This window comes from Enterococcus mundtii (assembly GCF_002947535.1).
Lineage (GTDB): Bacteria > Bacillota > Bacilli > Lactobacillales > Enterococcaceae > Enterococcus_B > Enterococcus_B mundtii_B.
Window position 1 is genome coordinate 1 of record NZ_PUAP01000019.1, and the last position, 57,671, is coordinate 57,671.

Genomic DNA, 57,671 nt, shown 5'->3' on the forward strand with positions numbered 1-57,671 from the left:
ATATTGGAGGATTACCCAAGTCCGGCTGAAGGGAACGGTCTTGAAAACCGTCAGGCGGGTAAAACCGTGCAAGGGTTCGAATCCCTTATCCTCCTTTTTCATATTATCGCGGGATGGAGCAGTCTGGTAGCTCGTCGGGCTCATAACCCGAAGGTCGTAGGTTCAAATCCTGCTCCCGCAATTAAAAACTAAAAACATTGGTTCCGTGGTGTAGGGGTTAACATGCCTGCCTGTCACGCAGGAGATCGCGGGTTCGATTCCCGTCGGAACCGTTTGGCTCGGTAGCTCAGTTGGTAGAGCAATGGATTGAAGCTCCATGTGTCGGCAGTTCGATTCTGTCCCGCGCCATACTGCGGGTGTAGTTTAGTGGTAAAACCACAGCCTTCCAAGCTGTTGTCGCGAGTTCGATTCTCGTCACCCGCTTTAGTTTTTATGGGCCTATAGCTCAGCTGGTTAGAGCGCACGCCTGATAAGCGTGAGGTCGATGGTTCGAGTCCATTTAGGCCCATTACTTTCATATTATTAACTGGCCCGTTGGTCAAGCGGTTAAGACACCGCCCTTTCACGGCGGTAACACGGGTTCGAATCCCGTACGGGTCATCGAAGATACTTCAAGCAAGTATCTTTTTTATTTACAGTAAAATGGCATGGCTCTTCGACAAGTAATGTTGATGAGTTCAAATTGAAAGAATTTCATCGAGAATCAATTGAAGCAGAAATACGCTTCGATTGGTTCTTTTTTATTTGGATCGATCTTGGAAAAACAAGCCCTGGATCAAGTAAATACGGTCACGAAATTAGAGAAAATTACGGTAAACATAAGCGACTCGTTTAATGACCTTGATTTTATTGTTTGTCCCTTCCAATGTCCAATGCCCGTTACTATAAGGTATTTGGATGACGTTCTATATTTGATCACTTTGATTCTACATAACTGTTGGTTGATAATCTAAGTGTACATGAATGATATAGGAGAAGGTCTACCTTCTTTGTTTTCTTAAAGTCAATTCTTTGGGAAATGATATTTTTGTCTGGTAAACTAAGTGATTTTTTGTAGAATCGTTCATGCCGATATTCTTTCTTGAGGGGGAGATTTGGTCGATGTAATTCTAATAAATTAACATTCTCTTTTTACAAAAAAGTAGGTTAGTAGAAAATAAAACTATTTTCCACCATTTTTTAATGGTACTGAACTAAACAAAAGTCGATTTTTTCTTTATTCATTTGCTTTATTATAGAGCTTTTATCGTCTATTTGACTTTAGAGATGAGGAAATGATTCCTCTCATCATATAAATCTAATATTTTTTTGTAAAGACAACCATTTGACTGTTGTTATAGTGATTACTTCTATGATCACTTTTTTCCTTTTTGAAAGATTATTTTCTTAAGCCTACCTATTAATTGATGTTATGGATGAGTTTTTTTTTCGTGATTTTAAAATAAATGGGTGGGTTTTATAGTAGTAGTCACTATACTAGAATTAGCTAGAATGTACGAAATATGACAACATAATTCCATAAATTTTTTAACACCATCAAATAAGTTGATTAGTTTTTAACTAGATGACAGGAAAAAATCTAGTTAGGAGGATGATATGGACAGAAAAGAAGTAACAGAAATACTGATGGTTTTAAAGAATGAATAAACTAGGCTACTTTCTTAAGAACAACAGTTGCTGCTCAAAAGAAACAAATTGATCTAACCATTCTTAAGCAAAAAGAGGATTGGAAGTTGAAAGTCAGTGCTCAAGTAAAAATGTAAATATGAGTAAGAAGAAAATACAATGAGTAGGGAGGGAACCTAATTAGTCAAAACATGTAATATCTATAAATAAGAAAAGAAGATTCGACAGATACATCGAAAACTAACCAATCTTCGTTCGAACCATATCTATCAGTCGTCAACTGAAATAGAGATAGCAATGCCAGTTAGAATTTAGTTATAGTGTTGGATCTACGAGCATTTCGTCGTAGATATAGCGAATTTATTTTATCCGAATTGACGCCTCTTAGTGAAGCAAATGAGAGTAGTCAGCAAACCGTAAAGGTAGAAGCAGAAAAGAAACATTGATCTGACAACTTTTATGATTGGTTAGGATTATTTATAGATTTTTGGCAAAGGAAAATATGAATACCGAAGAAATGATGAAAGAAAACAATAGAAATGAATTTCTCCAAAAACTGGAGATATTAGCATTAGCACTATCGTTAAAAGAAAATAATCAAAGAGTTGCTTCACCAGAGTTTTATGGTTCACTATATTCAACATACATAAAAATGCTAGAAAATGATGATGATCAGTACTTTATTGATAAAGAAAATCAGTCAAAAGTGATTGATTCGCTTAAAAGATCGATGGATTTTTATACCAGCGATCATCCAAGTTTTCTACAGAAAACCATTGAAAAAATGACAAATAATGATCCATCAGATTTCATGATTTTCCAAAATTTAAATCACCTAGACAAAGCTGGAAGTATTTTACCACATTATTGTGGCTGGATCGTTTATAAAAGGGAACATGATTTGTTTGTTGTTCAAGTAGATAGAAAAGAGCAATTTGGCGTAGGTCAGGTGTCTTATGCTAGGATTCCAATAACAAAAATAGCTTGTTTAAGTGAACTATTTTTTTTGAAGTTGAACTTGCTGAATCCAAATGAGTTCTCTTTATTCCAAGGGATCAAATCAATTTCAGCTGGATTTCAGGAAATTACTGTTTTAAATAATATAGAGAAACAGGGAATTGACAATCCAGTCAGTGCCTTAGCGGATATCTTAAAAGTACTATTGTTCCATTATACAACAGATCTTTTTTCGTTAAATACGACTGAAATGGGAAAGTCACTCTGGCATGGTGCTAATATTCAGCTAACTATACAAATAAGAGAAAGCCTTCTTGCAGCAATAAAAACGGACAATCATATCTGGAATGAACAATTTGACTACATTTTTGATTATTATTTGTATCAAAGTGAAAATATTGGAATCAATGCAATTTTACCTCGTAATAAACAAAGTGACTGGCGGAACAGTATCAAAAAAAGTTTTAATAGTGATCCTTATATCCACGCATTGATGAGTAGCAATGGAAAGATTTCAGGAATAGATGAGGAGGCATTGCAAAAAAATCTTGTCTTAACCGTTAAACCAGTTCATGTACTGTATGATCGAGAGCTCGCACTAGTCAGTTCTACTGAATTGATGAATACACTCTATCATGATGGAATGTTGATCACCATATATGAAGATCGGTTGCCTATGATCAAGAAACCTATAGCAAAAGAAATGAATCAACGTTTCCTTTCAAGGTTACAAGAGCGATACCAAGAAATAAATAAGGAAATGAAGCGACGTATCATAAAGAACCAACCAGAAGAACTAACCCTGAAAAGTAATAGTTATAGCGTAGTTCAGCTAGGAACAAACGTAGTATCAACAAGTGACAGTAGTTTTTTTCAAACAGAAACAATGAAACAACAGAAAAAACATGTTTTTTCACGAAACATAGATATGTTGGCTCTGACGTTATCGTTAAAATCCAATGATGATATCAACTGTTTTCCAGGAATTTATGACCTATTATTTTCGACCTACATTAAAATGATCAAAAATGACCAGGAAGCTTTTTTTATCGATAGGCAACGGCAACCAAATATTATCCAGTCCTTACAACGAACATTAGAGATATACAAACTAACAGACATAGAAGACTTACATAATATTTTTGGGAATTTAAGAAATAATGATCCAACGGACTTTGTACTGTTCCCAGCTTATTTTCATATGTTAGATCCAAAAGAGGGTGGGCATATTTGTGGATTGACCATATATAAAAGAGACAATGAATTGATTATTATGCAAGTAGATAAGGAGTCTTTTTATGAATCAGGTGCAGTATCTTATGTTAAAGCACCGTTAAAAAATATTCAGGAGTTAAGTCAAATCATCTTCTCTGCACGAGAATTTTTTGATTTTAAGCCATATGGTATCCTAAGAAAAATCGAAGCTATTTCTCATAAATTCAAAGCGATACCAGCGATAAAACTAGCGCATCAAACTACTGGTAATTGTGGAATTATTGAAATAGAAGCCACTTTGAGATTGATTTTATTCCACTGTAAAAAGGATATTTTTGATTTACATATATATGATCGAATCACACCAAAATGGGGGGGAGATGGACAAGGTTCAGCAACTATAGAGATGAAGGTACGATTTGTTGAGGCAATGAAAGGAACAAATCAAGAATGGAATCAAAATTTTGATTATCTGTTAGGTCATTATATTTATCGAAAAAAGCAATCAATGCAATGGGGAGAAGCACAACTATCTGTACATAAAGATTATTGGTATACAAGTATACGTCATTTATATTCTAATGATCTTTACATTTTAGAAATACTGAATAGCGGGGGAATGATCCCAGCTGTCTTTGATTTATCTTTAAAAGAGAAAATGATAGAAATCGTAGGAAAAGTAGGTATAGTGTTGAACGGAGAAATCAAAGCAGTCGGGTTATCTGACCTATACAAAGAATTTCGAGAAAATACCTATGAACTAGAATTACTAAAAGGGAGACTCTCTTTTCTCAAAATCCCTGTAGCAAAAGAAATGTTAGACTACTATATTGCTCGCATAAAGGCAAAAAATATAGAAATAAAGAAGGAAATCAGTCGACGTATCGGCATTGAACCAAAAGAATCTTCCTGTCAAATGATGGATCGTCTACCAATAGTATCCCCAACTGCTAGCGTTCAAAGCCCTCAATTATCATCAGCTACTTCTCAAAGAACAACAGGGACTATGGTACCTGTGACGAATCGCTTTACTTCAATGATTGATCAAGTAAAACAGATATCAGAAGCAAAAAATCAACATTTAGTCAGTAAACGGGTCAAATGTAAAGTGCCTAATACATTGACAAAATAACTGATGAATCTTGAAAAATATATATGTGATTTTAGTAAGTTAATCAATAGGATTCTGTGGTTGTGAACTTACTTAATAGATACGAAGGACAAAAACAACAGGTTTGTAATAAGGGGAGTCATAAATAACTAGACTAGATAGGAGGAAAGGATGATATGGACACGGAAGATGAATTTATTAAAAGATTAGATATGCTAGCTTTGGCACTATCACTGGATACAATGTCGGAAAACTTTCGTTCATCATTAGGAATGTATGAGTTAGTTTTTTCAACTTACATCAACATGATCAAGAACGATCCTAATGAATTTTTCACTGAGAAAGGGCAACAGGCGAGAGTACTTGAATCCTTACAACGATCAAAGGAATTCTGTAGTATTGAAAATACAGAGACCTTGAAAAAAATGTTGGAAAATATGAGGAGTAATGATCCAACAGATTTTATGATATTTCCTATTCCTATTAAGAGTCCGATTGGCGAATATATGCAGCCACAGTTGAACACCTTAACAATATATAAAAAAGAAGATTATTTTGTTGTGACGCAGGTAGAGAATGGACAACAGGCTGAGCCAAGGCAACTGGATTATTTTTGGATACCCTTAATGGACGTAGCTAGTTTATGTGAAATTATCTCTTTAAGTCGTAACACGATTGAATCAATTGATTCAGTAGTACCCAATATAGTTGATGAAATCAGAGAAATTTCAGACCAATACCAAGTTACGTCTACGCCCGCTGATAAAAAAGAAACGATAGCGTTCAATGATCATTGGATCGGGAAAGTAGAGAGTGCTTTGAGGATCATTTTGTCCAATTGTCGCTCAAATGAATTTTTTATCGACTCTACTCTTCAAACCTTCCCAACATGGAACATGACACATCCTGATCCAAATATTGAAATGAAAAAAAGATTTGTTGAAGCGGTCAAAGGCAAAAAGCAAGAATGGAACGAACAGTTTGACTATGTTTTTGATTATTTTTTATATAAGAAAAATCGAGCGATTGAAAATTCTGTCGTAGCAACAGAGAGCTTTTATCCACCGTGGTTGAACATCGTTGAATTTCTATTTGCAGAAGATCCCTATATAGTTGCACTACGTAAAAGCAACGGTGATATTTCAAGGACTGTTAGCACGGAACTATCTTATCTAAGAAACAGAATGGAAATGTCCGTAGTAGATGTATTAGATGCATTAGATCAATTAGAGGGGGGAGAAGTCATTGATTTGCCATTTAGTAAGTTAGAAAAAGGGCTTCATAAGAATGGTGAAATCATTAGCGTTTATAGAGAACGATTACCTCTAATCAAACTTCCGATAGCTAAGGAGATGACCCAACTTTGTCTTTCAAAAATGGAAGTTCGCTCTCAAGAAATTGAGGGTGAATTAAAGCGTCGTATGACAATAAGAAGAAAGCTAGTTGAAAGCAGTAGAATCACGCAGTTCGCCTCAAAAGTAGTACCGACTAGTCTCATGGATTATGTCACTCCGAACCAAGAGGCAATGGAGCAAAGACAAGAATTTACAAAACGAGTGGACATGCTAGCTATGTCATTATCGCTGAACCCGAATGATCAATCGTTTGTTTCACCGGAAAGTTACGAATTACTATTTTCAATCTATGCGAAGATGATCAGAACTGATTACAATAGTTTTTTTGTTGATCGAATACAAACAATGAATATTGTCCATTCGTTAAAAAGAACAATCCAACTGTATCGCATGGATAGTGCAGAAAGTCTCCAAACTATTTTCGAAAAACTGAAAAATTATGACTCCACCGATTTTATGCTTATTCCGGTAGCTTTTTCTACTGATCATTCACATAAGTATTTTGGACATGTTTGCGGTCTGACGATTTACAAAAAAGAAAACAATTTTATTGTGATGAAAGTGGATCAAGAACAGTCCTATCGTACAGGAGCGGTATCATATGTGAAAGTTCCTTTTGAAAAGGCAAGAGCGCTGAGTCAATTGCTTTTTTCAGAACGTCATTTTTCAAATGAAAAACCATACGATATACTTAAAAAAATTGAAGGGTTATCACATGAGTTTCGCCCGATTCGAGTAATACAACTCAAAGAGCAAACCATTGATAATTCAGTCATTAGTGAAATAGAAGCATCGTTGAGAACTATCCTGTTTAATTGTAAAAAAGATATATTCCGTTTGAATGACCAAGAGAAGGTGACCCCCAAATGGGGCAAGTTGAATGAGCCTATGTTAGCAAGGCCTCAGAGGCGACAAAATTGGTGGATGGAAGATCTTGGAACTACTTTAACAATGAAAGAGAGATTTCTTTTTGCAGTTCAAGGAATTAATGGAAATTGGAATAAAAATTTTCGATATATCTATGATTATTATTTTTATTTTAAAAACATATGTAAAAAAATGGAACATACAGGAATTGATCAAAAACAAGCTCTTCTTAAGAATATTCGGTATCTTTTTCAGCATGATCCTTATATTCAAGAAATGGTAAACAGAGGAGGACAGATTCCAACGACCTTTGATGAACAACTCAGAAAAAAAGTGAAGGAAATGGTTGAATCGATGGGATCGGTATCTGAGAATGTCTTGAGAATAATGGAGACATCTAAGATCCAGCAAGAGATTCAAATTAACGCGTATGTGCAAGGTTTTATAAAACAACGAATCCCATTTATCAAAATACCCGTAGCCAAAGAAATGTCCGAACACATGGTTTATTGTACTGAAATAAAGAACGACAGATTACAAAGAGAATATCAGCGACGTGTAGATCTCGCACAAAAGAAACAAAAGGAAGAACCGATCTATCGCTCGACCACTATGCCGATTACGGAAACCCCAACTCCAGTAGCACACAGCTCTCGTACCTCACCTAATTTGCTAGCGAGAAGTGCAGAGTTTGGTGATACTCTAAAAGGGCATTTTTCTGAACTATGTGATCGAGCAAAAAATTTATCTGGATCTGTAAGCAATAATCTAGAGAGAAAAGCAATAGACAAGAAGAATCCTAGACAAGAGAAGTAATTTTGCATGATTTATTTTAATGGAAAGGGAAGAACTCATAGAAAGCAATAACTATGGAAATGAATGGATAAAAATTAGATATGTTCGCTTTAAGGTTGCCATTAAAAAAAGTATATGAGGTTTTGGTTCATTCAAAGGTCATAGATTGCTATTTACACCTTACCTACAAAGTGGGCATATGAAGAAACACATGAGAGAAAGGATGGATTTAAATACCTAACCATAATGTACAAGGTATTTGTCCCTCCTTTCTCTCTTTTCAAAAACAAAAAGTTTGGTATAAACGTGTTTTATTCAATTCTCAATACGGTGAATGTTGCAACAAATTTTAAGATTATTTATTTTGGAGGTAACCATAAATAATGAAGAAACAATCGAAAAAAGAAAGAATAGAAATAAATGATTTTAAGAAAAGAATAGATATACTTGCCATGAATCTATCTTTGAAAGAAAATGATCGCTTTTATAATGGACTAGAATTGATTTTTGAATTGTATGAAAAAATGATCCAAAATGATCAAGATGCCTTTTTCATTGACAAGGAACGAAAAGCACATATTATTGAATCGTTAAAATACTCGAAGCAGATATTTGAGAGCGATAAACCAGTGAAGATACAAGAATTATTACTAAACTTGAGAAGTGATGACCCCACAGACTTTCTAATTTTCCCGGCTACTTTTTCAGTGTTTGAGCATAAGCTATCTTTTCATCTATGTGGCTTGATCTTCTATCGAAAAAATAGTCATTTACTGGCGATCCAAGTAGACAAACAAAGGTACTTTAAACAGACCGTCATTGCTTATACTCAGATACCTCTGACGAAGATCGAGGTATTAAGTAAAATACTCTTTGTTAATCGAGATCATTGTGGCCATAAACCTTTTGATATATTTAAAGATATCGAAGCAATTTCAGAAGCATTTCAATCTATTCCAACAATACAAATGAAAGAACAGATGACAGGGAATTGTGTGATTCTGGAATTAGAGGCTACGTTAAAATTAGCTTTATATCATTGCCAAAGAGAGATATTCTCGATCAATATAAATGAAAGAGTAACACCGACATGGAATTTAGTTCATCCGAATCCAACAATAGAAATGCGGAAAAGGTTTCTTGGCGTAATCAAAGGAAAAAACCAAAAATGGAATGCTCAATATGATTATATCTTTGGCTATTATTTATACCGAAAAGGGTACGCTGCAGATACTACGATCATCTATAACCACAGGCAAGAAAAAATTTGGTATAAGCTTATTGAAACGGTTTTTAAACTGGATCCTTATATCCTCGCTATGCAAAATGGTAATGGAAAGCTTCCGATCTTTAATGAAGCGAAATTAATCAAAAGACTTGATCGAGCAGTGGAGTCATTAAGTGAACTTTATGGAGAGGAGCTTAAGGAAGTTGATGATGATAAGTTAGTGCTGATGCTTAAGTTCGATGGATGTTTACGATCGATCATCAAAGAACGTTTAGCCCTCATAAAAATTCCAGTAGCTAAAAAAATGAATGAACGTCTACTTTCAAGGATTGACGAGCGTTTTCAAGAGAACTACGCAGAAGTAAAGAGACGAGCAGAATTAAGAAAAAAAGAATGGCAGTTACTAAGTGATAAAAGGTGGTTGCTCCAGTTTACAGAAAAATGGCTGCCAAAGACTATCGCCTTTTTTTTACCATCAGAGAGGGGAGAAAGAAAACAGTTATACGAATTTGCAAGAAGAATTGATATGCTAGCATTAACTTTGTCGCTAAAAAGTAATAAGGATTATTTTGTCAGACCGGAAAATTACGCATTATTATTTTCAACTTACATAAAAATGATCAAAAATGACAAAGATGCGTTTTTTATCGATAAAAAAAGGCAACTATCTATCATTCATTCTTTGGAACGAACGATTGCGTTGTATCGCTTTGACCGGATGGAGAACCTAAAAATTGTTTTAGAGAATTTGAGAAATAATGACCCTACAGATTTTATGCTTTTTCCGACGAGTTATTCCACGTTAGCTGCTGACCATACTGGACATGTTTGTGGATTAACTGTCTATAAAAAAGATGATCAGTTTCTGGTAATGCAAGTAGATAAGAAAAAAGAGATTGGTGCGGGTGCTGTATCTTATGTCAAGATATCAGCAACTAAAATTGAAGAGTTAAGTAACATTTTGTTTTCTGCACGAGATTTATTAAATTTTCATCCATACGGTACATTAATAAAAATCGAAGCTCTTTCCCACGGATTCAAAAAAATTCCTGCCATAAAATTAGAATCGCCAACGACTAGGAATTATGGAGTAAGTGGAATCGAAACATCTTTAAGATTGATTTTGTTCAATTGTAATAGATGCCTATTTGAATTGGCTGATCGTCCTAAAGTAACGCCAACGTGGAATAGAATGTATAAGGACGCAACTTTTGAGATGCAGAAAAGATTTCTTCAAGCAATGAAGGAAGACAATCGTGAATGGAATAAAAACTTTGATTATGTTTTTGGTTATTGTCGATTTAGACATTCTATATATGCGCATGTGCAACAATCGGGTAGTCGTCTTAACAAAAATGAATGGTATCAAAATATCCGTTCATTATACAGAGAAGATCCTTATATAAAGGTAATCTTGAATAGAGGTGGCAGCATTCCACTAGCAGTCGACGAACAAATAACAGAACAAATCTTAAAAGTAGCAGAAACACCGGGGACATTATATCAACGTGAGATCAGTGAAGTTGATTTGTCGGACTTGCATCGCGCACTTCTAAGTATTAGAAATGACATAAGTTTCACAACAGATCGAAACACTTATACCCAAATACCGATAGCAAAAGAAATAATCGATTCTTCGATTGATCTTCTTCAGGGAAAAACAATTGAAATTCAGAAAGAAATCAATCACCGCAACAGAATTGAAAAATTTAATCACTCAAATCAAATAAGGAAACAATGGATTCCTTTACCTTGGCATAATACCAGTAGCGCTGTTCACACATTGTCAACTGCTTCGGAAGAATCAACTGTTTGTTTCTCACGAGAAAATCGATTCGCTTCTATGCTTTCTCAGGTCAAACATCAGGCAAAAGTAACAAGTAAAAATTTAGCGAGAAAGCCAGCAATAAATGAACTAAAAAGGCAATAGAAAAATAAGCATACAATAAGTTCAGTCACTGATTTTACGAACTAAAGCATACGAACGCCTTCTTTTTATTTATTCAAAAAGTCGTTACTTTGCCATTTTTACAACTTTCTCTTTTTTCTAAAAAGTAACAAAAAAACGAGCGTAAAATCTGTTTATCTGCTATACTTGACTCGTTGCAAGTTCCCGAGAGGATCCGTACGAACGGAGATGCCTTGTAACCGAATTTAACTAGGGGGAATCATAATTATGGTAGAAAGACATTTATTTACATCAGAATCTGTTTCAGAAGGACATCCGGATAAGGTCGCTGATCAAATCAGTGACGCGATTTTAGATGCGATTTTAGAACAAGATCCAAATGCAAGAGTGGCTTGCGAAACGTCTGTAACGACGGGGCTAGTTTTAGTATTTGGCGAAATCTCAACGTCAGCTTACGTGGATATCCAAAAAGTGGTACGTGAAACAGTCAAAGAAATTGGTTATACTCGTGCAAAATTCGGCTTTGATGGTGATACTGTAGCAGTATTAGCAGCAATTGACGAGCAGTCACCAGATATTGCTCAAGGGGTAGATGAAGCACTTGAGATCCGTGACGAAAAAGAAAGAGATCTATTAGATGAAATCGGTGCTGGTGACCAAGGATTGATGTTTGGTTTTGCAGTGGACGAAACACCAGAATTGATGCCTTTACCAATTGCTTTAAGTCATCGCTTAGTACGTCGTTTAGCTGAATTGCGTAAATCAAAAGAATTAACATATTTGCGCCCAGACGCAAAATCACAAGTAACTGTAGAATATAATGACCAAGGACAACCAGAAAGAGTTGACACGATCGTTATTTCAACACAACATGATGATGCGGTCGATAATGAAACGATCCGTCAAGATGTCATTGAAAAAGTGATCAAAGAAGTCATTCCAGCAGAATTACTGGATGAACAAACAAAATATTATATCAATCCTACTGGACGTTTTGTTATTGGCGGACCTCAAGGGGATGCTGGATTAACAGGACGTAAAATCATTGTTGATACGTATGGTGGCTATGCCCGTCATGGAGGCGGTGCTTTCTCTGGTAAGGATGCAACAAAAGTTGACCGTTCAGCAAGTTATGCGGCACGTTACATTGCGAAAAACATCGTAGCAGCAGGACTTGCTCGTAAAGTAGAAGTCCAATTAGCTTATGCCATCGGTGTCGCGCAACCAGTTTCAATCTCGATCAATACCTTTGGAACGGCAGAAGTGGCAGAAGAAGCGTTGATTGCTGCGGTAAGAGAAAACTTTGACTTACGCCCTGCAGGAATCATCGAAATGCTTGATTTGCGCCGCCCAATCTACAAACAAACAGCTGCGTATGGACACTTTGGTCGTACAGATGTTGACTTGCCATGGGAAAAAACAGATAAAGTCGATGCATTAAAAGCTAGTTTAGCTAAATAATTTATGTTTGAATTGAATGTGTTCATCTAACGTGACACGCATCAAATGTAGACCAGTAAGCCGGGATATTCGAAAGTAGCTTATGCTACTTTTAGAGTATTTTGGCTTTTTTAGCAGAGTCGAACTTTAATAGGCAGATGATGCCATTTAAATAACAGGAGTTTCGATAAGGAGTGGGCTTGAAAATGGAAAGAAAAACAAACGTGAAAGTCGTAACGATCTGTGTGTTCATCGCTACATTTATGACGGCGATTGAGGGGACAATCGTTACGACTGCAATGCCAACGATCGTTGGTTCATTGCATGGCATGGAAATGATGAACTGGGTGTTTTCAATTTATTTATTGACGAATGCCATGTTGACACCAATCTATGGAAAGCTTGCAGATAAAGTTGGGAGAAAGCCGATTTTTATTTTCGGTACGCTATTATTTATTATCGGTTCACTCTTTTGTGGGCTTTCTCAATCCATGCTTGGCTTGATCATTTCGCGGGGAATTCAAGGGATGGGCGCAGGAGCAATGATGCCCGTCGCATTGACGATCATTGGTGATTTGTACACGATTGAAAAAAGAGCAAAAGTCTTGGGTTTAAATAGTTCAGCTTGGGGAATCGCTAGTGTGTTTGGTCCATTAGCTGGTGGATTTATTGTTGAAGCATTGAGTTGGCACTGGATTTTCTTCATCAATGTGCCAATCGGTTTGTTACTGATGGTACTGATTTGGATCTATCTCAATGAACCAAAAACAACTCGTGAAGCAAAACCGATGGATCTTAAAGGTAGTTTTAGTTTGATGTTCACGTTGGTTTTGCTGTTGCTAGGTTTTCAATTACTAGGTGATCAAGGACTGACACCGTTTGTGTTGGCGTTATTGATAGGTAGTATTTTGTTCTTTTTCTTATTCCTATTCGTTGAAAAACGAGCAGAAGATCCTGTCATCATGCTACATCTATTCAAAAATCCGCTATTTGTCGTTGTAAATGCGGCAGCAGCGTTAGCAAGTGGCTTTTTAATGGGAATCGATGTTTATATCCCAATGTGGATGCAAGGGGTATTAGGGCTTAATGCGGCAATTGGTGGATTAGTTTTGGCACCACTTTCGCTTGTTTGGATGGTTGGTTCGTTCTTAGCAAGTAAGTGGATGACCCAGATGACCACGTATCGAGTGTTGCGTATCGGGTTGTTCATTACCATCATCGGTGGTGCAGGACTTTGGCTGATGCCATTTCAAAGTAATTTCTTATGGTTCTTCCTGATTTCAACGATCATCGGTGTCGGTTTAGGAATCACGATGACAACATCGACTGTCAGTGCGCAAAATAGTGTGCCTTCAGAACAAATGGGTGTTGCCACTTCGTTTAATACGTTAGTCCGCACCATTGGGCAAACAGTGATGGTCGCAGTTTTTGGATTATTGATCAACCGGGTCACGCAAGCAGAGCTTGCTGTCAGCCAATTGACAGACGATCCGGATATCATGAACAAATTAGTCAATCCACAAACAGCGAAAATGATTGACACAGAAATATTAACCCCATTACGAGAAATTTTGTATCATGGGTTACACCAAGTCTATCTGGTGGGCTTGTTATTAGTCATCATCGCGCTAGGGCTAACATTTTTAATTCGTCAAAAAAATGCTACAATAAAAGAATACAAGTAAATTTACAGATTGTTGTCAGAAAAACGATCTGAATAAAGTAAAGAAGGCGACAAACATATGGCATTTATCCAAGCAAATGTTTACTCAAATGTATTAGAAATGGAAGTCAATCTAAATGTGATCTTACCTCAGACAACCAAAAAAGTGATTGGGACAAGTACGTCGGCAAATTTGACGGATGTTCCAGTGCTTTACCTGTTGCATGGTATGGGTGGGAATCATAGTGTTTGGCAACGACGGACTTCCATTGAAAGATATGCGGCGGATTATGGGTTAGCCGTCATCATGCCGTCAACGGATTTAGGTTGGTACACAGACACTACGTATGATATGAATTACTGGACGTTTATCTCAGAAGAATTACCAGAAATCTGTCACGAATTGTTCCCACAACTGACAACGAAACGAGAAAAAACGTATGCAGCCGGTCTTTCAATGGGCGGATATGGTGCGTTGAAATTAGGTTTAGCAAGGCCCGAACGTTTTTCAGCTATTATTTCTCTCTCAGGTGCGGTGTCGGTTGGCAACCGAATGGAAGACTTATTGATGATCCGTCAAGCCAAGTTCTGGGAAGGGATTTTTGGACCACTAGATAGCATCCAAGGTTCAGTCAATGATCCGGCTTACCTTGTCGAAGCGTTGGCTAACAGTGGCAAAGAAGCCCCACGCATGTATCTTGCTTGTGGAGAATCCGATTTTCTCTATCAAGCCAACCAAGAAATGGCAGAAATTTTAAAAGAAAACAACATCGATGTGACATTCGAACATGGTCCTGGTGAACATGATTGGATCTTTTGGGACCAATGGATCCAACGAGCCCTCGCTTGGTTGTTCAACAAAAGGAGCTGACAACGGATGGAAGAAACAAAGTATTGCAAAGACTCGATGGTTATCCAAACACATCGGATCTTTCCATTTGATTTGAATCCATTCGGGTATCTTTTTGGGGGAAAACTAATGGCAATGATCGATGACGCCGCATCGATTTCGGTCACCCGTCATTGTCGCAGAGGAGCAGTCACTGCTTCTTTAGATAGCTTGAATTTTTTGAAGCCTCTACACGAAAATCATTCCGTTTGTGTGGAATCTTACGTGTCGGGTGCCCATAAGAAATCAATGGAAGTCTTTGTGAAGATCATCGGTGAAAACTTAACGACAGGTGAACGCTATTTGGCTGCTACTTGCTTTACAACATTCGTTGCTGTGCCTTCACATATGAACCTTGAAAAAGAGTTTACCGTGCCACATGTCATTCCTGAAACCGAGGAAGAGCAATTAGTTTGCAGTGGGTACGAGGAACGCCGTGCTACAAGACAGAAGGAAAGAACAGCCTATAAAGAATTTGCCGCCAGCTTATCTCTGGATCTTCCATGGACAAGCAAAGATGAATGAGCCTTGTTGCGTATATGGAACCAATGAGTGAAAAAGAAACGAGAAGTGATCCTAAAAAGATCGCTTCTTTTTTTATCGATCCGAGCAAGATAAGTGCTAAATAGATTGAAAATAAGCATAATAAAGAAGAATTCTATAACGTACCTTTTATAGTGACAGGGGTGAAAATCGAAGAAGAAAGAAGGAGTATTTAAAAACAGACACTTTAAAGTTTCTTTCTATCATAAAAGTAGTTCCAGCGTTTAAAAATTACAGGTTGATTTCTTTTTTTAAACATGGTAAATTGTTAGTCGGTCTATTTTTACCAATTATAAAATAGGACGATTTATTAAAAAAAAGAGAGGTGTAAGTCACAAATATGAAGCTTATTTTAAAACATGCAAAAAACTATCGATTGGCTGTTTTTGTTTCTTTGCTTTCTGTCGCACTCATGGTGACAGCAGCGCTTTGGCAACCTAAATTGTTGCAACAAGTATTAGAAGCAATCATCACGGAAGACAGCGATGAAATGCGCACGATTGGCATTTCTTTGATTAGTTTAGCACTCCTAGGTTTAGCAGCTGGAGTCACGAATACGATATTTTCTGCTAAAGTCGCACAAGGTGTCAGTGCAGATATCCGGGAGGAAGCGTTTCGCAAGATCCAGACCTTCTCATTTGGCAACATCGAACAGTTTTCTGCTGGGAATTTAGTGGTACGCTTAACAAACGATATTACGCAGATCCAAAATTTAGTCATGATTTCTTTGCAATCTTTGTTCCGTATCCCGTTTCTGTTTATTGGTGCATTTATTCTTGCGATGACAACAATGCCTCAATTGTGGTGGATCATCGTTCTTTTGATCATTGCTGTATTCTTGATCACAGCGCTGTCCTTTACACGTATGGGTAAGCACTTTACGATCATCCAAAAACTGATCGATAAAGTTAATAGTATCGCGAAAGAAAATCTAATGGGGATTCGAGTAGTCAAATCGTTTGTCCAAGAAGAAAATCAGTTGGATGAGTTTAGTAAAGTTAGTGAAGATTTAACGAAGCACAATATTATTGTAGGAACCTTATTTTCAGTCATGATTCCCTCATTTATGTTAGCTGCGAACTTAGCAGTAGTCGGAGCAATCTTCTTCGTCAGTGATCTTGCAAAAGATGACCCAACCTTGATTGGTGGTATTGCTTCATTCATGAACTATTTGATGCAGATCATGATGGCGATCATCATCGGTGGTATGATGATGATGATGACTTCAAGAGCTGCGGTTTCATTGAAACGGATCAAAGAAATCTTGGATACTGAACCAGATTTAACTTATCTGGATGTACCTGAACAAGAATTAACTGGTTCTGTTCGCTTTGAGAATGTCTCATTCCGTTATCCTGGCGATGATGCAGATACACTCAAAAATATCACTTTTTCGATCGAACCTGGGGAAATGATTGGTATCGTTGGTGCTACCGGTGCAGGGAAATCAACTTTAGCACAATTGATTCCACGATTGTTCGATCCAACAGAAGGAAAAGTAGAAGTTGGCGGTGTTGATCTACGACAAGTGAATGAACACAGTTTAAGAAAAACCGTCTCGTTTGTTTTACAAAAAGCGATTCTTTTTTCAGGCACGATTGCCCAGAATCTACGTCAAGGGAATAAGAGTGCAACAGAAAAGGATATGGAAAATGCTTCTTCTATCGCTCAAGCCAAAGAATTTATCGAGAAATTAGCTGATCGTTATGAAGCACCGGTCGAAGAACGTAGTAGTAACTTTTCTGGTGGACAAAAACAGCGTTTATCTATCACTCGTGGTGTGATCGGTCATCCAAAGATCCTGATTCTTGATGACAGTACCAGTGCATTAGATGCTCGTTCAGAAAAACTGGTTCGCGAAGCCCTTGATCGTGAGTTGAAAGACACGACAACGATCGTTATCGCCCAAAAGATTGCTTCTGTTGTCAAAGCAGACCGCATCTTGGTACTAGATGAAGGAAAACTAGTGGGTGAAGGAACGCATGAAGAACTCGTTGCGAACAATCAGGTATATCAAGAGATCTTTGAAACTCAAAAAGGAACGGAGGAGTAGCCATGACTGATTTGATTAAAGCAAGTAAGTTTTTCTATCATTATTTAAAGCGGTACAAGGTTTCCTTCTTCTTTATCTTTATTACTGTGATTGCAGCAACTTACTTACAAGTAAAAGCCCCTCAATATATTGGGGAAGCTTTCCAAGAATTAGCAAATTACATCGGTGCTTTGATGCAAGGTGTCGATGATAAAAGCAATTTCCTTTCGATTATTTGGAAGCTTTTGATGTTTTATGTCTTAGCCAGTGCGGCGAATTTTATTTACAGTATTTTATTTACACAAGTGGTTGGGAAATCAACGAACCGGATGCGTATTGGACTATTCAATAAATTAGAAAAATTAACGATCCGCTTTTTTGATTCCCACCAAGACGGAGAGATTCTTAGTCGCTTCACTAGCGATTTGGATAATATCCAAAATAGTTTGAATCAAGCACTTCTTCAAGTGATCACGAATGCAGTTCTATTAGTTGGTATCTTGATCATGATGTTCCGCCAAAATGTCCAACTCGCTTGGGCAACGGTTGCTTCTACACCGGTAGCGATTTTGATTGCGGTACTGGTCATTCAAAAAGCCCGCAAATATGTCGACATCCAACAAGATGAAGTCGGTAAATTGAATGGTTATATGGATGAGAAGATCAGTGGTCAACGTGTGATCATCACGAATGGTCTGCAAGAAGAAACGATCGAAGGTTTCTTAGCTCATAATAAAACTGTCCGTGAAGCAACATTTAAAGGACAAGCATACTCAGGGTTACTTTTCCCAATGATGCAAGGTATGTCTTTAGTCAACACAGCAATCGTGATCTTCTTTGGTGGTTGGTTAGCGTTGAATGGAGATTTGGAACGTTCTGTCGCTCTAGGTTTAGTGGTTACTTTCGTCCAATATTCCCAACAATATTATCAACCATTGATGCAAATCTCTTCAGGCTACAGCATGATCCAATTAGCGATCACTGGGGCGCGAAGATTGAATGAAATGTTTGCTGAAAAAGATGAAGTGAAACCACAAAATGGCAAACCATTTGCAGGGATCGAAAAGGGCTTATCATTGACGAATGTTGATTTTGGCTATAGTCCAGAGAAATTAGTCTTAAATGATGTTTCCATTGACGTGAATAAAGGCGAGATGGTTGCCTTAGTAGGGCCAACTGGTTCAGGTAAGACAACGATCATGAACTTGTTGAATCGCTTCTATGATGTGAACGGTGGCTCTGTGAGCATTGACGGAACAGATATCCGCGAGTATGATTTAGACGATTTACGTCGACATGTCGGCATCGTTCTACAAGAATCCGTTCTATTTTCTGGCACGATCCGAGACAATATTGTCTTTGGTAAACCAGACGCAACGGATGAAGAAGTCATCAGTGCAGCGAAACAAGCAAATATCCATGACTTTATCCAAACACTAGAACATGGCTATGATACCCACGTCTCTGAGGAAAATAATTTGTTCAGTACGGGGCAAAAGCAATTGATCAGTATCGCGCGAACAATCATCACGAATCCAGACCTATTGATTTTAGATGAAGCAACAAGTAACGTGGATACAGTGACTGAGGCAAGAATCCAAAAAGCAATGGATGAAGCGATCAAAGGACGGACAAGTTTCGTGATCGCCCATCGCTTGAAGACGATTTTGAATGCCGATCGCATCGTCGTTTTACGTGACGGTCAAGTGATCGAAGAAGGAAACCATCATCAATTATTAGCAGAAGATGGCTTCTATGCGGAGTTGTATCATAATCAGTTTGTGTTTGAATAGGAGGTGGGAGAGAACGAATGTCTCACTCCCGTCATTGTGTAATGAATGTTCAAATGGAAGTCGAAAAACACCAAATCAAGAAGCCCTTGGTTTGGTGTTTTTCATGTCATGTAGTCTGATTGGCGCTTTTGGATGAATCCAAACATGAACCTTGAAAAATTAGCAAAGCTCGCGTACTTATGTAACAAAAGTTATGGCAAATAGTTTTCAGTTATTGGAAAGTGAATCTGTGATTTCTTATTAAGTCAGGTCAATGATTTTAGAAACCATGACTATGCAAAATAAAAAGAACTTAATCAAGTATTCCTCTTGATAATCGTTTGATCGATAAAAGTGACGATGAATTTCTATTCTAAATACACAGACACACTTGAATATTAACTGTATTATAGTAATATATTCAACAAACAACAGGTTCATATTACGACCAAAAACCACTAGCTGGCGGGCTAATGGTTTTTGTCTAAGCGTGTTACATAGAACATAGTAAGGAGAACATCATGGGTATTTTAGGAATCCTAATAGCCATCATCAGTTTTATTGTGGCAGTAGGCGTAACAATATTGATCATTCGTGTGCTAAAACAGTATTTCACCAAATCATAGGTCAAATGTGATCAAGTGAGGGCCATTAAGAAGATGGGATTCTCATTGATCGTTAGGTCCTGCTGAAAAATGAAAAACCTCCTTATCTTCTCAGGTCTATCACACTAGAAGATAAGGAGGTTTTTATTAGTTATGGCTTTTCTTTTTTTCGATACAATACAAGATCGGAGGGTTATTTTTTTGATTGATAAATTGATAATTCAAAACATTGAATCGTTCTTGAGGTAACGCTTGGCAAAAGCTTTGTACCATATCTAGTTCTGCTTCGCCACCTTCATGGCCATAATAAACGACGATGATCATGCGACCTTGTGGAACTAGACGTTTCAAGATTTCTTCCATCGCTGTTTTTGTCGTTTCAGGAAGAGTGATGATCGATTTATCACTTTTGGGTAAATAGCCTAAGTTGAAGATGCCGGCTTTGATCGGCTGTTGTTCAGCAATGACCGCACCAATGGTCTCATGTCCTTGTAAAAACAGGGTCGCCCGCTCCAATAAGCCATTTTCTGACAATTTCTGTTGCGTGGATGCCAATGCTTGTTTTTGGATATCAAAACTATATACCTGACCGGTTCGACCGACTTTTTCTGCTAGAAAAACGGTATCATACCCATTACCCATAGTCGCATCAATCACATGATCTCCCGGTTGGATGATTTCTTCCAATAGCGTATGGCTAAAATGAAGTGCCGTTTTTAACATCCGCTTTTGACTTCCTCTCGAATATTATATTTTCCTTGGTAACTATTGCGGCGAATCATTTCTTCATCGATCGCATTCAAGACTTCCCATTTTTTCAAACTCCACATTGGACCGACCAACGAGTCCCAAGGTGCATCGCCAGTCAACCGATGGATGATGATCTCTTGAGGAATCATTTCTAATTGGTCACAAATGACAGACACGTAATCTGCTCGACTCATCAACTGCAGTCTGCCCTCATGATAGTCTCGTAACATTTTCGTTTTACGCATCAAGTGCATCAAATGTAGTTTGATTCCTTGGATATCAGAATCTAAGATCGTGCGACGAACATTTTCCCGCATCATTTCCAATGATTCTCCCGGTAAACCGTTGATCAAATGCGTACATACACGTATGTCGTGCTTCCGTAATTTCGCAACACCGTCTAGGTACGTCTGATAATCATGGGCTCGATTGATCAGGATGGACGTTTCTTCATAAGTCGTTTGTAAGCCTAATTCTACCCATAAGTATAAACGTTGGTTCAATTCAGCTAAGTAATCAACGACTTCATCTGGTAAGCAATCTGGTCTAGTACCAATTGATAAACCGACGACACCCGGTAGGTTGATGACCTGTTCGAATCGTTCACGAATGACTTCGACTGGCGCATGGGTGTTTGTGAAATTTTGAAAGTAAACGATGTATTGATTCACTTGTGGCCATTTTTTGTGCATCATATCGATTTCTTTTTGGAATTGGATTGGTAGTGGCTCTTCTGGGGCAACGATCATATCACCTGAACCAGAAACACTACAAAAGGTGCAGCCACCGTGGGCAACTGTCCCGTCACGATTGGGACAATCAAAGCCGCCATCGATCGGCACTTTAAAAATTTTCCCACCAAATTCGTGGCGCAATGCATAATTCCAAGAATGGTAACGTTTATTTCCTTCAGCATAAGGAAATTCCATTAAAATCCCTTCTTCCTATTTGAATGTATAAATGGTAAGCGTTGTTGGACATACCAAGGATAGGACAAGCATAACCAAAACAGGCTCAAGCTATAACCACCAAGGATATCACTAGGATAATGGACACCCAGGTAGACACGACTAGCGCCAATGCTCAGAATCAGTAAGCCTAAAAACACTTGGATCATCCACGCCCATTCCCTCGTCTTGATCAAGGAAGGCATCAAAAAAATCAGTGTGCCATACAAGATCATACTGGTTGCAGCGTGTCCACTGGGAAAACTATACGTTGTTTCGACCACTAAATGTTGCAGACTTGGTCGGTCACGCATCACTAACAGCTTGATCAGTGGATTTAATATCCCAGCAACTAGCACAAAATTGAAGACGAACCAATACAGTTCTTTTCTTTTTTTCGTGCGCCATAGCCAAAGAGCCACTAATCCAAATACTAAAATGACAGTTGTTGCATTTCCAAATGTCGTGATCAAACGCTGTAATGGATTCCAATCAGGATAAGGAATGCGAAGCCAATGGGTCAGCGTTTGGTCAAAACCAGACAATAAATCAACGCGAAATAAAACAAGTAGACTCAACGCTAGAAAAAGCAAGAAGCAACTTGCGGCTGAGATTTGGAAGACTTTTTTATTTTTCATTTAATTCCTCCTTCATGCCCAACCATTATAGCATTTATTATAAGAACGAAAAACAAGAGTTTTCTATCCCTATTAGTCAACATCAATGAATAAAAATATATTGTTATGCGATTTGTAATGTAATGGCAACCCACAAGTAATATAACCGACATATTTAATTTTTAAAATAGGTAGCCATATATTATTTAATAACTCGGAATCGTTTGCTTAAAGGGTTAACAAAAGCGTCAAATCAAAAAATTACGAAAGATTACATAAAGATTACAAAACAACGCAATAGTCTTAAATAACTTTTAATAAATATTAAGAGAAGTTATAATTATTGATAAGGCTAGATAAAAGTAATTAAATATGGAGGATAGTATATGCAAAAGGAATTAGTAGGACGAAAAGAACGCAGACGTCTGGAACAAGCAAAGCGTTACCGTAAAGCAAAGCGAAGTGCGGCAATCGTCGGAACCGCAATGGTTGGCTGTTCAGCTGTAGCACCTGTATTACAATCAGTAGCTGTCAACGCTGATGAAACACCAATTCAAATGAGCTCTCGGATCAATACCGCAGCATTTATCACAGAAATTGCAACATTTGCACAACCCATCGCAAATGCGAATGATCTGTACGCTTCAGTGATGATCGCTCAAGCAGTCGTTGAAAGTGGATGGGGTGGAAGTACATTATCACGTGCGCCATACCATAATTTATTTGGGATCAAAGGAAGCTACCAAGGACAAACCGTTTATATGGATACGTTAGAATTCTTGAATAACCAATGGGTGACGAAAAAAGAACCTTTCCGTCGATATCCTTCTTTCGCAGAGTCTTTTAATGACAACGCCTTTGTACTTAGAAATACTTCATTTGGTAATGGCTACTACTATGCAGGCGCTTGGAAGAGCAATACACGTTCTTATACGGATGCAACTGCCTATTTAACAGGACGTTATGCGACTGACCCGAGTTATGCGACAAAATTAAATAATCTTATCATGACGTATGGCTTGACTAAATATGACACACCAGCAACTGGCAACGCAGGCGGTGGTGCAACTACTGGCGGCGGCAATACGATCAATACAGGTAACACAGGAAGTACAAATACAGGAAGCAGCAACACTGGAAGCACGAATACAGGAAATACTGGTGGAAGTACGTCTACTGGTTCAACGACATACACAGTAAAATCTGGTGATTCCGTTTGGGGCATCTCAAATGCCCACGGCATCTCAATGGCACAATTGATCGAATGGAATAATATTAAGAATAATTTTGTTTATCCAGGACAAAAATTGACGATCAAAGGTGGTACAGCTGGCGGATCTTCAACAACAAATTCAGGAAACAATACAGCTTCTACAGGTAGCAGTTCTGCTGGAACAACAACAAACAATTCGTCCGGCACGCGTTATACAGTTAAAGCAGGTGACTCTGTTTGGGGTATCTCAAATGCGCACGGCATCTCAATGGCACAATTGATCGAATGGAATAATATCAAGAATAATTTTGTTTATCCAGGACAAAGCTTGATCGTTTCTAATGGTGGGTCTGCTTCTGTAAGTACACCATCAACGCCAAGCACAACGCCATCGACACCAAGTACAGGTACTTCAGTTTCTGGTGCAAAATATACGGTCAAAGCAGGGGATTCTGTCTGGGGTGTTTCTCATGCCCACGGCATCTCAATGGCGCAGTTGATCCAATGGAACAACATCAAGAACAACTTTATTTATCCAGGACAACAGTTAGTTGTTTCAAATGGCGGCGCATCAAGCACTGCGTCAACGAATACAGCACCTTCAACAACGACGAATAATCCAACGACTTCAAACACAGCAAGCCAAGGCTCAGGCACCTACACAGTCAAAGCAGGGGAATCTGTGTGGAGCGTCGCAAATAAAAATGGGATCTCGATGAACCAATTGATTGAATGGAACAATATCAAAAACAACTTCATCTACCCTGGTCAAAAACTGATCGTAAAAGGCGGTAGCACAGCGGCACCAACGTCTACACCGACAACAACGCCGACAGCTGCGCCAAGCACACCGAATACGTCAGCAACAACGAACACATCAACGTCTGGCGATACGATCTATACGGTCAAAGCTGGTGAATCCGTTTGGGGTGTAGCTGATAAACACGGCATCACGATGGATCAACTGATCGAATGGAACAATATCAAAAACAATTTCATTTATCCAGGTCAAAAAGTGGTTGTAAAAAAAGGCAATACACAAGCAGCACCTACGTCTAACGACGGCAAACGTTATACAGTCAAAGCAGGCGAATCCGTTTGGGGCGTGGCAGATAGTCATGGCATCTCAATGGCGCAATTGATCGAGTGGAACAATATCAAAAATAACTTTATCTACCCAGGTCAAAGTTTGATCGTAGCAAAATAATCGCTTCAACCGAAATAATAGTTGAAGGATTCAATAATATTTGTTACTATGAAGCTACTAAAAAACTTATTTGTTCAACGTTTGAAAAGGAAGTAGTAAAAAGTCGAAAGTTTTAGAGAGCACATGGTTGGTGAAAATGTGTACGGACGCTTTTGAACTCGCCTTTGAGTTGCACCTGCTGAACGGTTTTTCCAGTAAGCAGAGGCGGTGACGACCGTTACAACGTTCAAGGCCTTGTTTAGTAAGGCAAAATTAGGTGGTACCACGTAGATTACGTCCTATAAAAAGAGCAATCTTTTTATAGGATTTTTTTGTTTTTCATGTTTAGATGCTAAAAGAGAAACAGAACACTACATTAAAATAGGAGGTTCAAGATGAGCTATAATCACAAAGAAATTGAAAAAAAATGGCAAAAATATTGGGCAAAAAATAATACCTTCAATACGCATGATGAACCAGGCAAACCAAAATTCTATGCGTTGGATATGTTCCCCTATCCATCAGGACAAGGTCTACATGTCGGACATCCAGAAGGCTATACAGCAACAGATATCCTAGCTCGTTTCAAACGTAGTCAAGGCTTCAACGTGCTACATCCAATGGGGTGGGATGCATTTGGACTACCGGCAGAACAATACGCATTGGATACAGGGAATGACCCTGCAGAATTTACGCAAAAAAATATCGAAACATTCCGTCGTCAAATCAATTCACTTGGTTTTAGTTACGATTGGAATCGTGAAGTAAATACAACAGATCCGGAGTATTACAAATGGACACAATGGATCTTTACAAAATTATACGAAAAAGGCTTAGCTTATGAAGCCGAAGTAGCCGTGAACTGGGTACCTGAATTAGGGACTGTTATTTCTAATGAAGAAGTCATTGACGGAAAAAGTGAACGTGGTGGCTATGATGTCATCCGTAAACCGATGCGTCAATGGATGCTGAAAATCACTGCTTATGCAGATCGTTTGATCGATGACCTAGAACTTGTTGATTGGCCTGAAAGCATCAAAGAAATGCAACGAAACTGGATCGGTCGCTCAGTTGGAGCAAATGTCACGTTCAAAGTGGCTGGAACAGATAAAGAATATACAGTCTTTACCACACGTCCGGATACGTTATTTGGCGCAACCTACTCTGTGCTAGCACCAGAGTTAGACTTGGTTCGTGAGATCACGACCCCAGAACAGAAAGAAGCAGTTGAAGCGTATATCGCAGAAACAGCGAAAAAATCAGATCTTAAACGTACCGATCTTGCCAAAGAAAAAACAGGCGTATTTACAGGTGCTTATGCCATCAACCCAGTAAATGGCAAGGAAATCCCTATCTGGATCGCTGACTATGTGTTAGCATCGTATGGAACAGGAGCGATCATGGCAGTACCCGCACATGATGAACGTGATTACGAGTTTGCAAAAACTTTTGATCTAGAAATCTTACCAGTCATCGAAGGTGGCGATATGTCAACAGCTGCCTACACAGAAGATGGTGTGCATATCAATTCTGATTTCTTGAACGGATTGAACAAAGAAGAAGCCATCGATGCAATGAATCAATGGTTGGAAGAACAAGGCGTTGGGAAAAAAGAAGTCAGCTATCGCTTGCGTGATTGGTTATTCTCTCGTCAACGTTATTGGGGTGAACCAATCCCAGTCATCCATTGGGAAGACGGAACAGTAACAACTGTACCTGAAGAAGAGTTGCCATTACGTTTACCAAAAACAACCAATATCCAACCAAGTGGAACAGGGGAATCACCATTAGCGAATATTGACGAGTGGGTCAATGTCGTTGATCCAGAAACTGGTAAAAAAGGACGTCGTGAAACAAATACGATGCCACAATGGGCAGGAAGCTCATGGTATTACCTACGCTATATCGATCCACACAATAAAAAAGAATTAGCCAACTACGAAAAACTAGAGCGTTGGTTACCAGTAGATATTTATATCGGTGGAGCAGAACATGCGGTACTTCATCTATTGTATGCCCGCTTCTGGCATAAATTCCTTTATGATATTGGTGTGGTACCAACAAAAGAACCTTTTGAAAAATTGTTCAATCAAGGAATGATCCTTGGAGGAAACAATGAAAAAATGTCTAAATCTCGAGGCAATGTCGTCAATCCTGATGATGTCGTGGAAGCTTATGGTGCGGATACGTTACGTCTATACGAAATGTTCATGGGACCATTAGACGCATCGATTGCGTGGAGTGAAAATGGCTTAGAAGGCAGTCGTAAATTCTTAGATCGTGTTTGGCGTTTGATCGTAGATGAAAACAACAAAATGCGGGATCGCATCACGACACTGAATGACGGTAAGCTTGACAAAGTGTATCATCAAACAGTCAAAAAAGTCACAGAAGATTACGAAAATCTACATTTCAATACAGCGATTTCGCAATTGATGGTCTTTGTCAATGAAGCATATAAAGTCGATGCCTTACCTTATGAATATATCGAAGGATTCGTACAATTACTAGCACCAATCGCGCCGCATATCGGCGAAGAGCTATGGGCGATCCTAGGCAATGAACAAGATCTTTCTTATGCACCATGGCCGACTTATGATGAAGCTGCTTTGATTGAAGATGAAGTAGAAGTAGTCTTCCAAATCAATGGAAAAGTTCGCGCAAAAGCCAGTGTTGCACGTGACTTATCAAAAGAAGAACTAGAAAAAACAGCAATGGCCGAAGACAGTATCAAAGAACAATTAGAAGGAAAAACAATCAGAAAAGTAATCGTTGTTCCAAACAAATTAGTCAACATCGTCGCAAATTAATAAGTAATTGTTAAAATAAAACGAGATGCCACATTCTTATGAAATTCCTTTGGATTTCCTAAGAATGTGGCTTTTTTTTTTATAAATTTCCACTGGAGGGAAATTTTAATCTAAGCGATTTTCTCTACATGATGATGTATTTGCAAAAGAGCCATTTAAGTAAAGAATAGTAGCAAATCAAGTGTAGATCGGTGCAACGTAACATATGAAAATAACAGTTATAAATGGCAGTTAGAATCTCGTGTGTTTTTTTACCTTGCTGACGGTAAAAAAAGATTTTATTAGCTTCCTAGAATTATGGATAATCTTAATATGGCATTACCATTATTATTCTTTGAGTTATTTTTAATTTTATAATAGAACAGATGATTTTTTTCACATAAAAAAACCATTGTTAACTCACATTGGTTTTAGGAAGATGCCTAGGTTGAATACATATCTTTTATCTACAGCTGTACTTTGTAGAGATTTTACGATCAAGTCATCGTTTTGAACGATTACTTATCGCAATCACTTGCTTCAAAAAAGGTAGATCAATCTTATTTACCTGTATTGTTAAAAAATAAGAGAGGGGAGAGAAGTTTTGAAAACAAAAAAAATACGAATAATGGCTGCTTCGTTCCTATTATTCCAACATGCATTGATGCCGTCAGTGGCATTGGCGATAGAAAATGAGGCGACAGCTAGTACAGAAATCATGGAAGAACAGCCAGAAAGCCACTTGTTGGAAGAAGTCCCAGAAGCGGTAGCAGAACAAGAACCAATTATTCAGGAAGAGCCTGACTTAGTAGCGGAAATTCCTGAAGCTCCACCAGAAGTGGCAGAAGAAGTACCACCGATGGAAGCAACTCCAGAAGAGCCAGCGACGGGGGAGACTATAGAGACGTTGGAAACGCAAGAAGAGGTGCCCCCGCTTGATGAAAGTCCACTATCTAACCATTTGGGAAGGCTGAATTTAACTGCGCAAAACGTAGCAGAATTAACCAACCATGGGAGAAGTTCCTATATCCAAGCTGTCTTACAAAATGCCATCAATCGCACCATTACTTTAAACAATGCGGTGGATGCAACAGCGGATTTCTCCGTGACTGTACCGACACATTCTATGGTACAGCGACAAGGCACTAGTAATGGCTGGATCTCTTCAATTGTTACGGACAGTTCTGTTGGAATGCCTGATGAATTATATACACAGATGTATTATGGAAATCATTCGACTCATAGAAATACGTACACGTTGACGAATATTACTTCAAATCGATCAGACGTCACTGTAACAGGGACTGTTACAATCAATTCGAATTTCACTGCAACCATCAATTTTACTTTAAGAAGGGTTCAGACGAGTAATTCGACAGCACCAGTAGAAATTCGAGGAAATGTTGGACTAGGTACGACAGGGGTTGCGACACAGTTTACCAATATTGCTACGCCAAGGCATGTGATGAATCTTAGTTACAACAATGAGACGATCGGTAGTCTTACCATTGATGACGGACGTTCACCAGCTGTGATTGGGACGAACATCACGATCCAAGCACAACGTGCACCAGTCACGATGAGTGAAGATGAGATTCGGTCCTGGTTTACTCGCTTACCTGATAATCCTGACAACTATGAGTATAGCGTAGCATCACCAGCAGAAGGATGGCGACCGGGAACGACTGGCGATATGATTGTCACATTAAGAAACAAGACTACCGCAGTCACAGAAACTCATACAACGAATTATCAAGTAGTTGATACTCAAGCACCAGTAGGTAGAGTCCGTGCGTATTCGGTTACAGACATACAAGCTCGGAGGTCTGGTGGGTCTGTCGCCATTGATCGAGCGAACTTTGCCATGGCACTTACTGAGCTAAGTGACAACTGGACCTTAACAGAGGATATAAACATAGCTTTCCGCAATCTTGTTGGAGATGTTATGTCCACTTTTACAGGGATAGCACCTAATCCAAATCGATTTTACATGGGACGATTGACATTTGAGGATGAGGCAGGAAATATCAGTGCACCTGTCGGTGTGCCAGGTGGTGGTGGGAGTGAAACGATTGTTCAATATCGAGTAGTCGATACTCAAGCACCTACCGCTAATTTTAATAATGCTGTGGTAGATCTGGCAGCTCGTCGATCGGGTAATCCTTCACGTAATGAGTTGATGCCGTTTCTGAATGGAAATCCTGAGGATAATTGGTCATTACCAGAAAATATTCAATTACAACTAGTGAACAGTAACGGATCAACACTCAATCTTCATGAAATTGCGCCATCCACGCAGATCCAAACTGGATATATCCGTCTTAGAGATGAGGCAGGGAACCAAACCTCTTTACAAGAAGTAAGGTTTAGAGTGATAGACAACGAAGCACCTACCGCAAATGTTACGACAGATATCGTATCCCTAGAAGCAAGAAGACAAGGGGAACTAAGCACATCAGAGATTTCCTCTTTCTTAGTTGGAGATCCATCGGATAATTGGTCAACAACAGAAAATATCACTGTTGAATTGTTGGATAGTGCCAGTGAGAAACTTGATATTACGAATACTCCTCCTTCAACGAGTGAACTTTCAGCGACGATTCGTCTAACCGATCAAGCAGGAAATACAAGAGAATACCCTGTACGTTATCAAGTGGTTGATACGCAAGCGCCAACAGCGATTTTTAAAGAGGAGACCATTGACTTTTCTAACCATAACTCAAACTCATTCTCGCGGAACGATTTGTTGAGATTTTTAACAGGTGATCCAAGCGATAACTGGACCTTGCCAACAAATATCAAAATCGAATTAGTTGATGAGAATGACAACGAATTTAACCTAAACGAATTGGATTTGGAAGAACATACGGGATATCTTTATTTGGAAGACGAGATAGGGAACCGCTCTAAAGTACAAGAAGTTCGATTCCTTGCTGGCGATAATGAGGCTCCAACAGGAAATATCGTTACCACACCGATTGATTTCCAAGCACGCCGGATGAACGAGTTGACGAGAGATGATTTGTTGCGGTTCTTTACCGAAGATCCACTGGACAATGTGACAGCATCGGATCAGATCGATATTTCTTTGAGAAATAGTTTAGGGAATGTCATCAGTATCGTCAACGTAGCCCCTTCAGATACCGTCTATGAGGCGGATGTTCGTCTACAAGACCAAGCGGGCAATCGGACGGAATATCCGGTTAACTATCGCGTGGTCGATACGCAAGCGCCAACTGGTTCACGAAAAACATCATGGACGATCCTTGAAGCGAATCGCCATCGAAACTTTACCCAAGAAGAAATGCGTTTAGTTTTCAACCAATTAGAAGACAATTGGAGTACCTTGGAGAATATCAGATTACAAGCAGATCGTAATTTGGCAGGAATGAGCCCAAATGTGGTGAATGCATTTTATCCAACAACGATAACTGCTAGAGACGAAGCGGGGAACGAAAGTACTTTTACTCAAACGATGATTCGTATTGAAGATCGAACGGCTCCAACGGCTAACTTCAAAGATGAAGTCATTGACTTTTCCACGCTTACATCGAATACGTTCTCTCGTACAGATTTGTTGAAGTTTTTCAACGGTGACCCTGACGATAACTGGAGCTTACCAGAAAACATCACCATCGAATTAGTGGATAACGAAGGAAACACCTTTGAGTTGGATGACCTAGAATACCAAGAATATACTGGCTTTATTCGTTTGGAAGACCAACACGGGAATCGTACAGATTTACAAGAAGTTCGATTCCTTGCAGGAGATAATGAGGGGCCAACAGGAAATGTCGTTACGACACCAGTCGATTTTCAAGCACGCCGAGTGAATGAACTGACGAGAGATGACCTTTTGCGGTTCTTTACCGAAGACCCACTAGACAATACGACACCAACGGATCAAATTGATATCTCCTTACGGAATCATGCTGGGAATGTGGTGAGTATCGTCAATGTCGCACCATCGACGACTGTCTATGATGCCAATGTTCGTCTACAAGATATCCGAGGCAATTTTACAGAACATCCTGTTAACTATCGCGTGATCGATACGCAAGCACCGACAGGGGGAGTGAAAGATACTTGGACGGTCTTTGAAGCTACTCGAGAACGTGACTTTACTCAAGAAGAGCTACGGTCTTTATTGACGAATCTTGAAGATAACTGGACAGAAGTAGAAAATCTTACACTAAGAGCCGATCGATACTTGTATAATGCTGCGCCAAATACAGGTAGTTCTTTTTATCCGACAGAAGTATTTGCGACTGATGAAGCAGGTAATACACGAAGATTCTCTAGTACGCGAGTAAGAATCAACGATACGACTCCACCAGATGGTGTGTTAAAAGATCCATTGGTATTTACCAAAGGACAAACAGAACCAAATGCACGGGAGTTTCTCGATGGTGAGCCAACGGATAACTGGACCTTGTCAGCAGATATTCAAGTAGCAGTCACGTATGAAAATAATGTCTCGTTTGCAGATTTGGAAGTGGGAACATATGGTGTGACAGTCACTCTGACAGACCAAGCGAGAAATTCTCGGACATTGAACAGTCAAGTCACGATTCTAGAAGATACTTCCGAGTATATCGATGTGACGATCCCAATGAATGTGTCCTTTGCCCAAAGTAAAGAAAGCAATGGCATTGTCTCACCAACCTATCAGATCCAAAACAATGCGGAACGTGCAGTCCAAGTGTCAGTAAGTTCTGTCGTTAGCCAATCCAATACTGGACAATTGACAGAAATCGATCTTGGGGTGAAGAACAACCTGAATGACAACCAAGTCATGTTGATCTCATCAGGTCAAACCCTCAATAACCGCAGAGAACTAGGAACGATCGAAGGTCAGAATACATCGTTCTCCTTCTCATTATTTGGAACGGTTGGAGAGAATTTTGATTTTGAAAGTTTGGATGATCCATTGAACCCAGTGTATAGCATGCGTTTGAATTTCAATGCAAAGTAATAAGAAATGGTTTACGCCAACTGATACACGTGAAGAGAAATCCTAGAATAATTTTTGGAACAGCAAGAAAGAATCTCCTTTCTTGCTGTTCCTTTTTGATTTAGTTGAAAATTATTTTTTATGAGAAGTATCTTTGTAAGTTCTCATAGTAAAAACCACTAATTTTTACTTATGGAAATTATGGTTTTGGATAAAGTAAAGTGACAAAGGAATATGAAGAATAATCAGCGATATATAATACATATTAAAAAAGTGTATCAAGCAATTCGGTAATAATAAGATTAAAATTTGCTGTTTATTCCTCTAATTTAGATTAAAAAATGATTTTTTTACCTTTCTAACGGTAGAAAAAGATTTTGTTCCGATAATGGAATTATGGATAATTTTAATGTGAATGTGTGTTATCTTTTTAGACAGTTAAAAGGGAGAAGAAGGTTATTCAGTAAAATAATTACATAAAACAATGATCAATCGTGGAAAAGCGGTTCTGCGAACTATTTATACTGAATGAAACTTACGTATCTTCTGTCTGTATGAGCAAGTAAAGTCAGATTTTTTGTGATCAAGCACATAGTTTTTGAACGCTTACATATAGTTATCAGTTGATCTCAAAGATGCATACAGTCAGTACGTTTAACATGCACATTCTAAGAAAGAGAGAGGGGGACAGAATTTTTGAAAGCGAAAAAAATTCGGATGATCGCTACTTCGTTCCTGTTGTTCCAACATGCATTGTTGCCATCGGCAGTATTTGCAATAGAAAATGAAACGGTAGCTAGTACGGAAATCATGGAAGAACAGCCAGAAAGCCACTTATCTGAAGAAACACCAGAAGTTGCTATAGAAGAACCAACAGTAGAAGAACCAATAGTAGAAGAAGAGCCGGAACAGGAAATACCCGCTGAATCAACCGTTATTGAAACACCAGAAGTTGTGGAGGAAGTACCAAAGATAGAGGAAGAAGCTCCGGTTGTAAGTGATGAAGTAGCAACTGAGGAATCAGTGGTATCAGAACTACCGCCAATCGATGAAGCTCCTGTACCGAATTATTTGAGAGCATGGAATGAAACACCTGAAAATCTCGCACAACTGACGAATCACGGTAGAATTTCTTATTTAGAGGGAGTACTGCAAAAGGCTATCAATCGAAAAATAACTCTAGGCACAGCAATCAATTCGACTGAAACTTTTTCCGTAACTGTACCAACTTATTCAATGGTGGAACGTGTCAATGGGAATAACGGTTGGATTTCATCAATCGTGACGGATAGTGGTGTCGGCATGCCGGATGAATTGTACACTCAGATGTATTATGGGAATCATCCGACGCACAACAATACTTATTTGTTATTGAATATTTCTTCTAACCGCTCAGACATTACAGTTTCAGGTAATGCCATGCTTTATTCTAATTTTACCGCTGAGATCAATTTTACCGTAAAAAGAGTACAGATAAGTAATTCGACAGAACCGGTTGAGATTCGTGGGAATGTTACGTTAGGCGCAACAGGGGTTGCCACACAATATACAGACATTGCGACACCAAGAAAATTAACCAGTCGTAATTATACTAATGAGAAGATCGGGAGTCTAGAAATCGATGATGGTCGTTCATCAGCTGTTATTGGGAATAATATTATCATTCAAGCGCAACGTGCACCAGTTACTATGACTGAGGCAGAGATTCGTTCATGGTTTGCTCAATTGCCTGATGATCCTAATAACTATGAGTATTCTGTTGCTTCTCCAGCTGAAGGATGGCGACCAGAAGCTCGTGGAGATATGGTGGTCACTTTGAAAAATAAAACAACAGGAGTGACAGAGACACATACGACGAATTATGTTGTGATAGATACACAAGCACCAACTGGGACGGTTAAATCAGGATTCATTGGTATCTTTAATGAACAAACAAACGTGCCGACCCGTTCAGATCTCTTGCAATTTATGAATAATGATTTGAAAGATAACTGGACATTACCAGATGACATCAAAATTCAATTAGTAGATAAGTCTGGTCGGACGATCTATTTATCTGATTTAGATCCATCAATGAGCACCTATACAGGTTATATTCGCTTAGAAGATGAAATTGGTATGCAGTCCAACTTACAAGAAGTGACTTTTCAGTTGAAAGATAGCCAAGGACCGACAGCTAACGTTGCCACTACACCAGTCGATTTTGAAGCTACCAGAGTGAATGATTTGACGAAAGAGGATATTATGAAGTTCTTTGTCGATCCTCCAGTAGATAATCAAACGCCAACGGATAAAATTGATATTGCATTACTAGACAGTGCTGGAAATACGGTAAGCATCAAAAATGTTGCACCATCAACAACAATTCACGATGCAAAGATACGTTTACGGGATGAAGCCAATAATCAAACGGACTATTCTGTGAAATATCGAATAGTCGATACCCAAGCACCGACGGCTACATTTAAAGGAGAAGTCATTGATTTTTCGACTCATACGTCAAATACCTTCTCACGAACCGATTTATTACGATTTTTAAATGGTGATCCTGTGGACAATTGGACGTTGTCACCAAATATCAACATTCAATTAGTAGACGAGAAGGGCAATGAATTTAATCTAAACAACATGGAATTTAAAGAACATACGGGCTATATTCGCTTAGAAGATGAAGAAGGGAACCAGTCCTCTTTACAAGAAGTCAAATTCCTCGGTGGTGATACGGAAGGTCCAACAGGAAATGTCACAACCTCTCCCGTAGATTTCCAAGCGCGAAGAAAGGATGAGTTGACGAGAGATGATCTTTTACGCTTCTTTACGGATGATCCTCTAGATAACGTGACACCAACCGATCAGATTGATCTTTCCTTACGTAACAATGCTGGCGATGTTGTGAGTATCGTCAATGTCGCACCGTCGACGACTGTTTATGATGCGAAAGTTCGTTTACAAGACCAAGCGAACAACCAAACGGAATACTCAGTCAATTATCGGGTGGTTGATACGCAAGCGCCGACTGGTGAAAGAAAAACATCATGGACGATCCTTGAAGCGAATCGTCATCGAAACTTTACCCAAGAAGAAATGCGCTTAGTCTTTAAACATCTAGAGGATAATTGGAGCACATTAGAGAATATCAAACTAACAGCAGATCGCAATTTGGCTGGTATGAAACCGAATGGGGAAAATGCGTTTTACCCAACGAGTATTACTGCGCGAGACGAAGCAGAAAACGAAAGTACCTTTACTCAAACGATGATTCGTATTGAAGATCGAACAGCCCCAACGGCTAACTTCAAAAATGAAGTCATTGATTTTTCAAGTCATACCGAAAATACCTTCTCACGAACTGATTTGTTGCAGTTTTTCAACGGTGACCCCGACGATAACTGGAGCTTGCCAGAAAACATCACCATTGAATTAGTCGATAGTGAAGGGAACGAATTTGAGTTAGACGACTTAGAATACAAAGAATATATTGGCTTTATTCGTTTAGAAGATGAGGAAGGGAATCAATCGGAGTTACAAGAAGTTAAATTTCTTGCGGGAGACAACGAAGGTCCAACAGGAAATGTCGTCACGCAACCTGTTGATTTTCAAGCACGAAGAAAAGATGAATTGACGAAAGATGAGCTATTGCAGTTCTTTACTGAGGACCCATTGGACAACACGACGCCAACCGATCAAATTGATCTTTCCTTGTGTAATGATAACGGAGATAACGTCAGTATTGTCAATGTTGCTCCATCGACAACCGTCTATGATGCCAATGTTCGTCTAGAAGATATCCGCGGCAATTATACGGACTATGATGTGAAGTATCGCGTGATCGATACACAAGCGCCGACTGGGACAGTTAAAAGCCATTGGACCGTACTTCAAGCGACAAGGCATCGGGATTTTACACAAGAAGAATTACGATCGTTAATCGATAATTTAGCTGATAATTGGACAGAGTTAACAAATATCAAACTTGAGAACCATCTTCACTTGTACGATTTATCTCCGAGTGCTGGAGGAACTTACTACCCAATGGATATCACCGCAATCGATGAGGCTGGGAATGAACGAATTTTTAAAAATACCATGCCACGGATAGTGGATACCACGGCACCTGACGGAACATTAAAAGATCCATTAGTGTTCACGAAAGGGCAAACAGTACCAGAGCCTCGTGAATTTTTAGATGGTGATCCGACTGATAATTGGACTTTAACACCAGATATCAAAGTTGAAGTTGCGTATGAAAATAATGCTGCATTTGCAGATTTAGCGGTAGGCGATCATGGCGTAACGATCACCTTAACCGACCAAGCGGGTAATGTTCGGACACTGAACAGTCAAGTCACGATTCTAGAAGATACTTCCGAGTACATTGATGTGACGATTCCTACTAATGTATCCTTTGCAGAAAGTAAAGAAAGCAATGGTATCGTCTCACCAACCTATCAGATCCAAAACAATGCAGAACGTGCGGTCCAAGTATCAGTGAGTTCTGTCGTTAGTCAGTCAGCTACGGAAAAACTAACAGAAATCGATCTTGGGGTGAAAAATAATCTGAATGACAACCAAGTCATGTTGATTTCATCAGGTAAAAACCTCAATAACCGCAGAGAATTAGGAACGATCGAAGGGCATAGCACTTCTTTCTCCTTCTCATTATTTGGAACAGTAGGAGAAAATTTTGATTTTGAAAGCTTGGATGATCCATTGAACCCAATCTACAGTATGCGTTTGAATTTCCATGCGCAGTAATTGATAAGAAGAAGTTGCACAACCGTGTGACTTCTTTTTTTTACGTATTTATAACTATTTTCCTAAGCGATACGGAAAAATCTATTTTGAAAAGAAAGCGATTTCATTCTATAGTGAAGATAAGAAATCCAATCAAAAAATTAGAGGAGTGATCGTAATGAAAAAAGCATTGATTATTTGTGCCGCTGGGATGTCTTCTTCGATGATGGCATCAAAAACAACAGAATATTTTAAAGGAAAAGGGGAAGAAGTATTTGTTGACGCGGTTTCTGCAACTGAAGGAGACAACCAAATCAAGACAAGTGACTTCGATTTGTTTTTGATTAGTCCTCAAACCACGATGTACTTGGACAAATTTGTTAAACTAGGAAAAACAGTAGGGAAACCGGTTGTAAGTATACCATTCCAAGCGTATGTTCCTATCCCTACGGGTATCCAAAAATTAGCAGAGCTGATTGAGGAAAATATATAGACGAATAGGGGAAGATAATAATGAAACAAACAGAAAAAGAGTTATTGCGGCAATTGATTGATCATCAAGGAGAATACCTCACGAGCCAGTACCTCGCTTCTGAATTATTATTATCTGACCGTACGATTCGAAACTATTTGAAAACATTGAATGAAGTAATCGAAAATAATGGCGGCAGACTCATTGCCAAGCAAGGTCAAGGGTATCAACTAGAGGTCGTCAATAAGCTTGCTTTTGCCCTGTTTTTGAAGCAACGGGAAGTCACTGTGGAATATGGTGATCAGGTGACTGAGTTTTATGGTTCAGAAGATCGAAAAAAGTATATTTTAAATAAACTACTTTTGGAAGATCGCGCAATCGTGATCGATGATTTGGCAGAAGAGTTATATATCAGCCGTTCGAGTTTAGTGAATGATATCCAAGAGATCAAAGAGAAGTTAGCCGATTATTCGTTGAAAGTTGTGTCGAAACATAAACAGGGGATGTGGATCGAGGGACAAGAACAAGACAAGCGACATGTGATCATGGATACCTTTTTTGGGAATAAGTATACCAATTCTTTGAAAGAATACCTCGGTAACAGTCAATTCTTCAAGGAAATCAATTTTGAAGAATTAGTGATCATTATCTTGGACGAGATTCGTGAATCCAAATTGAGGGTTTCTGATTTTGTGATCCAAAATTTAGCGCTACATTTAGCATTGGCAATCAAGCGAATGCGAGCCGGTTTTGAGATCCAAGTGCCTGAGATCACTGGAGAAGAGATCCATGAGACCGAATATCAAGCAGCCAAGAATATAACCAGACGGATCGAGTCTATCATGAATGTTCGTTTCCCTAAAGATGAAATTGCTTATTTAGCCTTACATTTGATGGCTAAATCAAATCAAAGCCATAAAAGGGAGAATCAAGAGTTAGTGACAGAGTTAATGTCAGTTCTTAAAGAGCTTGCTCAGGTTCTTGGACAGTCGATCGTCGAAGATTATCAATTCAGAAATGGCTTAATCAATCATTTAGAACCCATGTTAGTTCGTTTAAAGAGAGGAATTGCACTGGAAAATCCTTTAACAAAAGAGATCAAAAAAGAAGATCCACGAGCCTTTGAATTGACTAAACACTATTTTAGTCAGATGCCTTCTTTGAAAGATTATAAAATCAATGAGGATGAATGGGCGTATCTAGCACTTCACTTGATGGCAGCGATTGAAAAAAATAAGGTCGATTGTAAACTCCAGGCGTTGATCATCTGTGCGACTGGCTATGGAAGTGCACAATTGTTAAAAAATCGGGTGTTGAGTGAATTTGGGAAAAACATTGCAGTGAAACAAGTGAAAGGCTACTACGAAATCGATGAACAGGCGTTAGAGGATATTGATGTGATCATTTCTTCCATTGATTTGTCGACGATGTTTTTCAAAGTGCCTGTTCTTCATGTCAGTGTTTTCTTGAATGATCAGGATGTTCAAAAAATCCGTAAAGTGATCGAAGAGCAACGTCCAATTTGCTTTGTGAAACCCCAAGAAGCGTTATCTCTTATGAAAGAAAAAGCAGACTTTTATGAAGAACAGATTTCTAGAAAATGGTTTAAGGTCTATCCTACAGCGCCAACAAAAGTGCAAGTTATCGCTGATTTGTTGGCACTTTTACAAGTAGATGAAACGGAGAATTATACGTCTGAGATGATTCACCAAATCGAACGTCGTGAGAAAATGGGGCAGATCATCTTCAGTGAACAAGTGGTCGTCCCACATCCAGCGATCCCAGTTGGAGCCACCGCTAAAATTGCAGTCGGCGTCATTCCTGATGGGATGAAATGGGACGAACAAGAGGCGATCAAATTTGTTTTTCTAGTCTCTCCTTCTTGTATCGAAAATGAAGGAATCACTGTTGTCACAAAGGCAATCGTGAAATTCATTGATCGATTAGACCTACAGCAGCTGATTTTAACTGAACCAACGTTTGAAAATTTTAATGAACAATTTATAAAAATGATTTACTAAGGAGGAGTCTTGATGACGGAAAAAATCACGAGTGAAGAGCTTCAAGTGACCGCTTTTGATATTATTTTTCACAGTGGCAATGCACGAACATTGATCCACGAGGCATTTGCTTTGTTACGAGCAGAAGATTTTACAGAAGCAGAAGAAAAGCTAGACGAAGCAAATCAGGAAATTTTAGAAGCCCATAAATCACAAACGCATTTATTGAAAGAGTATGCAAGTGGGCAAAAAATTGAAATGGAGATCATCATGGTCCATGCGCAAGATCATCTGATGACGACGATGACGTTATTGGAAGTCGCAAAAGAAATGAGTTATCTATATCAAAAATAAACAAGAACAGGGGGTGAAAAAATGAGTGAAGCTGAGAAAAAACAACGAGAATTAGAGAAAAAAGCATTTAGTTTGAAAGTCTTGTATTTTAATCGCTATCTGATCATTCGCTACTTAACGGCTGGTTTCTTTTTTACCAATCTTTATTGGCTGGTTTCCTTACTCCTTGCGAATAGCAAGATGTTTTGGGTGCCATTAGGGCTATTATTCTTTCTTTTACCAGTCGTCGCAGAACAAGTGGCACTCTATCGTACACATAAAAATAATGCAACGGTTACTCGAAATTATTTCCGCTTGCAAGCGGTAACCAATGTATTTCTCCTATTAGCAGTATTTTCACCAGGTTATTCTCAGTTGTTTCCTTTTATGGCGAATGGTTCAAATGGCCAAGCATTGATTCTGTTTGTGATTGCTAGTGGGCTACTGATCTGTCTGTTTTGTCAGCGACGCTTGAATAAAATCCATGCAAATACGGATCGTCACTATCAACGAATCAAAGAGTATGAACGTGTAGTACATTTTGGAAAGGGGAGTAAATAGATGTTTGATTTTCTACAGAAATATTTGATGGGACCGATGGGGAAAGTGGCACAATTCAAGATCGTACGCGCAGTAATGGCTGCTGGGATGGCGTCGATTCCCTTTACGATCGTAGGCTCGATGTTTTTAGTTTTGAATATTTTACCGTTACCATTTCCGTTTTTAGAAGGATTTTTCAATGCAACTTTCTTTAAAGTCAGCGACTTGTATATGATCGTCAACACAATGACGATGGGGATATTATCTGTTTATTTTGCTATTGTATTTGCTTATGAATTAACGTCGATCGAAAGAGATGAACAAGCACTGAACGTCAATCCATTAACTGGCGCGCTATTATCTGTTTTTGCTTTCTTCATGTGTATTCCAGAGTTGATCATTTCAGATGGAAAAATCAGCTTGATCTCTAGTATGACCGATGCAGAAACCGTCGTTAGTGGTGTACGTATGGGCGCATTTGTCGAACGTCTAGGTACGTCAGGTATTTTTACCGCAATCATCATGTCTTACATTGCAGTTGAGTTGTATTGTATGTGTGTAAAACGTAACTGGGTCATCAAGATGCCAGATGTTGTACCACCTGGGGTTTCACGTTCCTTTACCGCATTGATCCCGACGTTTGTGATTGCCTTTGTGGTGATGCTTGTCAACGGCACATTAGTTGCGTTAGGAACAGATATTTTCAAAATGATCGCGATTCCTTTTGGCTTCGTAACAGAATTGACGAATACGTGGATAGGGATCATGATCATTTATTTCTTGATCCACGCGTTATGGATCGTAGGGATTCATGGGGCGAACATCATCACTTCTTTCTTGACACCAATCGTCTTAGCGAACATGGCAGCAAATGCTCAAGGTGCAAATTATCCTTTAGCCGGCGAATTTAATAACTCTTATGTAACAGTTGGTGGTTCTGGAGCGACACTAGGATTGATTATCTTTATTGCATTCATGGCAAAATCCGATCAGTTAAAAGTATTAGGAAAAGCTTCATTAGTACCAGGTATTTTTAATATCAATGAACCGATCATTTTCGGGATGCCAATCGTTTATAATCCTTACTTGGCAGTACCGTTCTTCTTAGCACCAATGGCATCCGCATCATTAGCATACTTTGCCATCAAACTAGAAATCGTTCGACCGATGTTAGCCCAAATGCCGTGGCCTTCACCAGTGGGGATCGGCGCATTTGTTGGTAGTGGAGGTGACTGGAAAGCCGCTGTTTTAGCCGTATTATGTGCCATCCTCGGCTTTATCATCTGGTTGCCATTCATCAAGTTTTATGACAATAAATTATTGACCGAAGAACAAGAAAAAGCCGCAGAACTAGCAAGAGAAGGTTCATTGGCTTGATTAGGTACTAAAAAAATCAGTGATCATCCATAGCGATGGTCACTGATTTTTTGTTATGTGTTATGGAAACTAAGAGACAATAAAGGAGTACCTCTCTTGGTCAAAGGAAAATAAGTCATATAAGAAGAATACAATGAATGAAGTATGAATCGATTTACTTGGCATGAAAGTGAATGAAGAGTAGCCTAGGCACGACCAATCTCGAGTGGAAATCATCAAGAAAAGCGCCAATCATTTTAGTTCGCTTGTTCGCTTTCAAGTAACAAGTGGACATGAGCAGAACTAACCATAAAGGAAATCAAATAAAGCTGAGAATCAACCGTTGTTTCGTCCAACGTTGACGCTCAGCTTTTTTTATTTTGTTGAATGTTACACCAACAGATGACAGTACCTTGTTTTCTTGGCAACTTTTTTTAGTAAGAATGGGTGTACTAAGAGCCATGTTTTAATAACAAGAAAAAGTATAAGCGAGGGGAATCCCTTACCTGGCTTATTCCGCAGTGGTACGGGCTATTATAACTTTATATTTAAAATGTTTAATTATAATTTTTTCTAAAATTTATTGACAAAAGACACGTTTTACATACTGGAGTGCAAAAGTTGATTTAACCATTCAGAATCAAACATGTTAAATTATCCTTATTCTAAGCAATAAATAATGGATATTCTTTTTGTCTTTTGAGTTGAAACGTGGCGCACATTAAAAGTAGCTAAATGATTTCACTGATCGATGGATATGCAGAATATTTTTTTATTTAGACAAGAAAGGATGTGTCTCAACAATCGCTTTGCTTCACATAAAGAAAAAAGGAGTTAACTATGAATAAAAAAGTGAGTAAAAAAGTAACCGGCTTGTTGTTGGTGAGTCAGTTGACATTGTCGATGATGCCAGTCACTGCATTAGCCACAGAAGAAAATGAACCTGTTTCACCAGAAGTGGCAGAATTGCTTCGCTTGGATGATTTATTGTCTGATTTACAATCTGCTGAAATCATTGATGCAGGGGAAACGGAACAACCAGAGAGCGAGATAGAGGATCAACCTACTTTAGAAAGTGAAGAGTCACAAGGAGATGGAGATATCGTCGAACCTATAGAAGACGAGGAAGAGGCGCCAGAAGAGATTCAAGAAAGCGAGCCAGAATCTTCTGTTGATCACCCAATGGAAAATGATACAGAGTCTGAAGAACCGGAAGCAGCTGAAGCTCATTTAGCAAGAAATGCAGTCCAAGTATCTACTAATGCTCAATTAAGGACGGCGTTAGCAAATGCAAATGTTACTCAAATCAATCTAGTGAATTCTATCACTATGTCTAGTAGTGTGACATGGACTGGAACGACGAAAACGATTGAAGGAAATGGTCATACCTTGACCTTTGCAAACAATGTTCGTTTGTATGGAAATACCGTGAATCAAGGGTTAAGTTTTAGCAACGTACGAATCGTTTCTCGCGCGACGAATACGATCTATCAAAATCGAACGTCGAGCGTTTCATTCACGAATGTGACACACGAGAATAGTCACGCAACGGGGCGATTAGTCTATTTAGATGAACCGAATTCCTCGGTTAATTTTTTAGGCGACAACCAAATCAATGCAGGTTCACTTGTATGGGCAGATTCAAACAGCCGAGTGAATATCGATAGTGGCGCATCTGTCCGAGTAAATAACAATGGAACGGCACGTGCCATCTATCTTTCTAGTGGTGGACAAATCCATTTAGGTGCAAATAGCTTGCTCGATGTTACACAAAGTAGCACGGTAAACACAGTGAAAGCAGTGAAGATTGAAGGAAGTAGTTCGAGGGTAGATATTGCTTCGGGCGCAACTTTTAAAATCACTAGTGCGCCAAATACACAAAAAACACAAGAGGCATTAGGACTAAGAGGCACATTGCATGTTTCGTCTGGCGGAACGTTGGACGTGGTTGGCAGAAGTACTTTTTCGACCGTGAATGTGGGGCAACCGAGCACTTTCCAAGAGGGTTCAAATGTGCGCATCCAAAACAATCATAGAAATGGAACGGCGATCGGCTCTTATCCAGGTACAACGAATTACGCTATCCATTCTTCTAGAGGAATACAAACTTGGGCAAGAGGAGCGAACTTTTCTGGTGATCCTACCTTTAATTATCAGGAATTCAACCAAGGCTCATTTTCATTGAACAGCTACCTCATTAAACAAGTGACTTCTCATATTCAATCAAATGATGCGAGGTTCAATGCGACATTCAATAGTGGAAGAATTGGGAAGATCGTGACTGGAAACTTTGTGGCTGGGGCAACGATCCAGCAAACGACGATTGATGAAGTAACTACAAATTCTACTCAGATCACTGGGCAAGCAGAACCAAATGCTGTTTTAACTGTCACTATCGATGGGCAAGCGACGTTGACTGGTCGAGTAGCAAGTGATGGCACATACCAGGTGACGATACCTGACAATGTCACGTTAGCGGTTGGCACTAAAGTCAGCGTGACAGCAACGATCAATGGTCTTACTTCGGTTGCAGAAACGATCGTGGAAGAGAGTGAAAAAGCTACACTTGCAGAAACAACGATCTCTGACGTGAATACAGACTCAACAAGCGTTACGGGTACAGCAGAACCAAATGCAGAGATCGTGATCAAAGCGGGAGAGTACACTTTAGCTACTGGACGTGTAGGTAGTGACGGGATTTATGCGTTGACGATCGATAAGCAGCAAGCAGGAACAATCATCACAGCACAAGCAACCTTAAATGGTGTTTCTTCAAATATCGCCGAAACGCTGGTGGTCAGGGCAACAATTGCACCCACTGTACTGAATGAAGTAACAACGGCTTCAACAAGTGTAAGTGGTACAGCAGAACCAAATGCTGAAATTGAAATCGAAATCGATGGCTATGCAACGAAGCGAGGGACAGTCGATCACGAGGGGAATTTTGAAGTAGAGAAAGATCCACAACCTAAAGGAACAATTATTTTGGCTCAAGCAAGTATCGATGACCTTACGTCGAATATTGCTTCCACGGTGGTTGTTACTGATCCATCACAGAGGACAGGAACGATCACGCCAGATAAATACAATATTTCCGCTGGATCTCCATTCTTAACAGGTGTTTACACAGGATATGCAGTTTCTGCGCGTGTTTACATCAATGGTTCATCGATTCGTGGAGGCTCATTTGATCAAGGAAAATTTGAATTTTTTGTCGGCAATCGAATTCAATCCAGAGACGATGTAGTAGAAATCGAAGCGTTGGATCAAAATGGACGCGTACTGGATCGCCAGACAGTTGAATTAGAAAAGGATCTGGCTGGAACGATCACTCCTGAACCATATCGTGTAGGAGAAGTAGCGATTACTGGACGGTTTACTGGGGATGTGAATCTTGCTCGTCTTGTCATCAATGGTACAGCGACGAATGCTTGGGGAGGAACGTTCAATCCGGATGGAACATTCTCTTTCTATGTAGGGAATCTTAGCATCAAAGCAGAGGATAAAGTAGAGATCCAAGCGTTGAATCGTCAAATCAGCGGCAGCAGTGAAGCGATTCAAGTATTGGGTGTGAAAGAAGTACCCGTAATCGAGCAATTGAAAGGGACTCTTACACCAAATAGATATCGTCCTACGGAAACTACGATCACTGGGACTTTTACTGGGGATATCAACTTTGCTAAGCTCTTGATCGATGGACAATCTGTAGGGAACTGGGGAGGAACGTTCAACAAAGATACTGGCACGTTCGAATTTTTTGTTCACACTCGCTTTAGAGAGCAAGTTAGAGACGCGTCAACAGTGGAGATCCAAACGTTCCACAGAGAGACGGCAAATGGACAAACGATCGATCATCGTCTTGTGCGTCAACCAGTCGAGGTGGTCAGAGGAGAAGGAACGATTTCACCAGAACCTTTCAAAGTAACAGAAAATCTAATTACTGGGTCATTTACTGGGGATATCAATCTGGCTAATTTGATTATCGACGGACAGTCCGTTTCATGGGGAGGTACCTTCAATACATCTACAAACACCTTCACGTACTTTGTTAATCAAACGGTTCGCCATATGATACGTGATGCTGAAAAAGTAGAGTTGGTTGGTTATCAACGGACAATCATCAATGGCCGTCCAGTTGAATCTGAATTAGACCGTAGTGTGGTGGCGATCAATCGAGAATTTACTGGGACCATCACTCCTGATGACTACAGATTGGGAAGTCGTGTCGTAACAGGAACTTATACAGGGGAAGACATCAATTTTGGGCGTCTGGATATCGATGGCCTAACTCTTTGGGTCAGTGCATTTGCTGATGGTAAATTTACTGCTTACTTGAATGCGACTCAGGCAAACAGTATCACCAAAGAAAGCAAAATGACGATTTACGGGGTCCATCGTTTCCGAAATCAAAGTACAGAAATCATTACGGAAGCAAATGTAACGATCACAGAATAATATTCGATTCTTGAAAGAATGAAGGGGACCTTGTGTTTCGATCCATGCAAGGGTCCCTTTATGTATAGAAAGAGAGAGATGAAATGAAAGTCAAGCTACTTAGTTTATTCATGATGCTATTGTTTGTTGCAGGCTGTTCGAATGAAGGGAATACGAAGACAGATGCTACAGCGACTAGTGAATCAGCGGAACAATTAGCGCAACAACCTCAATCAATTATTGGTGGGTTGAAAATCAGTATCGATAAGCAAGAAATCAACCAGAAAAAAACAGAAGATGGCGAACGTGTTTTGCACACCTTTACGATCACTGGCGAAAATATGGGTTCGGTCCCTACAGGATTAGGTTCGATCGATTTTCTTTTAGAAACAGATACAGGCGACCAGATCGAGTTGGATCATACAATGGCAATGTTTGGCGACGAGATTACGGTTGGTGAAACCCTCACTGGCAATGTTTCGTTTGAACTAGAAGAAGGACAAGAGGCAAGAAAGCTGATCTATCATACCGGTGAGGAACAACTAGCAGAATGGGAAGTTAACAGCAAATGAAGATAAACGTTATTGGTTTAGGCTATATTGGCCTCCCTACAGCCATCACCTTTGCTTACCATGGGGTAGAGGTTATTGGAGTAGATATTTCTGAAGCAGTGATCCGATCCTTACAACTAGGGCAAGCACCTATTGAAGAACCAGAGATTGAGACTTATCTAGGAAAGGCATTAGAACAGCAGAAATTCAAGGCACAATCAGTACCAGAAAAAGCGGATGTCTTTATTATTGCCGTTCCTACACCAAATAAAGCGGATGAGCACGGTAGCTGTGATCTGACTTATGTGAAAGCCGCAATGCACGCGATTTTACCCTATGTAGAAAAAGGCAATACAGTCATCGTCGAATCAACGATCCAACCACGCACGATGGAAGATGTAGTCGCTCCATTTTTTGAAGCGGAGGGGTATGTTATTGGGCAAGATCTTTACTTGCTTCATTGTCCTGAACGTGTACTACCAGGCAGGATTTTTGAAGAATTGATTAGGAATAATCGGATCATTGGCGGAATGACTGCCGCATGTATCGAACAAGGAAAGAAAGTCTATCAGACATTTGTACAAGGAGAGATGTTAGCAACTTCCACGGGAATCGCGGAGTTGTCAAAACTGATGGAAAATACGTACCGTGATTTGAATATTGCTTTAGCCAATGAATTAGTACAAATAGGGGATCGCTTAAATATTGATGCTCTACAAGTCATTGAATTAGCCAATCAACACCCACGCGTGAACATCCATCAACCGGGACCGGGTGTCGGAGGACATTGTTTGGCTGTTGATCCTTATTTTGTTGTTGCCTCGGCACCAGAAGAAGCAAAAATGATCCAGTTAGGACGCCAGATCAACACCAATATGCCTAGGTTTATTATTAAAAAAATAGAAGAAATCCTTCTTCAGTATCAAGGCTCTAAAATCGCTATCTTAGGTCTTGCTTATAAAGGAAACATTGATGACGCAAGAGAAAGTCCGGCAATCGAGATTGTTGCAAGATTAAAACAGTCTCCCAATTATCAAGTAGTGACGTTCGATCCATATGTTCCAACAGCGGACGTCTCTCAGTTAGAGGAAGCTCTTTCAGGCAGTGATCTAGCAGTGATTCTCTGTGACCATGATGTGCTCAAAGAAATTCCGGAAGCAAGTATAAAGAAAATGAAGCAAAAGGTTGTTTTTGATACAAAAAATATTTTGACGAATAAAGCGAGTTTCGAAAAGGCCTATTCTCTTGGAAATCTATCAGTAGAAAAGTAATTTGTTTCGTCAAATTTTATGATATTGAAAGGGAAAAATGATGAGAAAAGAGATAAATATCAAGAAACTAAAGCAAGTCATTCAGCAAAAAAAAGGCTGGATCTTTATGATCATTAGTCTTCCCTTACTAAGCATGTTTGTCTATCTCCACTTGTTTGCTGAGCCAATCTATCAAAAAAGCGCACAGTTGTTGATCAGCCAATCGGATCATTCATCTGGACAACGGTTAGAAACACAGATGATCCAAGCAGATCTGCAACTTGTCAATACGTACAGTGCGATCATCATGAGTCCCAGAATTTTAAATGGGGTAAGTAAAGCGTTGAACGAGGACTATAGCATTTTAGAATTAAGCGAACGTTTGAGTGTCTCCAATGCAACAAACTCACAAATTATTGAAATCAATGCTTTTCATAAAAGTCCGAAAGTCGCTGCAAGGATAGCAAATACGACGGCGAAGATTTTTAGTGAGGAGATTCCAAGTATTATGAATATCGATAATGTGACGATTTTAGCAGAAGACGAGGTTTTACCAAACGAAAGACCAGCTCGTCCACATCGTTTGCTTCTGTTTGTTTTGACCATTTTTCTAAGCTTGTTACTGGCATTGACTTTTGTTTTTATCTTGCTTGCATTTGAAAGAAGTTTCGCTTCGTCGACAGAAATTGAAGAAGTCTTGAATCTACCAATCCTTGGCGAAGTGAGTAAAGAAAAACGAGTTCCCACGTTTAAGCCGGATTCCCCAAGAAATACGAGACGGAGGGCGCGTGTGTGATGCGAAGTATGAAAGAAATTTATTCGATTGCCAGAGAGCAGTACAAATTGATTAGAGAAAATATCGATTATTTACGTACCCAGCATGAAGTGAGAACGATTTTAGTGACTTCGGGTGAAAGTGGTACAGGAAAATCCACTGTGTCCGCTAATTTAGCAGTAGCCTATGCGCAAAAAGGCAATCGTACTTTGTTGATCGATGCGGATCTGCGAAAGCCCACACAGCATAAACATTTTTCGAAAGATGCGCACGTGGGACTGTCGAATTATATCCGCAGAGATGTATCCCTTGATAGCTGTATCCAACAAGTAAATTTGGAAAATTTTGAATTTTCAATCATTACAAGCGGTCCTATTATACCTAATCCGAATGATTTGCTCTCATCCTCCAAGTTGACTGCTACTCTAGATCATCTCAAACAAGAGTACGAAGTAGTGATCATCGATACACCACCAATCAATATCGTTTCCGACGCGTTGATTCTTTCTAAGAAAGTAGATGGTGTGATCGTCGTTGTTCATGCAGATAAGACAAACAAGCAGGCTGCAAAAAATTCAGTGAAAAAGTTAAGGATGGTGGATGCCAAGATACTGGGGGTTGTATTGAATGGCACAGATAACGCAAAGAATTATTATTACTAAGGAGAAGGAAAAATGGATAGACCAACGATTGACAATGAAAAATTACATGTTACAGTAAATCGCTATATCTATTGGAAAGGTATGATCGAATTTTTGATAAGCTTGTTTCTTCTAGTGTTGCTTAGCCCATTGTTGTTCCTTATTTGTATCAGTATAAAATGTTGTGACTGGCAAGCACCGATCCTCTTCAAACAAGTGCGCGTAGGCAAAAATGAACAAACCTTTTTAATGTATAAATTCCGAACGATGTATCCCGGAGCGGATAAGCAGCTGAATGATTTTTTAGATAAAAATGAAATCGAAGGTCCGATGTTCAAACTAAAAAATGACCCACGTATCACAAAGATCGGGCGTTTTCTTCGTAAGTCGAGCTTGGATGAATTTCCACAGTTAGTAAATGTTTTAAGAGGAGAAATGGCGTTGATCGGGCCTCGTCCTCCATTGGAAAGAGAAGTGGCGGAGTATTCTGCTACGGATAAAAAAAGACTCACTATTACGCCTGGATGCACAGGACTATGGCAAGTAAGTGGCCGTAATGAATTAAGCTTCCGTGAAATGGTCACATTGGATCTGTATTATATCGATAATCTTACTCCTTGGCTGGATTTTAAAATTTTTATGAAGACGATTGGAACAGTGTTGCTTCCTAAAGGAGCTTTTTAATGAATAGGCAGCGACGAATCGAGATTCTTGGAAGCAAGTTAGATCCGCTTACTTTAGTTGAGACCATCACTGCAATCGAGCAAATGATCGAACAAGGAATCCATGCACAACACGTTTCAATAAACGCAGGTAAAATAAATTTGATGAAAGAAGATCCTACGCTACGACGTATTGTGAATCAAGCAACACTGATCACGGCGGATGGGCAATCGATTGTGTGGGCAGCCCGTTATTTGGGCTATGATGTACCTGAAAGAGTGACCGGAATCGATCTTTTTCGTGAGTTGGTGAAGTTAGCTGCTGAAAAAGGCTGGCGACCATACTATCTGGGGGCAACGGAAGAAGTTGTTGCATCCGTTGTTGCTCATGATCAGAAAAAATATCCTGATCTTGCCATTGCAGGTTATCATCATGGTTATTTTTCAAATGAAGAATCCCATCAGATTGCCAGAGAAATCGCGGAAGCAAAACCAGATCTGCTATTCATTGCTTTTTCAAGTCCTCAAAAGGAAATATGGATTGAAACGTTCAAAGAGGTACTACAAGTCCCCTTTTCAATGGGCGTTGGCGGAAGCTTCGATATTGTAGCAGGTAAGACAAAACGCGCACCAAGATGGATGCAAGAGTCTGGACTAGAGTGGTTTTACCGATTTATCCAAGAACCAGTAAGGATGTTTGATCGTTACATCAGAGGGAACATCCGCTTTTTAAAATCAGTTTGGCGAGAGAAGCGAAAGAACGTATGAATACAAATAAACAGAGAACGATCACTTTTTTTATGGGTATCGTAGCTATCTTTCCAGTCATCGATGTGTTGAATGGCTTGTTCCTAAGCATCGGCGTTCGCTTTCCGATCGGTGTCGTTTATCGCCTACTCTTTTTTTTGTTTCTGATTGGAATGATCGTTTTTGGTCGTATTACACGTAGCTATTATACGTATTTGACCTATGGCTTCATCGCGACCACACTTGCGCTTTTCTTACTACAGTCTGCTTTCTTGCAGTATTCCTGGTCATGGTTGATTGCGGATTTATCTGTATATATCAAATACCTTTTATGGGTATTGATTCCTTATTTTGTATATCAACGTAAGGAACTGATTTCCAAAGTTCATTACGATCAATTATTCATTATTATCAGCGTCCTGTTTACACTAGGATTACTGATTCCTTACTTTTTAGGGCTAGGCTATCAAACGTATGACAACTCTGATGCTGGATATAAAGGATATTTCTTTGCGAATAATGATACGAGTTTTGCATTTATTGTGTCGATTACTTTTACTGTTCAAGCGTTGATCGAATCAATAAAAGAACAAAATCATAGGCGTTCTCTTTTTCTAGGTAGCCTATTTGTTGGGAATTTCGTTTGTTTAGTACTTGTCGGGACCAAGACGGGGATTTTTTATGGCCTAACTACGTTGCTTTATCTGTTGTGGCGGTTGATCAAAGGGATTGAGCGACAAGCATTGATGCAACAGCTATTTATCTGGTTACTTAGCTTTTTTTCGATCTTTTGGTTGGTCGTACAAGGTTTTCCTTTGATGATCGAAGCAGTTGAAGGGACGTATGTACGTCTAGTCTATTTTTATCATTTATTCGATGGTGATTTGATCCGTTTGATTTCAAGTTCACGGAGTGATTTTTTGATTGGGGGTATGTCTGCTTTTTTGAATGATGAATGGCGACATTTTACGATGATCTTTGGACAAGGATTCGAATATCGCTTAGCGAACTTTGGTCGCCTAGGTTTAATTGAAATGGATTTCTTCGATACGCTTTTTGGACAAGGTTTTTTAGGGACCAGTTTATTGATACTCATGAGCGCTTATTTTCTCTACTTGGCATTTCAATCTACCAAGCGTTCGGTGTATAGCTTGGGGTTGATCGTTGTCTTTTTTTATAGCTTTTTTGCGGGGCACGTGTTGTATTCTGCATTATCTTCTACTTTTTTAGGACTGATTTGTGGAGGGATTATTTTAACAGAGAAAGAGTGAGATAGTTATTGAAAAAAATACTGATAAGACTAGGTTTTTTCTCCATCGGCTCATTAGGTTCAGCAGTCTTGAATCTGGTGCTTTTACCAGTGACGACGACCTTTTTAAGTCCAGAGGAATACGGTAAAACTAGTATGTTTTTTCTCGCACAGACTTTTTTGATCTACGTGATTTATCTAGGTTTTGATCAAGCTTTTACACGTGAATACCATGACCAAGAAAATAAGAAGTCACTTTTGCAACAATCAATGATGATCCCATTGATTGGCTCTATTATTTTGGCCATGAACTTAGTACTTTATGCAAATCATTTTTCGATGTTTTTATTTGAAGATCCCTCTTATACAAAGGCGATTTACTTACTAGCTATATCAGCAATATTATTGATTTTTGAGCGTTTTATTTTGTTGAATATTCGTATGCAAAACAAAGCAATCATATTTTCGGTCTATAGTATTTTAGTCAAGCTCATCATTTTGTTGTTTACCTTGCTCTTTCTTTACGTGGGTAGACCTACTTTTATTACAGTTGTCTACGGGATGTTAGTAGGGCAGATCATTGGGGACTGTGTCCTGATCATTGGGAATGGTATGCTTTTTTATCCACTCAACCTCACCCTCGACAAATCGTTGATCAACAATCTATGTCGCTTTGGTTTTCCAACAGTTGTAGGAACATTTCTTTATAGTTTATTAACGATCATTGACAAAGTCATGTTACGCCATTTTGCGGATTTCACTTCGTTAGGTATCTACACCGCTGCCTTTAAAGTAGCAAGTGCCTTGATGATCTTGCAAGTAAGCTTTGCAAATTTTTGGATCCCAACTGCTTACGAGTGGTACAAAAAGAATAAACCGCTAGTCCACTATGAACGTGTCAGTCACTTGATGATGTTTCTATTATCGTTTTGTTTTTTGATAATGGTTCTCTTTAAGGAAAGTATCGTTTTATTATTGTCCAGTGAGTATAGCGAAGCGCAGCATTTGGTTCCGCTACTCTCCTTTTATCCATTGATGATGACGATCAGTGAAACCACTAACTTAGGAATCGTCTTTTCTAAAAAAAGTCATTTGAATATTGCAGCTTCTCTATTTGCTGTACTAGCTGCAGGTTTGACACATTTGTTTTTCGTGCCTCTATTTGGTGCGACAGGGGCAGCTGCTGCAACAGGGCTAGGTTACTTGGTTTTCTTTTTTTCCCGTACTTATTTTTCGATGAAACATTGGCAAGGTTTTTCAGTAAAACGACAAGTCAGTTTGTCGCTGTTACTTTACTGGTTTGCTCTTTTTACCGCAGTAAATCAGAACTTCTGGCTAGAAAAGGGAATGGTGTTGCTCTTGCTATTACTCATGCTCATTCTCTATCAGAATGAGCTGAAACTGATGAAACTATTTTTTCAAGAAAGGAGCATCCGAAAAGTATGAATATTATGATCATTGGGCCTGATCCAAATGCTCAAGGAGGGATCGCAACGGTTATCCAGAATTTTAAAAAAGCAAAAGCACCAGAAGATTTGCACTTTTTTTTTCATCGAACATGGGCAGAGAAAAGAAAATTTCTTACCCAGTGTAAAGCATTTTTGACTTTTCGTTCTCATATAAAAAAAGAAAAGTGTCGCATCCTCCATTTTCACGTGGCACAAAAGGGTAGTTTTTATCGAAAGAGTCTTTTATTATTACTGGCTCCAAGAAACTGTCGAACGATATTCCATATGCACGCTTCACAATTCGATCGTTTTTATCAGCAGAGCCATCCTGTGATGAAGCGTTGGATACGGTTTATTTTGAAGCGTGTAGATCACTTGGTGGTATTAAGTAACAGTTGGGCTGATTATTATCAAACAGTAACGGATACACCTATTTCTATTCTGCCAAATGCAGTAGAATTACCTTCTCGAAATCTCTATGATCCGCAAGCAACTTGGATTCTTACACTTGGTCGAATTGGTAAAAGAAAGGGCAGCTTTGATCTTTTGGAAGTTGCAAAAAAAGTAGCAGTAGAATTTCCAGATATTCGCTTCATGTTATATGGAGATGAAGAAAATGAACAAATTGCCCAACAGATCAAAAGAGAGAACATCCAGAATGTTTTTCTGAATGGTTGGGTCTCAAAAGAGGAGTTACCAGTCTTGTTCCAACAAACAGTGTTGCATTTTCTTCCTTCTTATCATGAGGGGTTACCGATGGCGATTTTAGAAACCATGGCAGCAGGAATACCAAATGTCACAACAAAAGTTGGTGGGATCCCTGAGTTGATCGAACAGGATAAAAATGGATATTTGGTGGATGCGGGAGATACACAAGCAATGCTCGCAGGATTACGAAAATTATTACAAGATAAGGAACAGCGTTTACAGTTGAGCCAGGAGGCGAGATCCGTGATTGTCAAAGACTATGCACTGCAACCATATTTGGTGCAATGGCGCAACATTTATGAAAAGCACTATTCTTTACTTTAAAAAACACACATAAAAAGGAGCATTATGGAAAAAATAAAGGTATTATCAATCTTTGGTACTCGTCCAGAGGCAATCAAAATGGCACCTATCATCAAAGCATTGGAGAAAGACCCCCGCTTTCTTTCCAAGATCGTAGTGACAGGGCAACATCGCGAAATGCTTGATCAAACGATGGCTTCTTTTCAACTAGTATCTGATTACAATTTAGCGATCATGCGTGAAAATCAGACATTGTTTAGTATGACGAGTCGAATCTTGGAAGGGCTAGAAGCTGTTTTTCAAGCAGAGCGTCCAGATCTCGTATTAGTACATGGCGACACAACTACTGCTTTAGCTGCTGCGCTCGCTGCGTTTTATCAACAGATTTTGATTGGACATGTGGAAGCCGGGTTACGAACTGGCGACAAACAAGATCCATTTCCAGAAGAAATGAATCGCCGATTGATCGATCAGTTATCTGATTTTTTATTCGCTCCGACCGAACAGAGCAAAGAAAATCTTTGCAAAGAGAATCATCCGCAAGAGCGTATATCGGTTACTGGCAACACGTCGATCGATGCGTTGTACCATACCTTAGATCAAAGAAAACCAAAATCATTGAAGTTTGTGGAAGATGAAAAGAAGATCTTGCTGGTGACCATGCATCGGCGAGAGAATATTGGCTTACCGATGGAAAATGTATTTCGCGCATTAAAACGAATTGCGATCGATCACCCGACACTGAATGTAGTCTTTCCTGTACATAAAAATCCAAAAGTACGGGAAATAGCCAATCAATATTTAGAGAGGCAAGCGAATATCCAACTCATCGAACCATTAGATACACCAGAATTTTATCAACTTCTTTCAAAAAGCTATTTGATCTTGACCGATTCAGGAGGGATACAAGAAGAGGCTCCTTCATTAGGCGTACCTGTGTTGATTGCTCGAGAAACGACGGAGCGACCAGAAGGCGTGTCAGCAGGTACATTACTATTAGTTGGAACGGAAGAAGAACAAGTATACACAAAGATCACGCACTTATTAACAGATAAAAAAACTTATGAGGCTATGGCACAAGCCAAAAATCCTTATGGAGATGGTCAAGCCAGTAGCCGGATCGTGGATCAACTTAAAAGTTATTTCAATTAGAAGAAGGTGAAGTTATGAGACAAATCCAATCATCTTTTGTTACGAATAAAACGACACTGAGATGGTTGCATCTTTTAGAATATATGGAGCATGTTGCATATACACCAATACGGGAGTTGTCGAAAGTAATCAAAAGTTCTAGCCGTACAATTATTGAAGATTTGCAAAATATCAAGGAGTATTTCTGTGACTCGATTGAAATGAAAACTTCAAATATTGGCTACAAACTGAAAATACTTGATATAGAGAAATACTTTGAAAAAAAAAAAGCATTGATCAGTAATGAACCACTCTTCAAAATTTTAGAAAGTATCTTTTTAGGAGAGATCCTATCAATCAATGAATGGGCGGATATTTTTTTTCTTTCCCCAGCAACATTGATGCGCTATTTAAGAAAAATCGAACCCATTCTTTCTCGGTATGATTTGAGTATCAATAAAAGTCAGGTAGATTTGATTGGCGAAGAAGTAAATATTCGACATTTTTATTTTAACTTTTATTATGAATCCGATATTACCCCACATACAGTCTTTCCTCCGTTAATCATTCAAGAGATTGGTTTGGATTTAAAGGGAGAGCAATTCAGTCGTGATTTTTCGAATATTGCTTTTGAAGAGATCTGCTATATGATTTACATTATTTTGGAACGAACTTCGCATGGCCATTACGTAAAAATCGACCTGAATTTGGTGAAGCTGTTTCGTAAAGAGTATTATACAGAACTAAAAAAATTAAAAACGATGTTATCGAATCATTTACAAATGCCGATCTGCGAAAAAGAAATCATCTATTTTTATGCACTGGCGATCAGTAAACGAACCGTTTTTGATATTGATCTAGAAAGAAGCTTTTGCAATAAACTAGGAAAAGAACCGCAAGTTTTACATCTTACCAAACAGTATTTAGGAGAAATTGATCCACCTAAAGGGGCAATTGAAAGTAGTACTATTTTTATTCAGTCTTTCTTTTCTAACGTGATGTTAAAACATCAAATTTCGCCAGTTTTAAATACAGTGATCCCTGATTTGATCGCATTTGTTAATAAAGAGTTCCCGGAGGAAGTAGAAAAAAACATCTGTTTTCTGAGAAAACAGTTGGAATTAGTGCCTTATCTGACGCTAGAAACAATCGTAGATGTAAGCGCAGTTTTTACTATCTTGATGGATTGCTTAAAAGAATTATACTGGGGAAAACCTAAAAAGATCGCTTTTTTATTAGAAGGCAATCAATTTATTTCACAACGAATCCAAGTCACAGCACGGAAGAACTTAGGTAGCTATCAAAAGCTTTATTTTCCTAACGCATTAGATATCAGTCATGGTTACTTCAAAGCAAATCAATTCGATATCATTGTGACCAATTATGCAGAGCATCTATCTAATTTTTCGAGTGCGGGTACTTGTTTGCTGTTCAATAAAATCCCAAATGAAACAGATTGGCAAAGATTGATGTCCTTGATCAGATGCTAGGGTTGATTCACGTGGATGAACAAAATAAATTTCTAGAAGAAAGGGAGAAATCATGATCAAAAAAGTACAGGTGACACCTGCTACCTATTTAAAAAATTATGAAGAACTTTGTCACTTGCAGGACTTTCCCATCATTCAACAGGTTTGTATCGAATTACATCAAAAATTCGTAGTTATTTGTCGTACACCTTACGATAATATTTTGGAACAATTTGCTGAATTATTAGAAATCGATGCGCAATTGCAAATGTTTTTAGATTTTTTACAGCATGGTTTTTTTGAAGAAACGGGGTTGGCAGAAGAAGAGGTAGTGGAAATGATCCTAAAAGATAAAAATGTGTACTATCGTTTACTGACAGGTATTGCAACGAATCAAAAAGCACC

At 38.9% G+C, this 57,671-nt stretch carries 34 protein-coding genes, 7 tRNA genes, 1 pseudogene, 1 riboswitch and 1 other annotated feature (1 of these 44 running past the window's edge); of the genes and pseudogenes, 38 read left to right on the forward strand and 4 right to left on the reverse strand.

What is annotated here, in order from left to right:
- The first annotated feature begins 5 nt into the window (after nucleotides 1-5).
- The 7 genes from CUS89_RS05745 (at nucleotide 6) to CUS89_RS05775 (ending at nucleotide 600) form a co-directional block, all read left to right on the forward strand.
- A tRNA-Ser gene (locus CUS89_RS05745) sits at nucleotides 6-95 on the forward strand.
- Between the two features lie 12 nt (nucleotides 96-107).
- Nucleotides 108-181 (forward strand) — tRNA-Met (locus tag CUS89_RS05750).
- An 18-nt stretch (nucleotides 182-199) separates the two neighbouring features.
- Nucleotides 200-272 (forward strand) — tRNA-Asp (locus CUS89_RS05755).
- Nucleotides 273-275: 3 nt separating this feature from the next.
- Nucleotides 276-348: transfer RNA gene (locus CUS89_RS05760), tRNA-Phe, on the forward strand.
- 4 nt (nucleotides 349-352) lie between these two features.
- Nucleotides 353-423 (forward strand) — tRNA-Gly (locus CUS89_RS05765).
- An 11-nt stretch (nucleotides 424-434) separates the two neighbouring features.
- A tRNA-Ile gene (locus CUS89_RS05770) sits at nucleotides 435-508 on the forward strand.
- A gap of 20 nt (nucleotides 509-528) precedes the next feature.
- Nucleotides 529-600 (forward strand) — tRNA-Glu (locus CUS89_RS05775).
- Between the two features lie 197 nt (nucleotides 601-797).
- Here the strand turns inward: CUS89_RS05775 and CUS89_RS15960 are convergent.
- Nucleotides 798-887: pseudogene (locus CUS89_RS15960) on the reverse strand (transposase); the annotation flags it as partial.
- A 1,241-nt stretch (nucleotides 888-2,128) separates the two neighbouring features.
- On the opposite strand from CUS89_RS15960, the gene CUS89_RS05780 reads away from it, so the two are divergent.
- The 9 genes from CUS89_RS05780 (at nucleotide 2,129) to CUS89_RS05820 (ending at nucleotide 19,423) form a co-directional block, all read left to right on the forward strand.
- Complete coding sequence (locus tag CUS89_RS05780) at nucleotides 2,129-4,930, forward strand: hypothetical protein (RefSeq protein WP_104871395.1); 2,802 nt, start codon at nucleotides 2,129-2,131, stop codon at nucleotides 4,928-4,930.
- Between the two features lie 155 nt (nucleotides 4,931-5,085).
- Nucleotides 5,086-7,947 (forward strand): hypothetical protein, encoded by a 2,862-nt coding sequence (locus tag CUS89_RS05785; RefSeq protein WP_104871396.1) that lies wholly within the window; start codon nucleotides 5,086-5,088, stop codon nucleotides 7,945-7,947.
- Between the two features lie 503 nt (nucleotides 7,948-8,450).
- Nucleotides 8,451-11,084: a hypothetical protein gene (locus tag CUS89_RS05790; protein WP_146103407.1), complete on the forward strand. Its 2,634-nt coding sequence runs from the start codon at nucleotides 8,451-8,453 to the stop codon at nucleotides 11,082-11,084.
- A 168-nt stretch (nucleotides 11,085-11,252) separates the two neighbouring features.
- Nucleotides 11,253-11,333: riboswitch (SMK box riboswitch) on the forward strand.
- A complete protein-coding gene (gene metK / locus CUS89_RS05795; RefSeq protein ID WP_104871398.1) occupies nucleotides 11,331-12,524 on the forward strand; it encodes a methionine adenosyltransferase in 1,194 nt (397 codons plus the stop codon). (Overlaps the previous riboswitch by 3 nt.)
- 185 nt (nucleotides 12,525-12,709) lie before the next feature.
- Nucleotides 12,710-14,188 (forward strand): MDR family MFS transporter, encoded by a 1,479-nt coding sequence (locus tag CUS89_RS05800; RefSeq protein ID WP_104871399.1) that lies wholly within the window; start codon nucleotides 12,710-12,712, stop codon nucleotides 14,186-14,188.
- A gap of 57 nt (nucleotides 14,189-14,245) precedes the next feature.
- Nucleotides 14,246-15,037: an alpha/beta hydrolase gene (locus CUS89_RS05805; RefSeq protein ID WP_104871400.1), complete on the forward strand. Its 792-nt coding sequence runs from the start codon at nucleotides 14,246-14,248 to the stop codon at nucleotides 15,035-15,037.
- A gap of 6 nt (nucleotides 15,038-15,043) precedes the next feature.
- Complete coding sequence (locus CUS89_RS05810) at nucleotides 15,044-15,580, forward strand: acyl-CoA thioesterase (RefSeq protein ID WP_104871401.1); 537 nt, start codon at nucleotides 15,044-15,046, stop codon at nucleotides 15,578-15,580.
- A 358-nt stretch (nucleotides 15,581-15,938) separates the two neighbouring features.
- Nucleotides 15,939-17,651, forward strand: coding sequence for an ABC transporter ATP-binding protein (locus tag CUS89_RS05815; protein WP_104871402.1), 1,713 nt, complete (start codon nucleotides 15,939-15,941; stop codon nucleotides 17,649-17,651).
- 2 nt (nucleotides 17,652-17,653) lie between these two features.
- Entirely contained in the window at nucleotides 17,654-19,423 is a 1,770-nt protein-coding gene (locus CUS89_RS05820; protein ID WP_104871403.1) for an ABC transporter ATP-binding protein, read from the forward strand.
- Nucleotides 19,424-20,154: 731 nt separating this feature from the next.
- Here the strand turns inward: CUS89_RS05820 and CUS89_RS05825 are convergent.
- Genes CUS89_RS05825 through CUS89_RS05835 form a run of 3 tightly spaced genes read right to left on the reverse strand, consistent with a single transcriptional unit; the run spans nucleotide 20,155 to nucleotide 22,342 of the window.
- Nucleotides 20,155-20,730 (reverse strand): tRNA (mnm(5)s(2)U34)-methyltransferase, encoded by a 576-nt coding sequence (locus tag CUS89_RS05825; RefSeq protein ID WP_104871404.1) that lies wholly within the window; start codon nucleotides 20,728-20,730, stop codon nucleotides 20,155-20,157.
- Nucleotides 20,724-21,686, reverse strand: coding sequence for a TIGR01212 family radical SAM protein (locus CUS89_RS05830; RefSeq protein ID WP_104871405.1), 963 nt, complete (start codon nucleotides 21,684-21,686; stop codon nucleotides 20,724-20,726). The genes CUS89_RS05825 and CUS89_RS05830 overlap by 7 nt, the downstream gene beginning before the upstream one ends.
- The gene (locus CUS89_RS05835) at nucleotides 21,686-22,342 is read right to left on the reverse strand and encodes a phosphatase PAP2 family protein (RefSeq protein ID WP_104871406.1); all 657 of its coding nucleotides are present in this window, start codon (nucleotides 22,340-22,342) and stop codon (nucleotides 21,686-21,688) included. Before CUS89_RS05835 ends, CUS89_RS05830 begins: the two co-directional genes overlap by 1 nt.
- Before the next feature lie 365 nt (nucleotides 22,343-22,707).
- Here CUS89_RS05835 and CUS89_RS05840 point away from each other — a divergent pair, with 365 nt between their 5' ends.
- The 22 genes from CUS89_RS05840 to CUS89_RS05945 form a co-directional block, all read left to right on the forward strand.
- Complete coding sequence (locus tag CUS89_RS05840) at nucleotides 22,708-24,741, forward strand: LysM peptidoglycan-binding domain-containing protein (RefSeq protein ID WP_104871407.1); 2,034 nt, start codon at nucleotides 22,708-22,710, stop codon at nucleotides 24,739-24,741.
- 71 nt (nucleotides 24,742-24,812) lie between these two features.
- Nucleotides 24,813-25,025: a binding site (T-box leader), on the forward strand.
- Between the two features lie 90 nt (nucleotides 25,026-25,115).
- Nucleotides 25,116-27,530 (forward strand): leucine--tRNA ligase, encoded by a 2,415-nt coding sequence (gene leuS, locus CUS89_RS05845; RefSeq protein WP_104871408.1) that lies wholly within the window; start codon nucleotides 25,116-25,118, stop codon nucleotides 27,528-27,530.
- 583 nt (nucleotides 27,531-28,113) lie between these two features.
- Nucleotides 28,114-32,484, forward strand: coding sequence for an Ig-like domain repeat protein (locus CUS89_RS05850; protein WP_181055320.1), 4,371 nt, complete (start codon nucleotides 28,114-28,116; stop codon nucleotides 32,482-32,484).
- 675 nt (nucleotides 32,485-33,159) lie between these two features.
- Nucleotides 33,160-37,218 (forward strand): hypothetical protein, encoded by a 4,059-nt coding sequence (locus CUS89_RS05855; protein ID WP_104871410.1) that lies wholly within the window; start codon nucleotides 33,160-33,162, stop codon nucleotides 37,216-37,218.
- Nucleotides 37,219-37,375: 157 nt separating this feature from the next.
- Entirely contained in the window at nucleotides 37,376-37,690 is a 315-nt protein-coding gene (locus tag CUS89_RS05860; RefSeq protein WP_010734143.1) for a PTS cellobiose transporter subunit IIB, read from the forward strand.
- Between the two features lie 20 nt (nucleotides 37,691-37,710).
- Nucleotides 37,711-39,690 (forward strand): BglG family transcription antiterminator, encoded by a 1,980-nt coding sequence (locus tag CUS89_RS05865; RefSeq protein ID WP_104871411.1) that lies wholly within the window; start codon nucleotides 37,711-37,713, stop codon nucleotides 39,688-39,690.
- Nucleotides 39,691-39,702: 12 nt separating this feature from the next.
- Nucleotides 39,703-40,023: a PTS cellobiose transporter subunit IIA gene (locus CUS89_RS05870; RefSeq protein WP_104871412.1), complete on the forward strand. Its 321-nt coding sequence runs from the start codon at nucleotides 39,703-39,705 to the stop codon at nucleotides 40,021-40,023.
- Nucleotides 40,024-40,044: 21 nt separating this feature from the next.
- Nucleotides 40,045-40,563: a hypothetical protein gene (locus CUS89_RS05875; protein ID WP_104871413.1), complete on the forward strand. Its 519-nt coding sequence runs from the start codon at nucleotides 40,045-40,047 to the stop codon at nucleotides 40,561-40,563.
- Complete coding sequence (gene celB, locus CUS89_RS05880) at nucleotides 40,564-41,919, forward strand: PTS cellobiose transporter subunit IIC (protein ID WP_104871414.1); 1,356 nt, start codon at nucleotides 40,564-40,566, stop codon at nucleotides 41,917-41,919.
- Nucleotides 41,920-42,738: 819 nt separating this feature from the next.
- Nucleotides 42,739-46,353, forward strand: coding sequence for an immunoglobulin-like domain-containing protein (locus CUS89_RS05885; RefSeq protein ID WP_104871415.1), 3,615 nt, complete (start codon nucleotides 42,739-42,741; stop codon nucleotides 46,351-46,353).
- An 83-nt stretch (nucleotides 46,354-46,436) separates the two neighbouring features.
- On the forward strand, nucleotides 46,437-46,904 hold the full coding sequence (locus CUS89_RS05890; protein ID WP_104871416.1) for a DUF4352 domain-containing protein: 468 nt from the start codon (nucleotides 46,437-46,439) through the stop codon (nucleotides 46,902-46,904).
- Entirely contained in the window at nucleotides 46,901-48,154 is a 1,254-nt protein-coding gene (locus CUS89_RS05895) for a nucleotide sugar dehydrogenase (RefSeq protein ID WP_104871417.1), read from the forward strand. Before CUS89_RS05890 ends, CUS89_RS05895 begins: the two co-directional genes overlap by 4 nt.
- A gap of 40 nt (nucleotides 48,155-48,194) precedes the next feature.
- Nucleotides 48,195-48,929: a YveK family protein gene (locus CUS89_RS05900; protein WP_104871418.1), complete on the forward strand. Its 735-nt coding sequence runs from the start codon at nucleotides 48,195-48,197 to the stop codon at nucleotides 48,927-48,929.
- The gene (locus tag CUS89_RS05905) at nucleotides 48,929-49,570 is read left to right on the forward strand and encodes a CpsD/CapB family tyrosine-protein kinase (protein WP_104871419.1); all 642 of its coding nucleotides are present in this window, start codon (nucleotides 48,929-48,931) and stop codon (nucleotides 49,568-49,570) included. The genes CUS89_RS05900 and CUS89_RS05905 overlap by 1 nt, the downstream gene beginning before the upstream one ends.
- A gap of 12 nt (nucleotides 49,571-49,582) precedes the next feature.
- Nucleotides 49,583-50,233: a sugar transferase gene (locus CUS89_RS05910; RefSeq protein ID WP_104871420.1), complete on the forward strand. Its 651-nt coding sequence runs from the start codon at nucleotides 49,583-49,585 to the stop codon at nucleotides 50,231-50,233.
- Nucleotides 50,233-50,979, forward strand: a complete 747-nt coding sequence (locus CUS89_RS05915) for a WecB/TagA/CpsF family glycosyltransferase (protein WP_104871421.1) — start codon at nucleotides 50,233-50,235, stop codon at nucleotides 50,977-50,979. Before CUS89_RS05910 ends, CUS89_RS05915 begins: the two co-directional genes overlap by 1 nt.
- Complete coding sequence (locus CUS89_RS05920) at nucleotides 50,976-52,229, forward strand: O-antigen ligase family protein (RefSeq protein ID WP_104871422.1); 1,254 nt, start codon at nucleotides 50,976-50,978, stop codon at nucleotides 52,227-52,229. Before CUS89_RS05915 ends, CUS89_RS05920 begins: the two co-directional genes overlap by 4 nt.
- Nucleotides 52,230-52,237: 8 nt before the next feature.
- Nucleotides 52,238-53,653: a lipopolysaccharide biosynthesis protein gene (locus CUS89_RS05925; protein WP_104871423.1), complete on the forward strand. Its 1,416-nt coding sequence runs from the start codon at nucleotides 52,238-52,240 to the stop codon at nucleotides 53,651-53,653.
- A complete protein-coding gene (locus CUS89_RS05930) occupies nucleotides 53,650-54,687 on the forward strand; it encodes a glycosyltransferase family 4 protein (protein WP_104871424.1) in 1,038 nt (345 codons plus the stop codon). Before CUS89_RS05925 ends, CUS89_RS05930 begins: the two co-directional genes overlap by 4 nt.
- A gap of 24 nt (nucleotides 54,688-54,711) precedes the next feature.
- Nucleotides 54,712-55,818, forward strand: coding sequence for a non-hydrolyzing UDP-N-acetylglucosamine 2-epimerase (gene wecB / locus CUS89_RS05935; protein ID WP_104871425.1), 1,107 nt, complete (start codon nucleotides 54,712-54,714; stop codon nucleotides 55,816-55,818).
- Nucleotides 55,819-55,832: 14 nt separating this feature from the next.
- On the forward strand, nucleotides 55,833-57,287 hold the full coding sequence (locus tag CUS89_RS05940; protein ID WP_104871426.1) for a helix-turn-helix domain-containing protein: 1,455 nt from the start codon (nucleotides 55,833-55,835) through the stop codon (nucleotides 57,285-57,287).
- Nucleotides 57,288-57,339: 52 nt separating this feature from the next.
- Nucleotides 57,340-57,671, forward strand: partial view of a DUF7006 family protein gene (locus CUS89_RS05945; protein ID WP_104871427.1) — the 5' portion only. The gene runs 31 nt beyond the window's last position; only the first 332 of its 363 coding nucleotides appear in the window; it begins with the start codon at nucleotides 57,340-57,342; the stop codon falls past the right edge of the window.

What these genes read in the sequence shown, in the direction of transcription:
- CUS89_RS05895 (WP_104871417.1), top strand. Translation starts at nt 46,901, where the DNA reads ATGAAGATAAACGTTATTGGTTTAGGCTATATTGGCCTCCCTACAGCC.
- CUS89_RS05860 (WP_010734143.1), top strand. Translation starts at nt 37,376, where the DNA reads ATGAAAAAAGCATTGATTATTTGTGCCGCTGGGATGTCTTCTTCGATG.
- celB (WP_104871414.1), top strand. Translation starts at nt 40,564, where the DNA reads ATGTTTGATTTTCTACAGAAATATTTGATGGGACCGATGGGGAAAGTG.
- CUS89_RS05865 (WP_104871411.1), top strand. Translation starts at nt 37,711, where the DNA reads ATGAAACAAACAGAAAAAGAGTTATTGCGGCAATTGATTGATCATCAA.
- wecB (WP_104871425.1), top strand. Translation starts at nt 54,712, where the DNA reads ATGGAAAAAATAAAGGTATTATCAATCTTTGGTACTCGTCCAGAGGCA.
- CUS89_RS05840 (WP_104871407.1), top strand. Translation starts at nt 22,708, where the DNA reads ATGCAAAAGGAATTAGTAGGACGAAAAGAACGCAGACGTCTGGAACAA.
- CUS89_RS05915 (WP_104871421.1), top strand. Translation starts at nt 50,233, where the DNA reads ATGAATAGGCAGCGACGAATCGAGATTCTTGGAAGCAAGTTAGATCCG.
- CUS89_RS05825 (WP_104871404.1), bottom strand. Translation starts at nt 20,730, where the DNA reads ATGTTAAAAACGGCACTTCATTTTAGCCATACGCTATTGGAAGAAATC.
- CUS89_RS05805 (WP_104871400.1), top strand. Translation starts at nt 14,246, where the DNA reads ATGGCATTTATCCAAGCAAATGTTTACTCAAATGTATTAGAAATGGAA.
- CUS89_RS05890 (WP_104871416.1), top strand. Translation starts at nt 46,437, where the DNA reads ATGAAAGTCAAGCTACTTAGTTTATTCATGATGCTATTGTTTGTTGCA.
- CUS89_RS05910 (WP_104871420.1), top strand. Translation starts at nt 49,583, where the DNA reads ATGGATAGACCAACGATTGACAATGAAAAATTACATGTTACAGTAAAT.
- CUS89_RS05790 (WP_146103407.1), top strand. Translation starts at nt 8,451, where the DNA reads ATGATCCAAAATGATCAAGATGCCTTTTTCATTGACAAGGAACGAAAA.
- CUS89_RS05920 (WP_104871422.1), top strand. Translation starts at nt 50,976, where the DNA reads ATGAATACAAATAAACAGAGAACGATCACTTTTTTTATGGGTATCGTA.
- CUS89_RS05830 (WP_104871405.1), bottom strand. Translation starts at nt 21,686, where the DNA reads ATGGAATTTCCTTATGCTGAAGGAAATAAACGTTACCATTCTTGGAAT.
- CUS89_RS05785 (WP_104871396.1), top strand. Translation starts at nt 5,086, where the DNA reads ATGGACACGGAAGATGAATTTATTAAAAGATTAGATATGCTAGCTTTG.
- CUS89_RS05875 (WP_104871413.1), top strand. Translation starts at nt 40,045, where the DNA reads ATGAGTGAAGCTGAGAAAAAACAACGAGAATTAGAGAAAAAAGCATTT.
- metK (WP_104871398.1), top strand. Translation starts at nt 11,331, where the DNA reads ATGGTAGAAAGACATTTATTTACATCAGAATCTGTTTCAGAAGGACAT.
- CUS89_RS05800 (WP_104871399.1), top strand. Translation starts at nt 12,710, where the DNA reads ATGGAAAGAAAAACAAACGTGAAAGTCGTAACGATCTGTGTGTTCATC.
- CUS89_RS05835 (WP_104871406.1), bottom strand. Translation starts at nt 22,342, where the DNA reads ATGAAAAATAAAAAAGTCTTCCAAATCTCAGCCGCAAGTTGCTTCTTG.
- CUS89_RS05870 (WP_104871412.1), top strand. Translation starts at nt 39,703, where the DNA reads ATGACGGAAAAAATCACGAGTGAAGAGCTTCAAGTGACCGCTTTTGAT.
- CUS89_RS05900 (WP_104871418.1), top strand. Translation starts at nt 48,195, where the DNA reads ATGAGAAAAGAGATAAATATCAAGAAACTAAAGCAAGTCATTCAGCAA.
- CUS89_RS05885 (WP_104871415.1), top strand. Translation starts at nt 42,739, where the DNA reads ATGAATAAAAAAGTGAGTAAAAAAGTAACCGGCTTGTTGTTGGTGAGT.
- CUS89_RS05810 (WP_104871401.1), top strand. Translation starts at nt 15,044, where the DNA reads ATGGAAGAAACAAAGTATTGCAAAGACTCGATGGTTATCCAAACACAT.
- CUS89_RS05905 (WP_104871419.1), top strand. Translation starts at nt 48,929, where the DNA reads ATGCGAAGTATGAAAGAAATTTATTCGATTGCCAGAGAGCAGTACAAA.
- CUS89_RS05940 (WP_104871426.1), top strand. Translation starts at nt 55,833, where the DNA reads ATGAGACAAATCCAATCATCTTTTGTTACGAATAAAACGACACTGAGA.
- CUS89_RS05930 (WP_104871424.1), top strand. Translation starts at nt 53,650, where the DNA reads ATGAATATTATGATCATTGGGCCTGATCCAAATGCTCAAGGAGGGATC.
- CUS89_RS05780 (WP_104871395.1), top strand. Translation starts at nt 2,129, where the DNA reads ATGAATACCGAAGAAATGATGAAAGAAAACAATAGAAATGAATTTCTC.
- leuS (WP_104871408.1), top strand. Translation starts at nt 25,116, where the DNA reads ATGAGCTATAATCACAAAGAAATTGAAAAAAAATGGCAAAAATATTGG.
- CUS89_RS05820 (WP_104871403.1), top strand. Translation starts at nt 17,654, where the DNA reads ATGACTGATTTGATTAAAGCAAGTAAGTTTTTCTATCATTATTTAAAG.
- CUS89_RS05815 (WP_104871402.1), top strand. Translation starts at nt 15,939, where the DNA reads ATGAAGCTTATTTTAAAACATGCAAAAAACTATCGATTGGCTGTTTTT.